Source organism: Alkalibacterium subtropicum, assembly GCF_900112455.1.
GTDB lineage: Bacteria > Bacillota > Bacilli > Lactobacillales > Carnobacteriaceae_A > Alkalibacterium > Alkalibacterium subtropicum.
Map to the genome: position 1 here is coordinate 1 of NZ_FOLT01000006.1, position 57,671 is coordinate 57,671.

Annotated in this window: 48 protein-coding genes and 1 riboswitch; of the genes, 42 read left to right on the forward strand and 6 right to left on the reverse strand. The window is 46.0% G+C overall.

The window, feature by feature from the left end; genetic code table 11:
* Positions 1–461: 461 nt before the first annotated feature.
* Complete coding sequence (locus BM049_RS07225) at positions 462–1,010, forward strand: hypothetical protein (protein WP_091529923.1); 549 nt, start codon at positions 462–464, stop codon at positions 1,008–1,010.
* Positions 1,011–1,184: 174 nt separating this feature from the next.
* On the opposite strand, the gene BM049_RS07230 is transcribed toward BM049_RS07225, so the two are convergent.
* The 3 genes from BM049_RS07230 to BM049_RS07240 form a co-directional block, all read right to left on the reverse strand.
* A complete protein-coding gene (locus tag BM049_RS07230) occupies positions 1,185–2,021 on the reverse strand; it encodes a DUF72 domain-containing protein (RefSeq protein WP_091529925.1) in 837 nt (278 codons plus the stop codon).
* A gap of 6 nt (positions 2,022–2,027) precedes the next feature.
* Positions 2,028–2,507, reverse strand: a complete 480-nt coding sequence (locus BM049_RS07235) for a YaiI/YqxD family protein (RefSeq protein WP_091529928.1) — start codon at positions 2,505–2,507, stop codon at positions 2,028–2,030.
* Between the two features lie 235 nt (positions 2,508–2,742).
* Positions 2,743–3,921, reverse strand: coding sequence for an ROK family transcriptional regulator (locus tag BM049_RS07240; RefSeq protein ID WP_091529930.1), 1,179 nt, complete (start codon positions 3,919–3,921; stop codon positions 2,743–2,745).
* A 545-nt stretch (positions 3,922–4,466) separates the two neighbouring features.
* On the opposite strand from BM049_RS07240, the gene BM049_RS07245 reads away from it, so the two are divergent.
* From BM049_RS07245 to BM049_RS07280, 8 genes are all read left to right on the forward strand, one after another.
* On the forward strand, positions 4,467–6,164 hold the full coding sequence (locus BM049_RS07245) for a glycoside hydrolase family 43 protein (RefSeq protein ID WP_218147231.1): 1,698 nt from the start codon (positions 4,467–4,469) through the stop codon (positions 6,162–6,164).
* A gap of 118 nt (positions 6,165–6,282) precedes the next feature.
* Positions 6,283–7,779, forward strand: coding sequence for a xylulokinase (xylB, locus tag BM049_RS07250; RefSeq protein ID WP_091529934.1), 1,497 nt, complete (start codon positions 6,283–6,285; stop codon positions 7,777–7,779).
* A 115-nt stretch (positions 7,780–7,894) separates the two neighbouring features.
* Complete coding sequence (locus tag BM049_RS07255; protein WP_143079468.1) at positions 7,895–8,101, forward strand: hypothetical protein; 207 nt, start codon at positions 7,895–7,897, stop codon at positions 8,099–8,101.
* 165 nt (positions 8,102–8,266) lie between these two features.
* Positions 8,267–10,201 carry a sialate O-acetylesterase gene (locus tag BM049_RS07260; protein WP_091529940.1) on the forward strand — a complete coding sequence of 645 codons (1,935 nt, stop codon included), beginning with the start codon at positions 8,267–8,269 and terminating at the stop codon, positions 10,199–10,201.
* Between the two features lie 951 nt (positions 10,202–11,152).
* On the forward strand, positions 11,153–12,199 hold the full coding sequence (locus tag BM049_RS07265; protein ID WP_091529943.1) for an NAD(P)/FAD-dependent oxidoreductase: 1,047 nt from the start codon (positions 11,153–11,155) through the stop codon (positions 12,197–12,199).
* A 29-nt stretch (positions 12,200–12,228) separates the two neighbouring features.
* Complete coding sequence (locus tag BM049_RS07270) at positions 12,229–13,275, forward strand: ABC transporter substrate-binding protein (protein ID WP_091529944.1); 1,047 nt, start codon at positions 12,229–12,231, stop codon at positions 13,273–13,275.
* 25 nt (positions 13,276–13,300) lie between these two features.
* A complete protein-coding gene (locus BM049_RS07275) occupies positions 13,301–14,368 on the forward strand; it encodes a FecCD family ABC transporter permease (RefSeq protein ID WP_091529947.1) in 1,068 nt (355 codons plus the stop codon).
* 2 nt (positions 14,369–14,370) lie between these two features.
* Positions 14,371–15,129, forward strand: coding sequence for an ABC transporter ATP-binding protein (locus BM049_RS07280; protein WP_091529949.1), 759 nt, complete (start codon positions 14,371–14,373; stop codon positions 15,127–15,129).
* Positions 15,130–15,253: 124 nt separating this feature from the next.
* On the opposite strand, the gene BM049_RS07285 is transcribed toward BM049_RS07280, so the two are convergent.
* A complete protein-coding gene (locus tag BM049_RS07285; protein ID WP_091529952.1) occupies positions 15,254–15,478 on the reverse strand; it encodes a hypothetical protein in 225 nt (74 codons plus the stop codon).
* Between the two features lie 210 nt (positions 15,479–15,688).
* Here BM049_RS07285 and xylA point away from each other — a divergent pair, with 210 nt between their 5' ends.
* From xylA to BM049_RS07295, 3 genes are all read left to right on the forward strand, one after another.
* Positions 15,689–17,014, forward strand: coding sequence for a xylose isomerase (gene xylA, locus BM049_RS07290; RefSeq protein WP_091529955.1), 1,326 nt, complete (start codon positions 15,689–15,691; stop codon positions 17,012–17,014).
* Between the two features lie 517 nt (positions 17,015–17,531).
* Positions 17,532–17,660: a hypothetical protein gene (locus BM049_RS12110; RefSeq protein WP_281242208.1), complete on the forward strand. Its 129-nt coding sequence runs from the start codon at positions 17,532–17,534 to the stop codon at positions 17,658–17,660.
* Positions 17,661–17,690: 30 nt separating this feature from the next.
* Positions 17,691–19,229 (forward strand): glycoside hydrolase family 43 protein, encoded by a 1,539-nt coding sequence (locus BM049_RS07295; protein WP_091529958.1) that lies wholly within the window; start codon positions 17,691–17,693, stop codon positions 19,227–19,229.
* Between the two features lie 649 nt (positions 19,230–19,878).
* Here BM049_RS07295 and BM049_RS07300 read toward each other — a convergent pair.
* Positions 19,879–21,246 carry an MATE family efflux transporter gene (locus BM049_RS07300; RefSeq protein WP_091529960.1) on the reverse strand — a complete coding sequence of 456 codons (1,368 nt, stop codon included), beginning with the start codon at positions 21,244–21,246 and terminating at the stop codon, positions 19,879–19,881.
* 506 nt (positions 21,247–21,752) lie between these two features.
* Positions 21,753–22,394 (reverse strand): pentapeptide repeat-containing protein, encoded by a 642-nt coding sequence (locus tag BM049_RS07305; protein ID WP_091529963.1) that lies wholly within the window; start codon positions 22,392–22,394, stop codon positions 21,753–21,755.
* 192 nt (positions 22,395–22,586) lie between these two features.
* Between BM049_RS07305 and BM049_RS07310 the strand changes: the two genes are divergently transcribed.
* The 30 genes from BM049_RS07310 (at position 22,587) to fliS (ending at position 57,546) form a co-directional block, all read left to right on the forward strand.
* Positions 22,587–25,865 (forward strand): DEAD/DEAH box helicase, encoded by a 3,279-nt coding sequence (locus BM049_RS07310; RefSeq protein ID WP_091529964.1) that lies wholly within the window; start codon positions 22,587–22,589, stop codon positions 25,863–25,865.
* A 120-nt stretch (positions 25,866–25,985) separates the two neighbouring features.
* Positions 25,986–26,318: a four-helix bundle copper-binding protein gene (locus BM049_RS07315; RefSeq protein WP_091529967.1), complete on the forward strand. Its 333-nt coding sequence runs from the start codon at positions 25,986–25,988 to the stop codon at positions 26,316–26,318.
* 625 nt (positions 26,319–26,943) lie between these two features.
* Positions 26,944–27,879, forward strand: a complete 936-nt coding sequence (gene miaA, locus BM049_RS07320) for a tRNA (adenosine(37)-N6)-dimethylallyltransferase MiaA (protein WP_425426044.1) — start codon at positions 26,944–26,946, stop codon at positions 27,877–27,879.
* Positions 27,880–29,115 (forward strand): GTPase HflX, encoded by a 1,236-nt coding sequence (hflX, locus tag BM049_RS07325; RefSeq protein ID WP_091529972.1) that lies wholly within the window; start codon positions 27,880–27,882, stop codon positions 29,113–29,115.
* 335 nt (positions 29,116–29,450) lie between these two features.
* A riboswitch (cyclic di-GMP riboswitch) is annotated at positions 29,451–29,535 on the forward strand.
* A gap of 67 nt (positions 29,536–29,602) precedes the next feature.
* Entirely contained in the window at positions 29,603–30,145 is a 543-nt protein-coding gene (locus BM049_RS07330) for a hypothetical protein (protein WP_091529975.1), read from the forward strand.
* Positions 30,142–31,275, forward strand: a complete 1,134-nt coding sequence (locus tag BM049_RS07335; RefSeq protein WP_091529977.1) for a DUF5667 domain-containing protein — start codon at positions 30,142–30,144, stop codon at positions 31,273–31,275. The genes BM049_RS07330 and BM049_RS07335 overlap by 4 nt, the downstream gene beginning before the upstream one ends.
* Before the next feature lie 230 nt (positions 31,276–31,505).
* Positions 31,506–33,593 carry a methyl-accepting chemotaxis protein gene (locus BM049_RS07340; RefSeq protein ID WP_091529980.1) on the forward strand — a complete coding sequence of 696 codons (2,088 nt, stop codon included), beginning with the start codon at positions 31,506–31,508 and terminating at the stop codon, positions 33,591–33,593.
* Positions 33,594–33,826: 233 nt separating this feature from the next.
* Entirely contained in the window at positions 33,827–36,052 is a 2,226-nt protein-coding gene (locus BM049_RS07345) for a methyl-accepting chemotaxis protein (RefSeq protein WP_177188630.1), read from the forward strand.
* Positions 36,053–36,297: 245 nt separating this feature from the next.
* On the forward strand, positions 36,298–38,559 hold the full coding sequence (locus BM049_RS07350; protein WP_091529983.1) for a methyl-accepting chemotaxis protein: 2,262 nt from the start codon (positions 36,298–36,300) through the stop codon (positions 38,557–38,559).
* A 17-nt stretch (positions 38,560–38,576) separates the two neighbouring features.
* Positions 38,577–39,047, forward strand: coding sequence for a chemotaxis protein CheW (locus BM049_RS07355; RefSeq protein ID WP_091529986.1), 471 nt, complete (start codon positions 38,577–38,579; stop codon positions 39,045–39,047).
* Positions 39,048–39,080: 33 nt separating this feature from the next.
* Entirely contained in the window at positions 39,081–39,563 is a 483-nt protein-coding gene (locus BM049_RS07360) for a chemotaxis protein CheD (RefSeq protein ID WP_091529987.1), read from the forward strand.
* Between the two features lie 24 nt (positions 39,564–39,587).
* Positions 39,588–40,601 (forward strand): protein-glutamate methylesterase/protein-glutamine glutaminase, encoded by a 1,014-nt coding sequence (locus tag BM049_RS07365; protein WP_177188631.1) that lies wholly within the window; start codon positions 39,588–39,590, stop codon positions 40,599–40,601.
* Between the two features lie 4 nt (positions 40,602–40,605).
* Positions 40,606–41,385 (forward strand): CheR family methyltransferase, encoded by a 780-nt coding sequence (locus tag BM049_RS07370; protein ID WP_091529992.1) that lies wholly within the window; start codon positions 40,606–40,608, stop codon positions 41,383–41,385.
* A gap of 17 nt (positions 41,386–41,402) precedes the next feature.
* Positions 41,403–43,427, forward strand: a complete 2,025-nt coding sequence (locus BM049_RS07375) for a chemotaxis protein CheA (RefSeq protein WP_091529995.1) — start codon at positions 41,403–41,405, stop codon at positions 43,425–43,427.
* Entirely contained in the window at positions 43,420–44,016 is a 597-nt protein-coding gene (locus BM049_RS07380) for a chemotaxis protein CheC (RefSeq protein WP_091529998.1), read from the forward strand. Before BM049_RS07375 ends, BM049_RS07380 begins: the two co-directional genes overlap by 8 nt.
* 18 nt (positions 44,017–44,034) lie before the next feature.
* Positions 44,035–44,397, forward strand: a complete 363-nt coding sequence (locus BM049_RS07385; RefSeq protein WP_091486878.1) for a response regulator — start codon at positions 44,035–44,037, stop codon at positions 44,395–44,397.
* Positions 44,398–44,479: 82 nt separating this feature from the next.
* Positions 44,480–44,899: a chemotaxis protein CheW gene (locus BM049_RS07390; protein ID WP_091530003.1), complete on the forward strand. Its 420-nt coding sequence runs from the start codon at positions 44,480–44,482 to the stop codon at positions 44,897–44,899.
* Positions 44,896–45,900: a flagellar motor switch protein FliM gene (fliM, locus tag BM049_RS07395; RefSeq protein ID WP_281242210.1), complete on the forward strand. Its 1,005-nt coding sequence runs from the start codon at positions 44,896–44,898 to the stop codon at positions 45,898–45,900. The genes BM049_RS07390 and fliM overlap by 4 nt, the downstream gene beginning before the upstream one ends.
* Complete coding sequence (gene fliY, locus BM049_RS07400; RefSeq protein ID WP_091530006.1) at positions 45,893–46,999, forward strand: flagellar motor switch phosphatase FliY; 1,107 nt, start codon at positions 45,893–45,895, stop codon at positions 46,997–46,999. Before fliM ends, fliY begins: the two co-directional genes overlap by 8 nt.
* Before the next feature lie 296 nt (positions 47,000–47,295).
* Positions 47,296–49,050, forward strand: coding sequence for a methyl-accepting chemotaxis protein (locus BM049_RS07405; RefSeq protein WP_091530010.1), 1,755 nt, complete (start codon positions 47,296–47,298; stop codon positions 49,048–49,050).
* 782 nt (positions 49,051–49,832) lie between these two features.
* Complete coding sequence (gene flgM, locus BM049_RS07410) at positions 49,833–50,114, forward strand: flagellar biosynthesis anti-sigma factor FlgM (RefSeq protein WP_091530013.1); 282 nt, start codon at positions 49,833–49,835, stop codon at positions 50,112–50,114.
* Between the two features lie 6 nt (positions 50,115–50,120).
* Positions 50,121–50,486, forward strand: a complete 366-nt coding sequence (flgN, locus tag BM049_RS07415; RefSeq protein WP_091530017.1) for a flagellar export chaperone FlgN — start codon at positions 50,121–50,123, stop codon at positions 50,484–50,486.
* A gap of 12 nt (positions 50,487–50,498) precedes the next feature.
* Positions 50,499–51,974, forward strand: coding sequence for a flagellar hook-associated protein FlgK (gene flgK, locus BM049_RS07420; protein WP_091530020.1), 1,476 nt, complete (start codon positions 50,499–50,501; stop codon positions 51,972–51,974).
* A gap of 3 nt (positions 51,975–51,977) precedes the next feature.
* Positions 51,978–52,880: a flagellar hook-associated protein FlgL gene (flgL, locus tag BM049_RS07425; RefSeq protein WP_091530024.1), complete on the forward strand. Its 903-nt coding sequence runs from the start codon at positions 51,978–51,980 to the stop codon at positions 52,878–52,880.
* 144 nt (positions 52,881–53,024) lie between these two features.
* Positions 53,025–53,855, forward strand: a complete 831-nt coding sequence (locus BM049_RS07430) for a flagellin N-terminal helical domain-containing protein (protein ID WP_091530027.1) — start codon at positions 53,025–53,027, stop codon at positions 53,853–53,855.
* A 133-nt stretch (positions 53,856–53,988) separates the two neighbouring features.
* Entirely contained in the window at positions 53,989–54,867 is an 879-nt protein-coding gene (locus tag BM049_RS07435) for a flagellin N-terminal helical domain-containing protein (RefSeq protein ID WP_091530032.1), read from the forward strand.
* A 119-nt stretch (positions 54,868–54,986) separates the two neighbouring features.
* Positions 54,987–55,370 carry a flagellar protein FlaG gene (locus BM049_RS07440; RefSeq protein WP_091530035.1) on the forward strand — a complete coding sequence of 128 codons (384 nt, stop codon included), beginning with the start codon at positions 54,987–54,989 and terminating at the stop codon, positions 55,368–55,370.
* A gap of 4 nt (positions 55,371–55,374) precedes the next feature.
* On the forward strand, positions 55,375–56,766 hold the full coding sequence (fliD, locus tag BM049_RS07445) for a flagellar filament capping protein FliD (protein WP_091530039.1): 1,392 nt from the start codon (positions 55,375–55,377) through the stop codon (positions 56,764–56,766).
* Between the two features lie 25 nt (positions 56,767–56,791).
* Entirely contained in the window at positions 56,792–57,163 is a 372-nt protein-coding gene (locus BM049_RS07450) for a hypothetical protein (protein WP_143079469.1), read from the forward strand.
* Between the two features lie 17 nt (positions 57,164–57,180).
* Positions 57,181–57,546, forward strand: coding sequence for a flagellar export chaperone FliS (gene fliS, locus BM049_RS07455; protein WP_091530045.1), 366 nt, complete (start codon positions 57,181–57,183; stop codon positions 57,544–57,546).
* Positions 57,547–57,671: the final 125 nt, after the last annotated feature.

Genomic DNA, 57,671 nt, shown 5'->3' on the forward strand with positions numbered 1-57,671 from the left:
GCGGGTGCCAAATGTTTTCTGGATTTTTTTGGGTCGGTTTGTATCTAAAGGACCATCCAAAATACAACAGACGATGGTTTTCTGATGCACATCGATACCACAACATGTTTCAATCATTACTTCCATGACCATAACCTCCATCCATAAATTAGGAAACAGACCATCTTATAAAATGTTGTAATTTTATTTCCACATTCAATGATGTATTCGGCTTATCGCAAAAGATAAGACGGTCATCCAGTTTTTTGTACAGGTTCGGCAAAACCCATTAAGAGATCGGATTAGTGTTTCCTGATTCGATTATAGAACAAAACATTTTTTCTGTCGTGGTTTAGATTGTGAAGCAATCATAATGTTTTTTGTAGTAATCATCTTTAAGATTAATTGGTCATACTCAGAGAGAAAAGGATGCGGGTACGGCTAATGGTGCTTGTATTGAGCGTACTGAGGCAGAAAGTACCGTGAGTACGTCTAATGCTGCCCTCATTGAACGTACTGAGGCAGGAAATTCCGTGGGTACGTCTAATGCTGCCCTCATTGAACGTACTGAGGCAGAAAGTACCGTGAGTACGTCTAATGCTGCCCTCATTGAGCGTACTGAGGCAGAAAGTACCGTGAGTACGTCTAATGCTGCCCTCATTGAACGTACTGAGGCAGAAAGTACCGTGAGTACGTCTAATGCTGCCCTCATTGAACGTACTGAGGCAGGAAATTCCGTGGGTACGTCTAATGCTGCCCTCATTGAACGTACTGAGGCAGAAAGTACCGTGAGTACGTCTAATGCTGCCCTCATTGAGCGTACTGAGGCAGAAAGTACCGTGAGTACGTCCAATGCTGCCCTCATTGAACGTACTGAGGCAGAAAGTACCGTGAGTACGTCTAATGCTGCCCTCATTGAACGTACTGAGGTAGGAAATTCCGTGGTTACGTCTAATGCTGCTCTTATTGAGCGTGCTGAGGCAGAAACTCCCTTGGGTACGTCCAATGTTGCGCGCATTGAGCGTACTTAGAGAAAAAACCCATGATTACGGCTAATCATATCCTTATGGAGACTATGCTAAAGAAAAACACTATACAGTTTTTTTCAATAAGGCCCTGATCAGGCTGAAGCCTGATCATTCATCTTACAATAAAAAATGACCATACTCACCGTTCGGCGAGTATGACCCACTCTATAAACTCAGTTAAAACAAGTCGAGCTGTTTGGGGGCAAGGCCGGAAAAGTCAAGACCCAGCAGGTCCTGCAATTCTTTGGCGTTTTTGGCCGCGTGACCGCCGGAGTTATTGTTGAAGATCACACAGACTTCGTCAGCCTCTGTCTCAAGCTGCTTCACTAAAGCCGCAAATGCTTTCAGTTCATCCTTTGAATAATTATAGAGCGTCCGCTCAGCACGCCAGTCGGTCACGTTTTCACCGAGCCACCCTTCATAATTCCGACCGTGGAGACGCAGGACGCTTAAAGAAGGTGAGGTGACTTCCGGGACCTTGGGCACACTGTTATTCGGCGTCTGGGGCTGGTCGACCACCACATTCGTCCAGCCCTGATCTTTCAAAAAGGCAAGGGTGCGGTCTTTATTGGCTTCACTGAACCAGCTGGGATGCCGAAACTCGACAGCGACAGGCAGATCCTTCATTTGCTTCTTCACATAACGGAGATAATTGACGTGTTTTTTTACACAGTCAAAATAAGGAGGGAACTGAAAGAGGAAAGCCTTGATTTTTTTCTGCTCAAACATGGGCTGAAAGGCATCCAGATAGGTCTCAAAGGCTTCATCCATAGTCGTGAACTCGTCTTGAAAAGACTTATGTAGCGTCAGGACACCGTAAGCTTTTGGAAAAAACTGGAAAACAGCGGGTGTCTTTTCTATCCAGCTATTGATCGTCTCGCTTTTTGGGATGGCATAAAAACTTGTGTCGAGTTCCACGACCGGGAAGTGGCCGGCATATTCGATCAGTTTTTTATTCGTACTGCGCTGGATGAGGGGATGGTCGCTCCAGCCGGTCAATCCTATTGTGATCATTTCATTCTATTCCTTTCGCTGATTTTGAATCGCTTCGATAACATCCTTCAGCAAGTCGCTGTAATCTGACTGCGTCTGGTCAGCAAAGGGATGCAGGGACTTGACCCGGCGACTGCGTTTGGATGTCCGTCTTTCTTTGGCAGAGAGATGCCGACCATCGATAAGCTGCTGGATAATGCTTTCCGTATATTCATATCCGTCATGATGCAGGACACGACAGCCTTTTGGCAACAGCATGGAGGCGAGGCCATAATCTTGAGTAATGACGATGTCGTTGGGTTTGGCGATGGCTACGATCTTGAAATCCGCCTGATCGCTGCCGCGTTCGACCCATAACTGTCTGACATGATCGGGGACTTCTTTGGTTGAAAAGTGGGCAATGCTGGCGACCAGGACCACTTCCAGACCATACTGCTTTGCCAGGGCAATGGTCTCTTCTTTCACGGGGCAGGCATCGGCATCGATGATCAGTTTCACGGTCATCATCCTTTCATTCTCTTTCTTACCAGTTTAACACAGTCCAAACGTTTGAGACACGATAAAGGAGGGTTAAGTGAAGGAGGAACGTTAAGATGATCTTTGATCATGCGCTGAATTCTTTGAAAAAATACCTAGCCATGCTTATTAAGTGTGAGCTTAATTAATTGACTGCGTACAATAAGTGAAACTAAAAAGCGACATGAATGTATGACCACTCATGTCGCTTATTTAAATATAATGATTAGTCGACTTCCAGTACTTTTTCCATGTCCAGGTTGAAGCCGACATTATCGACGTGAAGGAATTCTTTCAGGTTCATAACAGTCGCTCCGTATAAACTGGCCTTGCGTCCAAGCGCTGACTGTTCGATCGGTACATTTTTGTAGATCGTCATGCTCAGATAATGTCTCAGCAGACTGATGAGTTCCGGGATTTCTTCCAGGATCTCGGAATTGATATACACGATTTCCGGATCATAGTTGCCGATGACGTTCATCAGACCGATGCCGAAGTCTTTGGCGAACTGCAGGATCATGTTGAGTGTTGCAGAATCTTTCTGATGATAAGCCTTGACCAGATCATCGAAAGTCAAAGCCGGATCGCCTTTTAAAAGCTGAAATTTACGCACGAGGGCTTTTATCGAGCAGTACTGTTCCAGACAGCCCTGATTTCCACAGGGGCAGCTGATGCCGTTCGGATAAAGCACAGTATGGCCGATCTCACCACTTCGGCCTTTAAAACCGCGGTAAAGCTGTCCGTCTAATATGATCCCGGCACCGATACCTGTGTGCGCACTGAAGGATATGAGGTTTTTATGTTCGGTGTCAAAAGCAGCTTCGGCCAGTGCTGACAAGTTCGCTTCGTTTTCGATATGGACCGGCAGATCGAGTTTTTCCTGAAGCAAAGCCACAAGATCCAGCTGGTCAAGATCAAAATAAGGCGTAAACTCGATTCTGTTGTGATCGACGATCCCGTGGATGGAGACGGCGATGCCAATGATACCGAAAGGCGTTTCTTTCATGTTTGAGCGGAAATCATCGACGACAGATGTTATATAGCCGATGATATTCTCTTTGGTGATGCCAGTTTCTTCTGACGTGTACTCGATTTTTTCGCCGTCAAGGAAAGTAATGAGGTAGCTGATACGATCGTAACGGACGTCGAAACTGATGGAGATGCCGGCCTTCTTATTTACAGTGAGCAGGATGGGGCGTCGCCCACCGGAAGACGTACTTTTTCCCGGACCGATCTCGATGACATAATCATCTTTTATCAGCTTCCTGACTATCTCTGAAACTGTTGCTTTGTTCAGCCCGGTGACTTCTGAAATCATGGCGCGTGAAATTTCCGGCCGGTTCATGATCTCCGACAAGACGAGAAGGCTGTTGTTTTCTCTGATGCTGTTTTTCATTCTAAACATTATATTCCCCGTTTCTAATAGTCATACATTCTGGTCATTGAAATAGTAGTGCGAATACAATCATAAATAAGTAAATAAACATATACGTGCATAAAAGGGGCCTGATTTATTTAAAAAGAGCATGAAAGCGCTTGACAATAAAAACGAGAGCCGCTATAGTTATATTGCAAGTTGGTTGATTAAACTAACAAACTAGAATTACATACAGTTTAACACATCCGATAAGAGAAGAAAACATAAAAAAGTAAAGGTTTTCTTCTCTATTATGTTACAACACTTTCCGCCATTGAGACAACACAAACTGTTCACTCTTTGCCAAGAAATCACCGAAACCTTTTAGGCACAAGGATTAAATTAAGATCGTCTGCTGAGCCGAAGCGTTCTGCTTAGCAAGTGTCCCATGGTTACGTGTTGTTGACAGTCCATTTTAACGTGAGTGGAGGGAAATGACTGGAACATCATTAAGCGCTTCACTGATCATTATAAGAAAAAAGAATCAGGTTTCACTATTTTATTTAAACTATTAGGAGGATTCAATTATGTCAATGATTCAAAACCCCGTACTGAAAGGTTTCAACCCTGACCCAAGCATGCTGCGAGTCGGTGATGATTATTATCTCGCTGTTTCCACATTTGAGTGGTTTCCAGGAGTCGTGATTTATCATTCCACGGACATGAGAAACTGGCGTCAAGTGGCACGACCACTTAACCGCGTGGAACTTCTGGATATGAAAGGTAACCCGGATTCCGGTGGTGTCTGGGCACCTCAATTAAGTTATGCGGATGGCCAGTTCCAGCTGATTTATTCCGACGTCAAAGTGACTGGCGGGATCTACAAAGATGTAACGAATTATCTGACGACGTGTGAAACGATCGACGGCGAGTGGAGCGAACCGGTCTACATGAACCAGTCCGGCTTTGACCCATCCCTGTTCCATGACAAGGACGGCCGTAAATGGTTCGTGAATATGGTGTGGGATCACCGTGTCGGCAATCATGACTTCGGCGGGATCGTCCTGCAGGAATACAGTGCTGATGAGAAAAAGCTGGTCGGTGACCGCAAGATCATTTATAAAGGGACGGATGTCGGTTTGACAGAAGCCCCGCATCTTTACCATATCGGGGACTATTACTACCTTCTGACAGCTGAAGGCGGCACGATGTATGAACACCATGCAACGATCGCCCGTTCTAAAAACATTGATGGACCTTACGAAACACATCCGGATAACCCGCTGATTTCATCCTGGGGACATCCGAGACTGGCTCTGCAGAAAGCCGGGCATGCCTCGATCGTTGAAACGCAGAACGGTGAATGGTACCTGGCTCACTTGACCGGGCGTCCGACAAAAGCGCCGGGTGATGTCCTGCTGATGGACCGCGGTTACTGCCAGCTGGGACGCGAAACAGCGATCCAGAAACTGGAATGGAAAGACGGCTGGCCCTATGTCGTTGACGGCAACTATCCAAAGGTACAGGTCCAAGCACCTGACCTGCCGGAACAGAAATGGGAAGCAGACTTCCCGGTAGTGGATCAGTTTGATTCAGAAGAGCTCGGCGGACAGTGGCAGACTCTGCGTATCCCTTATACTCAGTTTGCCTCTCTGACTGACAAGCCGGGGCACTTGCGTCTGTATGGTGCCGGAGGATTCTCCAATCTTCATAAGCAGGCACTTGTCGCCCGTCGCTGGCAGGCTTTTGCATTTGAAGCAGAAACAAAAGTCAAAGCAGATCCAGTGACCTTCCAGCAGCAGGCCGGCTTAGTGAACTACTACAACACAAAAAACTGGACAAGTGTTCATGTTACCTGGGATGAAGAAAAAGGCAAGATCATCGACCTGTATGCCTCAGAGCGCAACAACGTATCCAATCCTCTAGGTGCCGATACGATCCAGGTGCCAGAAGATGCAGAAGCCGTCTGGTTCAAAGTGAACGTCGACCAGTACACGTATCAGTACAGCTATTCCTTCGACGGAAAAAACTGGAAAGAGATCCCAGTGGTCTTTGATTCATGGAAGCTGTCTGATGAATACATTCAGGAATCCGGCTTCTTTACAGGTGCCTTTGTCAGCATGAGCTGTATCGATACGAGCGGTATGAAGATGGCAGCGGACTTTGAGTACTTCCGCTATGAAGAAGAGGAAGACGACCGTGACCACTGGACACAGACGCGTCACTGGAATGAAGAGAAAAGTGAAGGGCGAAGCAAGACGGCTTTAGGTAAAACAGGTACGTCAAAATAATAATCTGAAAAAAGAGAGGAGACCGGTAAATCAGGTAAAGCTAAAATCGATAAGACAGATGAACGCTTTACGCTTTGCCGGTCTTTTATTATAAAAAAGAGAGAATGGACGTGGAAATATGAGTTATGTATTAGGGTTGGACTTGGGAACCAGCGGCTTGAAAGGTATCTTAGTCAATAAAGAAGGGAAGATCGTCGATGAAGCGTCTTCAGACTACCCTCTGCTGACACCAAAACGCGGGTTCAGTGAACAGGATCCCCTGGAATGGTTCAGAGCTGCAAAAGAAGTCATGCAGGAGATCTTCAAATCGACGTCAGATGCTAAAGAGAAACTGGAAGGCATCAGCTTTTCCGGTCAGATGCACTCGCTGGTCCTGCTTGATGAAAAGGATGACGTCCTGCGCAACGCAATCTTGTGGAACGATGTGCGGACAACGAAACAGTGTGACTTTATCACCGACAACGTAGATAATCTGATCGCGATCACTAAAAACAAAGCCCTTGAAGGCTTCACATTACCGAAAATCTTATGGGTAAAAGATAACGAACCGGAAATCTTTGCGAAAGTTTCTACCTTCTTACTTCCAAAAGATTATCTGGGCTTCCGCTTGACCGGCAGCAAGCAGATGGAATATTCCGACGCCGCCGGCACACTGCTTTTAGATGTCGAGTCACGTACCTGGAGTGAAGAAGTAGCGAAGGCTGTCGATGTACCGTCATCGATTTTCCCTGAACTCGTTCAGTCTCAGGCCAAGATCGGGGATCTGGATCCGGCACTGGCTGAAGAACTCGGTCTAAAAAATACAGTGCCGGTCTTTTCAGGCGGAGCCGACAACCCGTGTGCCGCAGTCGGAGCCGGTATCGTCCGTCCTGACCAGGGCATGGCAAGTATCGGGACGTCAGGCGTCTTCCTGTCATACGAAGAAACAGGAGACAAAAACTACAACGGGCACCTGCACTACTTCAACCATGTCGTGCCGAATGCCTTCTACACGATGGGCGTGACCCTTGCGGCCGGAAGCAGCCTGAACTGGTTCAAAAAGACTTTCGCACCAAATGAAAGTTTTGAAGAACTCTTGAAAGGCGTGAAAGACATCAAGCCGGGATCAGACGGCTTGCTTTTCGCCCCTTATATCTCAGGCGAACGTACGCCTTACACAGACAGTAATATAAGGGGCACATTCTTAGGCATGGATATCGCCCACACACGCGATCATTTTGCCCGTGCAGTTCTTGAAGGCATCACCTTCTCGCTGAGAGATTCCTTTGAACTGATGAAAAAACACTCGAACAAAGACTTCAAGCAGATCGTTTCAGTCGGTGGCGGGGCGAAGAACCCGGACTGGCTCCAGATGCAGGCCGATATCTTCGGGACACCCGTCGTGACGCTGGAAACCGAACAGGGACCGGCGATGGGATCAGCCATGATCGCTGCCGTTGGTGCCGGATGGTTCGACTCTTTTGAAGCATGTTCCGAAGTGTTCGTTAACTACAAGTCAGAAGTACAACCGGATCCGGAAGCTGTTTCTCATTACAACAAGGTCTATGCCAACTACAAAGAAGTGTATCCGACAATCAAAGATCTTTCTCACAAACTAGTGACAGATAACGACTAATAAAACGATACTGAAAAGCTATGATGGCTATCATAGCTTTTCTTTGTCGTAAGGGAAAGAGATGACTGTTATTTGTGCCTTGCATGACAGTTTTAAGTGCGTGAAGGTCATAAAAGTGGCAGATACATGCCCCTCAGACGACCAGCGACTACACGAAGAGCACGAAAGCAGTAAAGATATGGCCATCACACCAATCGAAAGGGAACATAAAGGACATAGAACGGTGCTCAAGGCGAACTATAAGGAAAGCAATCGTCGCCTAATTGCTTTCCTGTCAAAACGGAAGGGTCAGCGTAAAGAAATAAAAGGGGAGGAAGAATGAACGCTTGCGTGTTACTATTATAAATACATGAGGGATCAGGTCAAAAGGTCCCTCGCCCGTGCTGTCTATGTTCAAATGAGTTAAAAGTAAACCGGTGACTGACATTTTTTACCAAATCAAAATAATGACAAGCGTATAACGTTTACAGGAAAAGAAGGAATAACTATGACAAGTGATAAAGTGATGGTTTTACCCAGTTACATCAGTGACGGAATGATCCTGCAGCGAAACGAGCCGATCGTTTTCAAAGGAAAAGATGCTGCTGGGACAGCAATCAGTGTGACCTTTAATGAGGAAACTGTCCACACCACAGCAGAGGTTACTGGCGCCTGGTCGGTGACTTTTTCTGAAAGAGAAGCCGGAGGGCCGTTCACCCTTCAAATCAGAGGTTCAGAGACTATTATGATCAAGGATGTCTATATCGGTGAAGTCTGGCTGATTGGCGGCCAGTCCAATATGGAACTGCCGGTCAACCAGACTTATGATGAGTTCAAGGAAGAGATCGATGCTTCGGATCATCCCCTGATCAGAGAATTCCATCTGGAAGCGGACCCGGTGTTCGATCGACCCAAAGAATGGCTGACACAGGGGAAATGGAAACCAGCGACACAGAAACATATCCAAGATCTTTCTTCATTAGGCTTTTTCTATGCGAAAAAACTTCAGGAAAAACTGACTTTGCCCATAGGGATCTATCAAACGGCTGTGGGGGGGACCCCCATTGAGGCCTGGATGAGTGAAGAGACCCTGCATAAACTTGGTGACTATGATGACGAGATCGCCTACTGGAAAAAAACCGATAATGTTTCAAAAGAGACTGAAAAAGACATGAAAAACACAGAGGTCTGGTATAGCGACCTGTCTCACCATGACAGTGGATTACAGGACTCACCGAAGTGGATGGAAGAAGCGGCTGATACCTCAGACTGGACTGCCATGGCGATACCGGTGATGTTTAAAGACACCGAGCTAAATGGCTTTTCAGGGGTTGTCTGGTTCCGGAAGACCTTCGATGTGAGGGCCGATCAGCTGGATTCGGATCATTTCAGACTGCGTCTGGGTTCTCTGATCAACGGGGATGAAACTTATCTGAACGGCAAAAAGGTGGGCGGCACAGAATACCGCTATCCGCCCCGAAAATATGTCCTGGAAAAAGAAGATTTAAATGAAGGAAGGAATACTCTGGTCATCCGCCTGATGATCGATGCCGCTAACGGCGGCTTTATCCCGACTTTGCCCTATCAGCTTGAACTGGACGACGCAACGATCGATCTGGAAGGGGAGTGGCTCTATAAAGTCGGTCATCAGAAAGAAACGATCCCACCGGCGCTGTTCCTGAAGTATAAGCCGGCCTCGGAGTATAAAGGCCTGCTGTATCCGTTGAAAGATGTGGCATTTAAAGGAGCACTGTACTATCAGGGAGAGTCGAATGCCAGACAACCGGCCGGCTACAAAAAACTGCTGAAACGCATGGTTCGTGACTGGAGACAGCTCTTTGATAAAGACCTGCCGTTTTATTATGTTCAGCTGGCTAATTATGTGGATCCGGCTGTGGGAATGGATGATCAGAAATGGGCAGAGCTCCGCTATGAACAGGACCGCGCGCGTTTCCTCATTGACAATGCCGAAATGATCCCGGCGTATGACTGCGGGATTTCCTGTGAACTGCATCCGTATGATAAAAAGACACTGGCGCACAGACTGGCGCAGGTCGCCTTGAGCCGAGACTACGGTATCGAAGAGAGGTATGAAAATCTTGAACTCGACTATGCCGGTAAGTCAGAAGGTCTTATTGAATGGAAGGTGAAAGGGCTGAAAGGGCAGCTGGACGTAACAGAAAAGCCGCCTGAAATCGAAGTCCGAGTAGCTGACGCGTGGATGGAAGCATCGATCAGCAGCATCGATCGGGATATGATCCAGTGCCGTTTACCTGATTCGATACATGTTGACAATGTGTCTGATATCAGGTATGCCTGGAGGAATGATCCTGCAGGCTATCTCTACGACACAAAGACACAGCTGCCCCTGCTGCCGTTCCTGGCTTCTTTACAAATGACTGACGAAAACGACGCTGGGACAAAAGTCTCACTTAAACTCTAGTAAGTAAAAAAAGCAACGCTATTTTGTAGACTAATACAAAATAGCGTTGCTTTTTACTTTTTCTCCACCCCGTCTTGGGGCTTTGGCAAAGATTATGTCCAACTCAGGAGCGAAGGTGTAGCTGGACGGGTACTGGAAATAACTGGAAGACTAACTGGGCTAGCTGATGGTACTCGAGCTGGTAAGCCCAGGGGAGCGCGTACTAACTCGAGGGGTGAATGCAGATCGAGATGGTATGCATATCTCGACGCATACTTACTCATTGCAGTAATTGACAACAAGTTGGTAAGCTTTCATATTCCCGTACCATCTCGATAGAAAAATCATCTTTGAGATAGTAAGCCTAGAACATAGTATACTAGCTCGAACAAATAAATACTAGCCAGTTGGTAGGCCCGACGAATTGCTTACCCACTCAAAGCAGCTTTACCTTTGAGATGGCAAAGGAACAGCCAGCAACGTCATATTTTTGTTGACTACCATTAAATGTGCCTCAAAAAAAGGAGCGGCTGGGACTTTTTTGTCCTGGCCTCTTTTTTGAGTACGGGCGCTGCTGCACGTCTGCCTCCTTTCAGTGCAGTAATATAGAGCAAGGACAGCCTGATCGACTGAAAAGATGGTTTGAAAATTAACATGATTATCATTTAATACCCTTTACTTAGAAGGAACCAAAATCGACCGGGCATGCTTTCTGACCATTGATCATACTTAAAGCAGTGATATTTCCCCGAATAATCTGTGCGTTTTTATACAATCAATGTGAAAAGTTTAGCAAAACTATTTACTTTACCCCCATTTAATCATATAATTGGTAATGAAAATCATTCTCAATTAATGAGGGTGAGGTGGATACATACTCGGCCTGCTTCTCCAGAACTCTGTGTCTTTGTGGTCTTGCCTTTGAGATTTCGGGTCTGAATAAACGAGCGGGCTGTTTTGAAAGGAGATACAATGGAAGTTTTTGATACAACGATCATTGGCGGCGGACCTGCCGGACTATACAGTGCTTTTTATGCGGGACTGCGGGCCATGAATGTGCAACTGATCGAAGCGCAGACCTATCTTGGCGGAAAACTGAATTTATATTCCGAAAAAATCATCTGGGATATCGGCGGCATTCCACCCATGCCGGCCGGACAAGTGATCACGCATCTGATCGATCAGGCGAAGACCTTCAATCCGGTCATACGCACAGGGGAAACGATCAACGGCATAAAAAAAACAGCTGACGGGAATTTTCAGCTCGAAACATCAAAAGGCCGCACATACTTGTCGAAAACCCTGCTGCTGGCGATGGGCAATGGCATCTTAGACCCCATCCCCGATCCATTTTTCACTAACGAGGGGGAACGCCTCGATAATGTCCATGTGTCGCTCACTGACTTTGAACGAATGAAAGATAAACGGGTAATGATCTCCGGCGGCGGCAACAGTGCGGTCGACTGGGCAAACGCTCTGGCACCGATAGCCAAAGAAGTGATTCTCGTTTACCGCAGAGAACACTTAAAAGGACATGAGGCAGAAGTCGAAAAAGTCCTGAGCGGGCCGGTGACCTGCAAGCTTCAGTCAGATCTGATCAGTAAAACTCTGACCCCTGATGAAGCAGGTATCGCTGCCATTACCGTACGCGATGCAAAAACGGGTCAGGAAGAATCGGTCTCTGTTGATGAAGTGATCGTGTGTCATGGCTTCAACAGGAAAAATGACTTGTTCGAGCAGAACGAGATAGGACTGACTGTCTTTGAAGAGTATTTCGTAGAGGCGACCTCGGAGGCGAAAACAGCTATCCCCGGTTTGTTCGTCCTGGGAGACGCGGCGAAATATCCCGGTAAAGTCCGTCTGATAGCCGGCGCGTTTCAGGATGCGGTCAATGCCGTCAATGCGGCTAAAACGTACACGGATCCTTTAGCGAATGCAAAAGGGACCGTATCGACTTACGATGATAAATTGAAACAGAAAGTCTCGAGCGTTTGGGAAAACTATACGAGCGAACAATAAATACTAGGCATAAATGGAGGAAAATAATAATGAAAAAGAATAGACTGGCAAACTACTTAGGACTTGTGACAGCTTCCGCTTTACTTTTGACAGCGTGTGGAGAAACTGAGACCATTGAAGAAGAAGCATCAGTAGATGAAACGGAAGAAACAAATGAGCAGGCTGAGGAAAACACGTATCCGTTGACCCTTGACAACTATACTGTATCTGAAGATGGGGCTGAATTCACTGAAAAGGAAATCACTTATGAATCGCGTCCAGAATCTATCGTCGCCAACAATCAGGGGACAGCTGAATTGCTTCTGCACCTTGGCCTGGCAGAAGATCTGACGGGTGTCGCCGCTTTATACGGTGAAGGAGATGCCGACGTATCTGAAGGATTTGCTGATATTCCGGTCCTTTCAGAAGGCTATGTCGGAAAAGAACTGGTCGTCGGTGCTGATCCGGACATCGTTGTCGGACGTGGCCAGCTGTTTGCGAGTGCCGAATGGGGAACAGGAACGGTCGATGAATTGAATGAGCTGGACATCATGACTTATATCCAAACAACCTCTGTACCCGGGGCAACGTTTGATGATCTATACACAGATATTGACAATTTAGGAAAATTATTTAAAGTAGAAGAGAGTGCTGAAGAATTTTCAGAAGTAGTAACCGCACGCCTGGATGACATTACTGCCAGTGTCCCTGAAGATGCAGAGACGCTTGATTATGCCTATATCTTCGGTGCCGAGGGGAATAATGTCGATGTTTACAGCGGTGCAGCGGATACGTATCTGAATGATGCGCTGAGCTATATGAATTTAAACAATGTGTTTGCGGACGCTACGGGAGAAATCAGTATGGAAGCCTTGCTGGAGGCCGACCCAGATGTCCTGTTGCTGGTGAACTATACCGGCGGGCGTGCACCGGAGGACAGCCTGGCAGACCTTGAAGCGAACGAAGCCCTTTCCAGTTTGTCAGCGATCCAGGAAGACCGCGTCCACACGATCGATTATAATCAGTTCTGGAGCTACGGTTATCAGATCCTGACGGGCATGGAAGATTTAAGTAACGCAATATATTCAGTAAACTAATGAACCACCAGGAAGGAAAAGACAGATGAACCGTATCAGCAGACAACGCCAATTATTTTACATGAGTATACTCCTGTTGACCTTTCTGATCATCTTATCGGTGGGGATCGGGGTGACGGTCGGGCAAGTGTCCATACCGCTCTCAGAATCTTTTCAGATATTGGCAAACAAACTCTCAGGCGGGCTGATCGGCGATCTGGATACCCTGTCCTCGAACGCCTACACCAATATCATCTGGCAGATCCGGTTCCCTCGGGTCCTGCTGGCGATGCTGACCGGGATGGGGCTGGCAATGGCCGGCGCGGTCATGCAGACCACTGTTCAGAACCCACTGGCTGATCCCTATATCCTGGGGATCTCCTCAGGGGCCTCCTTGGGCGCGACGTTTGCTATCATGATCGGTTTCGGCGGGACGAGCATCCTTGCTCAAATGGGCTTGTCCTTCTGGGCTTTTCTCGGTGCGATCACTGCGGCGTTTCTTGTCCTGCTCTTATCGAATGTGGGCGGTCAGGTAAACTCCATTAAACTGGTGCTGTCCGGTATGGTCCTGAATGCCCTGTTTACAGCTTTTTCTAATTTCATCATTTATATTGCCAATGATGCGGAAGGCATCCGTTCTGTCACGTTCTGGATGATGGGCAGTCTGGCTGGCGCAAGCTGGTCCATCCTGCCACTGATCGCCACGGTCGTTATCGCCGGCTTTCTGTTTTTTGTCACACAGGAACGTATCCTGAACATCATGCTGCTGGGCGACGAAGCAGCGATCACTTTGGGTGTGAATCTGGCTTTCTACCGGAAACTGTATCTAGTCGTTGCTTCGATACTGACAGGTATCATCGTCGCCAACAGCGGAATGATCGGCTTTGTCGGCTTGATCATTCCCCATATCGTCCGGGGGATCGTCGGATCCAATCACCGGTATTTTCTGACCTTATCCATCTTTTCGGGCTCTTTGTTTATGGTCTGGTCGGATATATTGTCCCGGATCATCCTCCCGACAGTCGAACTGCCTATCGGGATACTGACGTCGCTGATCGGGGCCCCGCTTTTCATTTATATTTTTGTTAAAAAAGGCTATGAGTTTGGAGGATAATGATGAATTTATCAGTCGATAATCTTTCGGTGTCCATTGCATCAAAGAAAATCATCGAAGACATATCACTGCACGTCGATCAGAACCAGTTCGTCGGTCTGATCGGTCCCAATGGCTGCGGGAAATCGACCTTGCTGAAAAGTGTCTCGAAAATACTCGAACCGGATGCCGGCATGATCACTCTGAATGGGAATAACGTCCAGCAGTTGTCGAATAAAGAACTGGCAAAAAAACTGGGTGTGGTCGGACAATTCAATAAGGTCAATTTCGACTTTTCCGTCCGTCAGATGCTGCTGCTGGGACGTTCACCGCATAAAGGTCTGATGGAAAGGGACAATGCCAAAGATTATGAGATCGTGGATAAGGTCATCAAACAGATGGATCTTGGAAAACTGGCGGACAGGAGTTTCCTTTCCCTGTCCGGCGGGGAAAAACAGCGGGTCATACTGGGAAGGACACTGGTTCAGCAGCCTCAGTTCCTGGTACTGGATGAACCGACCAACCATCTGGACATCAAACACCAGCTGAGTATCCTGAAAACCGTTCATGCGCTGCCGATCAGTGTGCTGGCGGCCCTGCATGACCTGAATCTGGCGACACGCTTTACAGACTACCTCTATGCCATGAAAGACGGTGTGATCATAAAGCAGGGGACACCTGACGAAGTCCTGACTGAAGCAGTGATCAGAGAACTGTATGAAGTGGAGTGCCGTGTTTACACCAATCCGATCCTGGGCATTAAAAATATCGAATTTTTATAAAGGCTCAAGATGCGTTTGGCTCTTAAAAACAGATAAAGCCGCTGGTCCCTGTGATTGAACACAGGGACCAGCGGCTTTTTCAATGCTTTTAATGTATGCTGAAATCGATCGGGGGAAGCAGGGATCACTTCTCTGTTTTATCGGTGTCGTCATCCTTTGCATCTTTCAGCTCGTCCACCTTGTCGACGTCAAAAGATTCACGATCCTCCGGTGCTGTTTCCTCTTCTTTTTCAGCTTCAGTTTTCTTCAACTCGTCTTCTTTTTTTGGAAGACCGTCTTTTGTGTTTTTGGCTGCCGCAGCGTCAGCGGGAAGAGCCGGGTTACGGGCTGAATGAGGTTGATTTCTCATAGTTAAAACTCCTTTCATTGATGATATTAAAAGTATAACACACGCTTAAAAAAAACGCTCTCAATATGATTAAACGGGTGCTAGGGTCAATCAAATAAAAAAATGGAGAATTTCTTTAAAACTATTGACACCGTTTCCATAGTAGGGTATTGTTAGTTTGTAAGTTAAACCAACTAACATTTTCACTTAATGGAAGGAGAACACGTATACATGGCATATTTTGACAACATAAGTAAAATCAAATACGAAGGTGCTCAGTCAAAAGATCCTTTGGCATTTAAATTTTACAATCCTGAAGAACAGATCAACGGTAAATCAATGGAGGAACTGATGCGTTTTGGCGTTGCTTACTGGCATACATTTACTGAAGATCTCAGCGATCCATTCGGTGTCGGCACAGCTCAGCGTCCCTGGGATAAGTATTCTGATCCAATGGAAAAAGCGAAAGCACGTGTGGAAGCCGCCTTTGAATTCTTCGAAAAATTGGGGGTTCCTTATTTCTGTTTCCACGACTATGATATTGCTCCGGAAGGTAAAAACCTGAAAGAAACACTGGAAAACCAGGACATCATCGTAGACATGATCGAAGACCACATGAGAGACAGCAAAGTGAAACTGCTCTGGAATACAGTCAATAACTTTACTAACCCAATGTTCGTTCACGGGGCTTCGACTTCAAACAATGCTGACGTGTTTGCTTACTCAGCAGCTAAAGTTAAAAAAGGTCTGGAAGTCGGTAAACGTCTAGGCGCAGAAAGTTACGTCTTCTGGGGCGGACGTGAAGGTTATGAAAGCCTGTTGAACACGAACATGGGACTAGAACTGGACAACCTTGCACGTTTCTTCCACATGGCGAATGACTATGCGAAAGAAATCGGCTTTGACGCACAGTTCCTGATCGAACCTAAGCCAAAAGAGCCGACGTCACATCAATATGATTTTGACGTGGCACACGGCTTTGCCTTCCTGCAGAAATACGGTCTGGAAAATGTATTCAAGTTCAACATTGAAGCAAACCACGCCACGCTTGCCGGACACAGCTTTGAACATGAACTTCACTATGCACGTATCAATGGCATGTTAGGATCTGTCGATGCCAACCAGGGTCATCCACACTTAGGATGGGATACAGATGAATTCCCATCAGATCTATATTCTACAACACTGGCTATGTATGAGATCCTTAAAAACGGTGGTCTTGAAAAAGGCGGCTTGAACTTCGATGCGAAAGTCCGTCGTACATCATTCAAACCAGAAGACCTGTTTAAAGCTCATATCGTCGGTATGGACAGCTTTGCTATCGGTGCGAAAGTTGCTCAGCGTCTTTTAGACGACAAAGCGCTTGAAAACATCATCGACAACCGTTACAGCTCTTACAACGACGGCATCGGTAAAGAGATCGTCACCGGAAACACTGACTTCAAGAAACTTCAGGACTACGCATACGGCATCGATAAGATCGAGCACGAATCCGGAAACGTTGAAGTCATCAAGTCTATCTTGAACCAGTACCTGGTCACCACTCTGGCGAAATAATCTCAGTATAATAATAGAATGGTATGAATGTGAAGAGAGTTTAATTTTTTACCATCTATAGCTTTGAACCTGTATTAAAAAGTACAATCATTCCCCTATGATAATTAAATTTAATAAAAAAGGTGTGAGCCCTCAATGGTGCTCACACTTTTAATATACTCATTATTCGGCCGCTGCATTCTTACCAGCCCGAAATGTTTGATCTCGGTAATAGACGAAACTCAGAAACCGGACATGTTTTCACTTCATGATATGTAGTCTTATAATGGGAAGTCATTTACCATTTGAGTATCGACTGACCATTGCAGGAGTCGATAAGGGAGACTCAGCTGACCTACTGACATTGAGTCTTCGTTAAACGGCTTATTAGTCTCAGTTCAGATAGGAATTTAGCCTTGAGTCCCTGTTATAAGACCTCATCACAGTCAGTGGAATACCATTTTTCGCTGGAGTCCCCCTTATATCGGCCAATAACAGCAAATCAGATAAGTCACTGAAAGATTATCTCTCAGATGAAGTGCTGAGTAATCAGGAAGCGTCGTCACTGGATCTGACTCCAAAAGGCAGAGAAACCCTCGATGCCTTCATGCAGCGTTACGTTAAAATGCTGGAAGTGGAAGAAACAGCCGTCAAACGTATGAAATGAACAAAAATAAGTTTAAAGGAGCTTACTTAAATGTCGATATTTATCAATCCGATTCTCAAAGGTTTTTCACCCGATCCGTCTGTCTGTGCAGTAGGTGAGGATTATTATCTCGTCACTTCCACGTTCAGTTATTTCCCGGGAGTGCCGATCTACCACAGTAAAGATCTGGTCAACTGGAAGCAGATCGGCAATATCCTGGACCGGAAAGAACAGCTGCCTTTGGAAGGCGCCGGTCACTCCAGAGGCATTTTCGCCCCAACGCTACGTCATTATGCCGGTGTGTTTTACATGATCACGACGAACGTGGATCATGGCGGGAACTTTATCGTCACAGCTGAAAAGCCTGAAGGGCCATGGTCTGATCCATACTGGCTGGAAAATGCTCCGGGGATAGACCCGAGCCTGTTCTTTGACGATGACGGCAAGTGCTACTACACGGGCACGCGTCCCAATCCTGAAGGACCTAAATACAATGGCGACTGGGAAGTCTGGCTGCAGGAACTGGACCTGGAGACGATGCAGCTGACGGGGGTCAGTACGAAAATATGGGCCGGGGCGATGAAAAATGCTATCTGGCCTGAAGGTCCGCATCTTTACAAAAAAGACGGCTACTATTATGTCATGACCGCGGAAGGCGGCACGGGCTACAACCATTCCATCACCATTGCGCGCAGTAAAACGGTCGACGGTCATTACGAAGGCTATAAAAACAATCCGATCCTGACTCACCGCCATTTGGGTAAGGGATTCCCGGTTCATAATGTGGGGCACGGAGATCTGGTCGAAACGCCGGATGGCCAGTGGTTCCTCACGTGTCTGGCGAGCCGCATGTTTGACGGCTACAGTAATCTGGGACGGGAAACCTTCCTGGCCAAAGTCGAGTGGGAAGATGGCTGGCCGGTCGTGAATCCGGGCATTGGGCGACTTATAAAAGAGCAGGACCACTCGCTGCCACTGGTTCCAGTCGAGCGGCAGGCGCACTATGACTTGTCAGAGGACAGTCCGGCATTCATGTATCTGAGAAACCCTTTGATGGAGAACTATGACCGCCAAAGTAGAGTCGGCTGGCTGAGACTGCACGCCACATCTGTAACGCTTACGGATCTGGCGTCGCCGACGTACCTCGGTCTGCGTCAGCAGTCCATGAACTATTCGCTTACGACTCAGCTTGACGCCAGCAACTTGACCATTGATGAAGCTGAAGCCGGACTGGCTGTTGTTCAAAACGACCGCTATGCGATCCGTCTGGTCATATCGCCCGCTGAAGAAGGCTACACGGCCAGGATGATCACTAGGGTCGACGGAAATGATGACATGGTTGGGAAAGTGACCCGGTTGGGTGAGCTTCTGGAACTGTCTTTCATCGGGGAAGGCCAGCAGGTCAAAGCGCTGGTCAAAGATGTCCTAAGCGGCAGCGAAGTGACCGTGGCTGAAATGGTCGATACGCATTATTTGAGTACAGAAGTCGCCGGCGGCTTTGTCGGCTGTACGATGGGCCTTTATGTCACCTCAATGAAGCGATCGGACTATGCTGACTTCGCATGGCTTGAACAGAAGGTAAATAACTGAACGGGAGCAAACAGGATAGCGACGATTGATGACTGCCTCAGCAAGTCAAAGTTTAATAGAATCGACTGGCTCGCGTTCAGACGTTTACTGGACGCGAGCCAGTTGTTTATTGTTAATCCAACGACTATAAAAGTTATTCCAGAACTGCTCGGATGTCGGATCCTAACTAAAAGAAGTGTTCGCTAATAGTTTATATTATGACCCGAAATCTAAATGATCCTATACGGCTGTTTGTCTGATTGTTTCACTGTGTTTTGTCATAAACATAACCACTTAAAATTTTGCTGAGTGATTTTATCCAGCGGCTGCCCTAAAAGTAATTGGGAAGGGGCACTGAAAGTTGTGGATCGGTGAAAAGATGCCGTTTACTGTTTATATTTTGACTTGAACTTCAGTAATTTGGGAAAAAGTAGAGTTTAGCATCTCATTTTGAGCGCGAACTCAACAAATCGTTCCTTTTATGAAGTTCACTTCAAAAATATATGGCTGAACTTCACTTTCTCTGCTCAAACGGCTTACTGCATAATAAAACAGCGCTAGATGGAAGGGGAGCCTCACCGGTTTAAGGGAGTGATCCATCCATATAGCGCTGTTATTTAGTAACTGCTCTAAGCGGATATAACCTCCGCAAAATTTTACTAGACTTCTACTAGATTTTTACTGAAACGAGCCTTTTATTCATCCAGCGTTTCTTTTTCCAGCGGAAGTACATCAGGCTGCCGCGGATCCATTCATCGATCAGCATGGCCATCCAGATGCCGGGCAGACCGAATCCTAAAACGATACCGAAGAGATAAGCCAGAGGCACGAGCACGCCCCACATCACTGTCACACCGATCAGAACAGGGAATTTGGCATCCCCTGCCGCCCGGAGCGCACTGATGATGACCAGGTTGCTCGTTCGTGCAGGCTGAAGGAACAGCTCGATGATCATGATCGTCGAGCCCAGAGCGATCAGGCTCGGATCATCAGTGAAGAAACTGAATATCTGCCGGCCGAATAAGGCAAAGAGACTTCCGATAACAATAGTTACCAGACCGGCAAACTTGAACCCCATAAACATGTAAGCATACGCTTCGTCCTGCTTCTTGGCACCGACCAGCTGGCCGATGAAGATCTGCATCCCTTTGGCAATAGACAGGGAAAAAATCACCAGGACCGACATGAAGTTCTGAGAATAGACACGCGTAGCCAGGGCTGTTGCGCCTAAAGTCGTGATCATGATCGTCAAAACAAGCTGGCTGACATTGTAAGAAAGCTGTTCACCGGCCGAGGGGACCCCGATATGCAGGATCTTGGCCGAATATTCTTTCTTCAGTTTGAAAAAAGAACTTAGAGACATTTTGACCGGCATCCGTTTGGTCAAAAGAACGAACATGCCGACCATAATCAGGATGCGGACGGTGGCTGTTGAAATCGCTACACCCGTGACGCCGATCCGAGGGAAGCCCAGTGCGCCGAAAATAAGCACATAGTTACCGAAGACATTCAATACGTTCATGATCAGGACGGAAGCCATGACATCTTTGGTATGGCCCATAGCCTGAAGCAGGGAAGACACCGTAAGGATCATGGCCTGGGCAAACAATGCCGAACCAACGATCAGGGCATAACTGCTGGCGTAGGCGTACAGCTCAGGTTCCAGGGCGAATAAGCCCAGCAGAAAGTGCCGGTTCAATCCGACGAACAGACTGACAGCCAGCCCGAACAGCAAATTGATGGTGATGGCACTCGCGATCGTCTTTCTGACCCCGTCTTTATCATTGGCGCCGACATATTGTGCAACCACGACGCCTGCCCCCATGGCAGTGAAATTGAAGAGGACGAACATGAATGTCATCAGTTGATTCACGACGCCGATCGCCGCGACTGCCTGGTCAGAAACAAAACTGAGCATGAACACGTCGGTGAGTTTCATCAGGATCTGCAGAAACACTTCGATAAAAATGGGCCATGTGATCATGAAGAGATAGCGTTTAGCTGAAGAGGGATTTTTTAATGTAATGGTGTTGACCATGTTTCACCTTCCTTTATCGTTTCCAAAATAAACACAAGGAGAATTGTACCATTCTGATCATTTAAAGCAAGATTATAAATCAAATATTAAAACAATTTTAGAAAACGCATGCATGTCATCATGCCCTGCGCTCAGATGAGTCATTTAGTCTGTATCTGCAAAGAACAGACGCATAGTATTTCCGTAGAAGGCACGAGGGAAAATAGGTTAAGCAAGCCTCAATGATAGGGTGACAGATCAACGCAGCGTTTAGGCAAGAAAGCTGATGTATTATTTAAAATCGGACTCAGTCTGGACAGGATGGCCGAGAAGTAAATACAGATCCAATGCAAATAGCCCGACGCGTCAGAGTCGCCGCGCGGGCATATGAGCCTGCCGGGGAAGTGATAAACTGATCGGGGATAGGGGAGATTGCTCCGGTCACTTAATCTTTAGCGGGACAGGAACCTAGCTGAAAAGACGCTGAGCCGGTCGTAAACCCGTTCAGCGCCTTTTTCCTCTTGTTATCACAGGTCTCGGATCTCCAGTCCGAGCAGATCCAGAAAGGCCAGCGCCTGTGACTGGCTGACGACGGCCCCTTTCAATGCGTCCAGTTCAATGGAAAGGGAATCAAAGCGAGAGGTGCTGATATCGATCCCGGATAAGGACGTGCGGCTGAACCGCGAGCCGTCCAAAAGACATTCCAGAAACCTGATATCTGACCACTTAAGCTCCAGGAAATCCGCTTCGCTGAGCCTGGACGTGTCGAAATCGCACACCTTCAGTTCGCTGTAGCCGAAACTGCACAGGTCCATGACACAATCCTTGAACAGGACATGTTCCAGTTTGCAGTCGTTGAACAGTGTGCCGTTCAGCCGGCAGCCGATAAAACTGACTTGTTTCATCATCGCATGAGAAAAGACCGCATTGACAAACTGGCACTTTTCAAAGACAACGTCTCTGAAGTAGCCCTCTTCCAGATCGATGGCTTCGAACTGAACGTTGACAAAACGGACCGTTTTAAACTCCAGACGGCGGATGTCATGCATCGGAATGACACAGTCTCTGATCTCAACGTATTCGATGTAGGGATCTTCTAAATCAAAACTGTCGTCAAATGTCTGATGATCGAGGTGTTTAGGTACTTGAGGCTCGACGCGTTTCTTCATAAGTATCCGCTCCTTTAACTGGAATTATAGCATGCCGGCTGTATTAAATGATAAGAATAGAGAAAGATTTTCTCTTTCCGGCCAATCTTTGTTATAATAGACAGATGAACTTTCAACGTCTAACGACGGTAACAGTTTTATGTATATAGCAGTATTTAGACAAATTACAGCTTAAAGGACTGACAAAACCTTATGAAAAAACAAGCGTTTCCAGAAATGACACTGACAAGTCTGGCAAGTAATTATCCCACTTTTCTGCAGGGGAAAGAACTCTACAAAAAAGGATCCGTCACACATCTCAAAGCGGACGAAAAAAATAATACCATTCAGGCCTCTGTTGAAGATAAACAGCTGCAGACGGTCCACCTGCGTTTTTACCCAAATGGCGTGGCGCGGAAATACCACTGTACCTGTAAGGCGTTTGAAAAAAATACGGGAGCCTGCCGCCATGTGATCGCCACAATGATGCATCTGAACGACTTGGATGCCGATGATCTGACAGCCGAATCGACAGCCGCAAAAAATGCGGCTCAGGGATTGATGTTCTCATACAAGAAGAGTGAAAAAGCCATCAATGCGCTGATCCACTATTCGAAAAAGGAAATCTCCCGACAGACTGATATCCTCTACAAACAGCCGGTTTATGTGGAGTATATGCTGAATGTCAGCGGGACGAAAGCGAACCCGGTATATGAACTGTACTTTAAAATGGGTAAAGACTATCTGTATGTCATCAAGAACAGCTCACAGCTCATCGACGATATCGTCAATGAAGAAGATATCGTTTTTGGCAAGAACTTTACCTTTAATACCGAAGACTACGCCTTGATGCCGGAAGACAAGAAGGTGTTCGACCGGTTGAGCGAGATCCAGACGGTCATCAAGTCTGTGCTGCCGATGGGGTATGAGAACCAGTTTCTCAACAAAGACAGTTTCACGCTGCCGCCGTCCTACATTAAAGAGGTCCTGACTCTGTTAGATAAAACAATGGGCGCCTTTGTCCGTTTCGGTCGTCCGCCCAGACAGTTGTCTCAGGCCGATAGAGGAGAAGCGCTCCTTATAGAAGACGATCTTTCTCAGCTTCATCTGTCCTTCAGCATCGACAAGATCGACAATCTGTTCCATTTTAAACTGACAGAGGCAACGACCAATATCCAGAATATGACCTTCCATGACCAGGCTAAAATGATCGAGCACAAGCATGCCTTTTATTTCTTCGAGTCCCCGCATTACGAACTGCTCAAGCAGATCATCGAAGGGCTCAAAGAATCCGGTTCAGATACATTGGTCATGCGCCGCAAAGAGCTGGAGACCTTCCTCTCTGTGACCTTGAGTCAGCTGAAGCAGATCGTGGAGGTGACGATGGATGAAGAGGTTCAGGCCCTGCTGTACCAGGCGCCGTTTGAAGCGCAATTGTATATGGATACGAAGAACGACAACCTTCTGATCCGACCGGTATTCACTTATGGGAATGTCACGATCTATCCGCTTGAAGAGGCAACATCCGACAGCGAAGATTCTATCGTTGTCCGTCAGTGGGCCGAAGAGTCGAAGGTGCTGGGTCTCCTGTTTGAAGAGATCCCGCTGCCGGCCCGTAAAGGTGATATGTGGGAACTGACCCACACCGACACGATCAGCAATTTTCTCTATGATGCCCTGCCGGCTTTGGCGGACTATATGGAGATCTTCCTGTCCCAGTCGGCACGCGGCTTGCTTTACAGCCCGTCGCGACAGCCACGGATAACGATGGAAATGCGCGAGTCTTCCAATCTTCTGGACATCTCCTTTGATACAGAGGATATTTCCACAGATGAACTGAAAGATCTGCTCAAAGAACTGGAGAAAAATCAGTCCTATTACCGCTTGTCCAGTGGTCAGATCGTCAATCTGAAGGATCCGGCGTTCCAGGCGATGCGCCGTGCGAAGAATTCGCTGGATCTGGAAGAAGACGAGATCGAAAAAGACATGACGGTTTCAGTGTTTCAGGGCCTTTCGGCATTGGACGAAGACACCATTCAGACCGGGAAACGATTCAAGGAACTCGTGAAGCAGCTGTTCACCCCGGAAGAACTTGAGTTTGAACTGCCCGAAAAACTGAACGCTCATATGCGACCCTATCAGGTGACCGGATTCAAATGGCTGAAGAGCCTGGACCATTACGGCTTCGGGGGTGTTCTGGCCGATGATATGGGGCTGGGAAAAACGATCCAGACGATTGCCTTTATCCAATCGAAAATCGAGAAGGAAGCGGGCAAGTATCTCATCATCTGTCCGTCCAGTGTCTTGTTCAACTGGCAGCATGAGTGGGAGAAGTTTGTTCCCGATACGGAAACGATCATCATCTCCGGAAGCAAGGAAGAGCGTGAAGCGAAGCGTCAGGAAGCCATCGACAAGGATATTCCTGTCTGGATAACCAGTTATCCATTGATTCAGCGCGATTCCGATCTGTATGAAGAAGATACCTTTAAAACGATCATTTTGGATGAGTCACAGAACGTGAAAAACAGTGCGGCCAAGACGACCAAAGCTGTGAAACGGCTGAATTCGGAAACGAAGGTTGCCTTGTCCGGAACACCGATCGAGAACCACTTAGGTGAACTTTGGTCGCTCTTTACGATCATCCAGCCGGGACTGTTCAGGAACAGGAAGGCCTTCCAGTCGATGGAACACGAACGCATCGCTGCGAAGATCAAGCCGTTCATCTTGAGACGATTGAAACGTGACGTGCTGGACGATCTGCCTGAAAAAACAGAGACCACAGAATATATCGAGCTCTCTGACGGTCAGAAACGCCTGTATCAGACGCAGCGTGCGGCAATCAAGCAGGAACTGAAAGAACTGGTCGATTCAGATACGCTGCGAGCCAACCGCATCAAGGTGCTGGCGGGCATGACGCGTCTCCGTCAAATCTGCTGTGATCCAAGGCTGATCATGCCGGACTATGAAGGCGAATCATCCAAGCTCGAACGTCTGATGGAATATCTGGAGGAAGCCAGAGAAAACGGCAAACGTGTCGTACTGTTCTCCCAGTTCACGTCGATGCTCAAGATCATCCGCGAACGTCTGGACAAAATCGATGTCGATTATCACTACCTGGACGGTCAGACGAAAAACGAACAGCGTCTGGAACTGACGACCCGTTTCAATACGGGTGAGAAAGACCTGTTTTTGATCTCGCTCAAAGCGGGCGGGACCGGCCTGAACCTGACCGGCGGGGATACCGTCATCCTCTTTGACTCCTGGTGGAACCCGGCCATCGAAGACCAGGCCGCAGACCGCGTGCATCGTTTCGGTCAGAAGAAGTCGGTACAGATCATCCGTTTCATCACGACAGGGACCATCGAAGAACGCATCAATGACCTGCAGGAGAAGAAACGCGAACTGATCGACTCGGTCATCACCAAAGGTAACAAGGAGTCTGTCACGAGCCTGTCGACGGAAGAAATACTGGAGTTGCTTTACGAGGATTGATCATGTTGCACGCACTAAAAAATTCCGACTGAAATACTTTATGAGCCCAGTGTTTATCGGTTGAATTCGCTTCCATCCTTTATGTAAACTATAAGTACAAAATCGAAGGAGGGGAACCGAATGACCGCAAAAGCAGAAAAGCTGATGGATGCCGTTTATGCCTGTGTCGGTGCCTGCAATCACTGTTATGAAGCCTGCCTGCAGGAAGAAGCTATCGATATGCTGCGGGCCTGTATCCGTTCTAACAAGGACTGCGCCGATATCTGTACGAATGTGCTCGCTTATAAAGGCCGAGAAGAGTTTTTGGATTACGATCTCGTCAAGCTCTGTGAGAACAGCTGTCAGGCCTGTGCCAAGGACTGTGAAGAACATGAGGATATGGAGCACTGCCAGAAATGTGCGAAAGCTTGTAATGACTGTGCGGAAGCATGTCACGATTACATCAATGCCTAACTGCAAGTCGAATAATTGCCTGAAGTGTCTTTCCCGAGATGCCTCAGGCAGTTTTTTATTGCAGTTAAGTCGATGTCGGCTTTTGGGCCGACATCCCCATCATGAAGCGCCTTTTTCTTCCTGCTCGAATGTGGGTCAGTTTGAGTGGGTAGAAGAAGAAACTCTTCGACTGACTCATAAAATATAATGACCCTGGTCGACGGTAGTCTGGGATCATAGTGACCACTCAAATCACTATAAGGCGGGAGCAGGCAGTATATCAATCTTATAGTGACCACTCAGGGATCATTGAAATCTGAGAAGGAAGCAAAAGCTCCTTTTGCTTCCCACCGGTTTGAGAATATGGACTGAGTGGTCACAACAATACGATTATTGTAGCCGCTCAGTCCCTTTCCGTGATTCGGTAGGCAGAACCCAGCCATTTTACCGCCCACTCAAACAATAATCTGTCTGAGCGGATAAAAGATATTTTACATCTGTCGACTCCTTGAACTACACCTGCTGGGTGGGCGATACTTCTTATCAAATAGGTATACAAAGAAGGGCATCCGCCAGTAGATGTCTTTTATCATACCGGCTGCTCTGTGCTATACTGGACAAGAGAGCGAATGAGTGGAGGATTTCTGTGAAAGATAAAATTATCGTTATTGTAGGCCCTACAGCGGTAGGGAAAACGCAGCTAGGCATCGACCTGGCAAAGGCTTTTGACGGTGAAGTCATCAATGGAGATTCGATGCAGGTCTATAGGGGCCTGGACATTGGGACCGCCAAAGTGACGGAAGAAGAAAGAGATGGGGTGCCGCATCATCTGATCGATATCAAGTCGCCCGATGAACCGTATGCCGTGTCGGATTTCAAAAAAGATGCCGGAGAAAAGATCCGCGAACTGACTGAGAGAGGGAAACTCCCCATCATTGTCGGCGGGACCGGCTTGTATATCGAGTCGCTTCTATATAACGTCACCCATGGCGGAAAAGCTGAACCGAACCCTGAATTCCGAAATGAAATGGACCGCTTTGCCCGAGAAAACGGACGGGAAGCTTTACATCAGCTGTTAGAAGACAAAGACCCTAAAGCAGCAGAAGCCATTCACCAGAACAATGTGAGGCGCGTGATCCGGGCCCTTGAAGTCATTCATGAAACCGGAAAGAAATTCTCTGACTATCAGGATGAAAAGAAAAAAGAACCGGTGTATGATGCCTATGTGATCGGCCTGAACACGGACCGCAACGTCCTGTATGACCGCATCAATAAACGCGTCGACCTGATGCTGGAGAACGGACTGCTTCAGGAAGTGACGTGGCTATATGAGAATTATCCTGGAGATATCCAGAGCAAGAAAGGGATCGGCTATAAAGAGTTCAAGCCGTACCTTGAAGGCCTGAAGTCCCTGGAAGAAGCGGTGGCACAGGTCAAACAGCACTCGAGGAATTATGCCAAGCGCCAGCTGACCTGGTTCAGGAACCGCTTTGAAGTGAATCAGTGGGCGGATCTGGTCAAACAGCCGGAACATTTACAAAAAGTAAAAGCGAACATCCAAAATTTTATAGAGGGTGATTAAGTGGACGAAGAAAAAGTATATGAAAAAGTCATTATCGTAGGGATCGAAAAGCAGCATGAAGAAGAGGCCTTCCGGTATTCCTTTGACGAACTGGAACAGCTGGTGGAAAATGCCGGCGGGAAAGTCGTGGCCAGACTGTCACAGAAGCGGGAACGGCCGGATCACAAGACCGTGATCGGCAAAGGGAAAGTCAATGAACTCAAGAATCTAGTCGAGGAACTGGACGTGCAGACGGTCGTTTTCAACCAGGAGCTGTCGCCGAGCCATGTCAGAAATATCCAGGAGATCATCGATACGAAAGTCATCGACCGTATCCAGGTCATCCTGGATATCTTTGCCCTGCGTGCCCGAAGTAAAGAAGGCCGGTTGCAGGTCGAACTGGCGCAGCTTTCTTATATTTTGCCGCGCCTGGCCGGACAGGGCATCAATATGTCCAGGCTCGGTGCCGGGATCGGGACGCGCGGGCCCGGTGAAACGAAACTGGAGACCGACCGCCGTCATATCCAGCGCCAAATGACCGACATCAAACGCGAGCTGAAGAAATTCGCCGCACACAGAGAACGCAGCCGCGAACAGCGCAAAAACAGCAATGTGTTTCAGATTGGCCTGATCGGGTATACCAATGCCGGTAAGTCGACCGTTTTGAACCAGCTTACCGAAGCGGATACCTACGAAAAAAACCAGCTGTTTGCGACGCTGGATCCGCTGACTCGAAAACTCGAACTGCCGTCGGGCATGCAGGTCACGATCACGGACACCGTCGGCTTCATCCAGGACCTGCCGACCCAGCTGATCGAAGCGTTCAAGTCGACACTGGAAGAATCCAAAGATGTCGATCTGCTGCTTCACGTGATCGATGCTTCTGCCGATAATCTGAAAGCGCACGAGCAGACGGTGCTGTCCCTGCTTAAGGAACTGGACATGGCCGACATCCCGACCCTCAATGTCTACAACAAGCGAGATCTTGTGGAAGGACCTGTGCCGTCCACGCTCTACCCGAATATCGTCATCTCGGCCCAGGACGAAGCGGATATCGACGCCCTGCGCGACAAGCTGGAAGCTGAAATGAAGAAGAACATGAGACATTATCAGCTGGAGATCGAAAGTCACCGCGGTGATCTGCTCGTCGAAATACGGCAGCAGACCTTACTGGAACGCCAGCTGTTCGATGAAGAGAAGCAAGTCTATTTCGTTGAAGGCTACGCCAAACCGGAATCGAAATGGGTCGATCAGTAACAAAACCTTAAGCAACGATCCAGCAGACATTAAAGGTCAGTCTTTTGGATCGTTTTGTTTTTGGAAAAATACTGAGCAGCCCTGGTCAGAACATGAATATTACTCTGGTTCTTTCATAATCATTCAGTTTTACTGTGTCTGCTAGTAGTTTTTTTGACGATATCTATGAAAAAAATAGTCAAAAAATAGAAAAAAACTGTTTCTATAGACACTGAACTCTGTTAAACTAAAAATATGAATATTCTATGAAGAGTATTCGCGTTTTCTCATTTACTTATTTTTATGCATAAAAAAGGGATGGGGAAACACCACTACATAAAATTAGGACACAATATAATCGAAAAAGGCAAACCGTCTGAAAAGGCGGGACGCAAAACTACAGGGGCTAAGGATGCACTTCTATGCCTGCCAGTTGCCGTTATACAAGTGCACACTCTTGTAAACGGGGGTGTGCTATTTTTATTTGGAAGGGAGGTCTACATAGCACATGTCTTTAAAGAAGAGATTCATTCCTGTTATTTTCTCGGCGGTCACGATTGCCTTAGCGGGGTGCAGTAATGAAACGCTGGCTGATACAACGGGAGAGGAACAGAGTGTGCAAACCGCTGCACAAGAGGAAAGTGACAGCCTTTACAGAAATGATGACTGGGGACTGGACATTTCACCTAATATGGATTGGGAATTAGAGTCTGAAAAGGAATCTGAAAATTTGCACATCGTATTGAAGCACAATAAATTAAAAGCTATCCTATCTACTGTATCTTCGTCCCAGTCCTTTGAAGATATAAAAAAAGAGTTGATCAAAGGCTCAGGGGATGTATCTGTCCTGACTGATAGTGAAGACTACTTGTCATATCAGTCTAAATTGAAAAAGGCTATCCGGACGGATGTTTATTTCAAAGAGCATAGTGACGAGCGAAATATCCTCATGATATTTATGTCCTCGGCAGAAAATTATGATGCAAATCAGGAAAAGGTAGAAAGTTTACTTGATCATACAAAATTAAATGAAGTGGGAGACGTGAAATGATGAAAAAAAGAATTGCAAGCCTCGTTTTAGGTACAACCTTAGTTGTCAGTGGCGGCCAAGTGCTGGCAGCAGAATCCGAAGAAGTGGTCAGTCCTGATTCGGAATTATATGAGACGACACGTGTTATGGAAGAAGTCGAGTATGAGCTGACGGAAAGCACTTCTGATAAAGCATTGCTCCAGGACCAGTTTGCAAACGAAAGACTAATTGAGTCAGAATTGGCCTTAGAAGAGGGCGATGTTGAAAAAGCGGAAGAACTTCTGGAAGAAGCGAATGAAAGCATTGACCAGGCTGAAAGCGATCTGGAAGAAGCTATAGAGGCTGAAGAAGAAGCTGTCGAAGAAGTTGAACAGACATTATCTGAAAGTTTTGAAGAACGCACGACTAAAATGCGTACGTTATTAGAGCGTGAAGAACTTCCCGAAACAGCTAAAATCGGCATTTCCAATGCTTTGAAACAAGTTGAAAACGTCATGAAACGTGCTGAAGAACGTCTTGCCCTTGAAACAAAATTTGCCTCAGGGGAAATGACAGAGGAAGAGTTCGAAAGCGAAATGAAAGAAATCAATGAGACGTTCAAAGCTGAGGCTAAGAAAAATAAGGCTGAAGCAAAAGCGCTGAGAAAAGAACTGAAAAACAAGCGTAAAGCCAGCGTGAAATCTGTAGAATTGGATGAACGTGAAGAGCTGGAAGATGCAGACGAGGATGAATCAGAAGAACTGAACGAAGAGCTGGAAGACGCAGCCGAAGAAGCAGAAGAACGCGCTGAAGAAGAAAGAGAAGAAGCAGAAGAGCGCGCTGAAGAGGAAAGAGAAGAAGCGGAAGAGCGTGAAGAAGAAGCAAAAGAAGAAGCTTTAGAACGTGAAGAAAAAGCCAGAGAAAGAGCTGAAAAAGAACGCGAAGAACGTGAAGAGCGTGAAGAAGAGGAAAGAGAAGAAGCAGAAGAGCGCGCTGAAGAAGCCCGTGAAGAAGCCCTCGAGTTTGAAGAAGATGATGACGAAGATGACGAGGACGACGAGGACGACGAGGACGACGAGCGTGACGAAGATGATGAAGATGAAGACGAAGAAGAAAAGAAACCAAGAGACAAAGGTAACAATGGAAATGGAAAAGGAAAAGGAAACAGATAAATAGAGGTTGTACAATAGAAAAAGTGCCGATGAGAGGAAACGACTCATCGGCACTTTTTCTATTCCAGCCTCTGTCTCTTCTGGATAAATAGACCGGTGTATTTCAACGCTTATTCAAGGCATGATAAAAAAATGAACTTTTTTCACTAATTAACTAAAAAGAGCTTAATGACTGAATGGATCGGTCGATAGTATATTAAGTATATCTATTTTCGGAAAGAAGGTATGAAATGGAAAAGGTAAAAGTATTGAAGAAAGATAAACTCAGGGTAGCTGAGAAGAGCAAGACCAAAAACCGTAAAAAAAGCATCCGAACAAAATTTATACTATTGTTCACAAGCATCGTGTTTATACCGATCGTCATCGTTTCGATCGTGTTATTCTATCAGATGCAGGAAACGGTGACCCAAAGAGTGCTGCAGGAACAGCGGGCAGCCACCAGAAATGTTGTAGAAATCTTTGAAAGCATCGGACATGAAGCAGAGTCATCGGTCACTGCTTTATCTCAGCTCGAACTCATCCGCAATGCGGCAGAGGCAGGGGATACTGAAGAGCTGGAAAGGCTGATGTCAACGATACAGGTCGCCACTGAATACATAAGCGACGTGTTTATTTACCTGCCTGACGCCCGTTCTGTCGGGACACTGGATGCAGATGCTATTGAGGAATCCAAGAATGAATGGCTGAGTGAGACAGCAGCTGCCGACGGCGATATCGTTTTTTCCCAGCCGTATTCTGACGTCGTGACGAGTGCGACGACGATGTCAGCGACCATGAAAATCGAGCAGACTAACGGTGAAACAAGCATCCTGGGCGTTCAGCTGGATATGGGGAGTATTGCGGAGCTGGTGGATAATACGCAGATCGGAAAAACAGGCGCACCGTTTGTGATCACAAATAAAGGTTACCGGCAATTTACCCAAAATACAGAGCTGGCTGGTCTGGATGTCAGTGACACATCGATTTTCACTGAGGCCACAGATGCATCCGGAGAACTATACAGCGATTTGAATGCGCGGGCCTTTCCTATTTATTATGAACAGGTGCCGGATATGAACCTGATCGTTTATGGGGCGGTGACACCGGAGGAAATGTCAGCAGAGAGTACACTGTTTTTCAGAAGAGCCACTCGGGTGCTGCTCGTCAGTATCGCCGGAGCCTTGCTGATCGCCTTGCTCGTTTCGAATTACCTCGTTCAAGTAACACGGACGATAGAAAAGGCCTTAGGCGACCTGCAGATGGGGAAACTCAAGACACGGTTGATCTCTTATAGAAAGAAACCGGTCAAGGCGAAGGAAAATCAGAAGAAACCTGCGACCACATTTAAAGAAAACGGGAATGAACTGCATCAGATCGGTTTGAGTTTCAACCGTACGGTGAAGGCGATCGAAGCCGTCGTCAATGACATACAGGACCGTTCAGTTAACGTGGATAATATGGCGAACGACCTTTCTGCCATTACGGTCCAGACAAAAAAGGCCACGGAAGAAGTGACCGGCACGATCCAATCCATCGCCGAATCATCCAGTATCCAGACACAGGACACGAGAGAGACAGTGAAGCAAATGGAAGAGCTCTCGGATTTTGTCTCGGCCATTTCTGAAAACATGCAGGAAGTCGGCATCCATGCGGATCAGACGGTCCTTTCATTAGGTGAAAACGATCAGAACATGAATAAAGTAAACATGACCTGGAATCAGACAGTTCATTCTGTCAACGATCTCAAACATGACATCAGTTCTGTGGATGCAAAAGTTCAGGATGTTGAAAGTATCCTGCGAGCCATCCAGAACATTTCGGAACAGACCAACCTGCTTGCCCTCAACGCATCGATCGAAGCGGCAAGAGCCGGCGAAGCAGGGAAAGGCTTTTCAGTGGTGGCAGAAGAAATCAGAAAGCTGGCTGAAAAAAGTAACGCGTCATCGGATATGATCGCTGATCTCATTGGTGAGATCCAGAACGACTCTTCGGTCATGGTGAAGACGCTGGATCAGGTTTTGACTGACACTGACAAGCAGACAGATTCTCTGAAGCAGGTAACAGCAACAAATGAAGATATTTCCCTTAAGATTCAGGAACTTGCGCGTCATATCAGCCGTTCCATGGAACTTGTCCGATCAGTTGAAGAGAGAAAAGCGAATGTAGTGAAATCGCTGGACGATATTGAAGCGTCTGCAGGTAAAAATACAGCAAGTACAGAAGAAGTGTCGGCCAATTCTGAAGAGATCCTGGCCTCGATGGAAGAATTTTCGGCATCCATCGATGAACTGAAACGATTAGCGGGCAGATTAAGAGAGTCAGCCAAGCGCTTCTCATAATAAGATGAAAGACTCCAGAGATCTGGAGTCTTTTTGTATGTGAAAAATAAAACGGCATGAATTGTGAAAGCGAGCATAAACATTTTCATCTTGTTACCGATAATAGAGGTAGTATAAATTTTTTAAAAAGGGGAAAAGAGATGCAGAAAGTCAGACAGCACTTTACACGGGGAATAAAGAAGCTAACGACAGCCAATTGGCCAAAAAAAGGAGTCCACAGGAAAAAAGGAAAGATGCATAAGCAAAAGATCACTAAGAAGAAACACAAGAGTGTGAAAGGGCCTATCGCGGTCAGTCTGATCGTGCTGATGCTGATACCAGTTATAGCAGCCATGCTTTTTACATATGACCGGACAACGGCTATTTTATCAGACCGCGTGGTCGACCAGGAGCAGCAGATCACTGCGAACCTGGTGCAGAATGTCACCGATGCCAGTGTGACCGCGGAAGAAATCATTAATCGCTTAGCTTTAGACGGCATGCTTGGGCGTGTGGTCAAAGGGGATGAAGCAGCGATAAAAGAACTGGACACACGCTTCCAGATCGTGTCTACGGGGAATCCCTATATTACCGATGTACATTTTATCCCAACGGATCCCAACAGAGATTTTGTGTCCACACTGACGGTTGTTCAGGGGGATGCCGATCCGACTGAGATTTTTCCATGGTTTGAATCCAGCCGCACTGCCAGTGGCCTCAGATGGACGGAACCACATACCTTCAATAACATTCAACGGATGACCGTCACTCAGACGATCGCGACGTTAGGTGAAAATGCCGGGGTGCTTGCAATCGATCTGGATCTTGATGTCATCCACCAGGAAATCAATGACACGCATATCGCCAGAACAGGTTTTATCAGCATCCTGAATGATGAGGGCCACGTGCTAATATCTTCCCGCGAAGATCTTATCGGAAAAAATATGTCGACCTATGACTTCTTCAAACAATCGACGAAAAAAGAGAAAATCGATACAAGTGGTGTCATAGATATCGATGCTCTCACCAATAAAGACACCTCAAAAATGGTTTTTGATGATGACATAAACAACGGCAAATTCAGTATTTATTATGACCGCATACCCAGTCTGGGGCTGAATGTGTATGGGATGGTCGGTGCTGATGAGATGGCGCTCGAGGAAGCCACCCTGCAGGGGATCCTGCTTATTGTGACCCTATGCACCATTATCGGAGCGACGCTCATTGCTCTGATGGCTTCGGGACTCATCTCATCGATTTCCGATGCGCTCATGAACGGGTTCAAACGGGTAGAAAACGGCGATTTGACTGCACGACTTAACAAAAGTGATTTATTGAATCCGGCGAATGCTGTGATCAAAGGGCTAACTAAATGGAGTAAAAAAAGAGGTGGAGAAGGCGACCTTGGAAAAGCTCTCGATCCAAAAGGGAATGAAATCCATCAGATCGGCCTGGCATTCAACCATACGATGGCAAATTTTGAGGAAACGGTCAGAATCATCCAGGGTAACAGTGAGAATGTTTCAAGTATGGCAGCGACCCTCACTGAAATCGCTGATCAGACAAGCCGATCCACTGCTGAAGTTTCTCATACCATCAACGGTGTAGCTGAAGCGACAGCGATGCAGACACAAGATACAGAAACAACAGTCGGTCAAATGCACGATCTGTCGAAAGCTCTGAGTGAAATCGACCACGCAGTCGGTCAGATGGGGGAACAGGCAGATAAAACGATGACCGTCAATGGAGGTAATACCCGCGCAACCGAACAAGTCAGCCAGAAATGGAACGAAACACTTCAGACATTGAACGGATTGAAAACGAAGATCACTGAGGTGGATGGTGACATCCAGAATATCGAAGGGATCGTCAAAGCGATCACAAGTATTGCCTCTAAAACGAATCTGCTGGCTTTAAATGCGTCGATCGAGGCTGCCCGAGCGGGAGACGCGGGGAGAGGGTTTGCTGTTGTGGCCGAGGAGATCAGAAAACTGGCAGAACAAAGTGCCGCTTCTTCTCAAGATATCCAGTCGATCATTGGAGATATCCAGGTGAAATCTTCCGATATGGTCGCCCACTTGGAAGAAACCAATGACACCAGCAGCGCCCAGACTGAGAAAATAGAAGAAGCAATGGAGACATCCGGGAATGTGGCGGCGTCACTGGAAGAACTGGTTTCAAGCATGACAGTGGTTCAACGGTCATCGGCAGTGATCAATGAGAAAAAAGAAGAAGTCGTGGCGCAGCTTGAAAGCATTGCCGCCGGCGCTCAGGAAAATTCTGCCGGTACTGAGCAGGTATCTGCCAATGCGGAAGAAATCCTGGCCACCATGGAAGACTTCACCACGCACATCGGTCGCCTGGAGCAGGTTTCACAGACATTGAAAACATCAGCCGAACAATTCGCGATCGGTCAAAACGATCCTGAAACAGCGCCATCCGCTGTAGTTGGAGTGGATCTGGCACCCGAAATGGCCTGATCACAGGATAAAGAGCACCATCTTATTATAAAACTGAGGCTTGCTGCTTCGCCATCAATTAAAGAGCAAACACCTTGACTTCCACCCGGCACAATGAAGTCAAGGATTACATAGGTCATCGCTTATTGCAGCAACTTTATACCATATAAAACAGAAAGACCAAATGAAAGCATAAACATTTTAATGTTTAAGCCGATAGTATAAAAGAGACTGACAAATATAAAAAAGTTTAAAGGAGATAGGGCATGAACAAGATCAAACGCTTTTCAACTGATTTAGTGAAGAAAGTCAAAACCATCGACTGGTCTGATTTAAATAAGGCAACAGCTTCAATTAAAGGAGGGGCATTCACGTTTAAAAATAAGCGCAGGAGTTTAAGAGTTCCGATTGCTTTAAGTCTGATCCTTTTGATGCTGCTCCCTGTTTTAGGTTCCCTGTTTTTTACATACAACAATAATACTGCTCTCTTGAAAGACCGGGTGGAGGCACAGGAGCAGCAGATCACCACGAATCTGGCCTCGCAGATCAAAGCGACAGGTGAAGCCGCAGAGGAAACGCTCCGGGAACTCATCCTGAGCGGGGCAGCCTTTGAACTGTCAAGCGAGTATAACGAAGCCAGACGCTATCTTGAGAACAGCTTCACTTATGCCACGACAGGTAATCCGGAAATAGCCGATATCCACTATATCCCCTTGGATGAATCGATCCCTTATGTCACGACCTATGCTGCCATCAAAGTGGGCCGAAACGCCGGCGATGTTTTCCCCTGGCTTGAAGGCGCTGCACAAGCGAAGCAGACGACATGGTCTGAACCGTATACCATCAATAACCGTACACGTCTGACCGCTTACCGTGCGGTGTCGAACAACGGTGAAGTCGAAGGGATCATGGCCATAGATCTTGACATAGATACGATCCGTCTGAATGTTTTGGATATCCAGCTGGCCAACACGGGTTATGTCAATCTGGTCTCCGATTCCGGAGAGATCCTGGCTTCTTCAAGAGATCAGATCGTCGGAGACAGCTTGGCGGACAGTAAATATTTCAAAGATTCATTTGCCGGAGAAGAATCAGGAATGGTTTATGATAACTCTATCAATGGTGGACAAATGGGGATTTATTACAAGCGTCTGCCCAACCTCGGCTTGAATGTCTATGGCATGGTGCAGTCTTATGAAATGGCCCAGGAAACAGACGCCTTGAGAAATTCGATCATTACAATAACTGTGATCGTGATCATCCTCGCTTTGATCACGTCTGGACTCATCACAATCGTGATAAACAACCTTACGAAAACTTTATTATCTGTCTTTGATGATGTCAGCAAAGGGGATTTAACGCGCCGTCTGTCAAGAAAAGATTTATTTAGCATGAATTTTGCAAAATTAAAACGTTCCAGCAAAAAGAAAACGGATCAGACGATCGCCCAAAAGGGCAGTGAACTGGATCCTAAAGGAAACGAGATCCATCAGATCGGGATAGCCCTGAATCAAACCCTGACGAATTTTGAAGATACGATCAAAGTGATCCAAGGAAACAGTCAGAACGTTTCCAGCATGGCGACCACATTGACAGAAATCGCTGACCAGACCAGCCGCTCGACTGCTGAAGTCTCTCATACGATCAATGGCGTAGCGGAGTCGACATCGATGCAGACGCAGGACACAGAAGCCACAGTCACACAGATGAATGACCTGGCCAAAGCACTTGGTGAAATCAATCAGGCTGTTGAACAGATGGGCCAATACGCTGATGACACGATGATCGTCAATGGCACCAACACCCAGGCCACCCAGGAAGTGAATCAGAAGTGGAAAGAAACCCTTGATACGCTCGATTCTCTGAAAGGAAAAATCAAAGATGTCGACAGTGATATCCAGAATATCGAAGGGATCGTCAAGGCGATCACAACGATCGCGTCTAAAACGAACCTGCTGGCGTTGAATGCGTCGATCGAAGCGGCCCGTGCAGGCGATGCCGGACGTGGCTTTGCCGTCGTCGCGGATGAAATCAGAAAACTGGCTGAACAAAGTGCGACCTCGTCTAAAGACATTCAATCGATCATTGGAGAAATCCAGGTGAAATCTTCTGACATGGTCGACCATTTAGATGAAACAAATGACGACAGTAAAGTGCAGACGGAAAAAATCAAGGAAGCCATCAAGGCATCTGAAAATGTTGCCCAGTCACTTGAGCAGCTGGTGTCAAGCATGCTGGTCGTTCAGCGTTCATCGGCTGTGATCAATGAGAAAAAAGAAGAAGTCGTGGCGCAGCTTGAAAGCATTGCCGCCGGTGCTCAGGAAAATTCTGCCGGGACAGAACAGGTTTCTGCCAACGCTGAAGAAATCCTGGCAACGATGGAAGACTTTACGACCCATATCAATCGTCTGGAGGATGTCGCGCACACACTGAAAGTGTCAGCTGAACAGTTTTTGATCAGTCAGGAAGAGTCAGATGAAGAAACCCCTGAGGTTGCTGATGTCGATCTGGATCCGGAATTTGCCTAATCAAAGGAGTTAGAAAAATGGAACAGCATATATTATTTAAGGCGGGCAAGCAGACGTTTGCCCTGCCGATCACACAAACAGACAGGATCATTGCACTTGAAAATGAAACGCGCGTCCCAGATCTGTCCTCTTATATTATTGGGGTTCAAGATATCGAAGGGGAAGTCATCGTCATTGTTGACCTGGCTGACCGGTTCTATGCACTGCCTAACCAGAACCCGGCAGACGCCGAGATCATCCTGGCTTTCTGGAAAGAGTCAAAAGTGGGCTTGTTAGTGGATGAAGTCACGACTGTCCAAGCCTATGATACGTCCGATCTGATGGATAAGGATGCTGGAAAAGCAGATGGGTTATCGACGTCTTATATCACAGCATTCATTCAAGCCCAAGACGAAATCATCCCTATCCTTGATCCGCACAGCCTGTTTTCAGCAGACAAGGCCGAGGAAATGCGTGACCTTGTTTCTATCCATACGATTAAAGAATAAGCAGCAAACTACAGCAGCACAACGGAGAGAATCATGTCGGAACAAATAAAAGTAGGTATTTCAGATTATAAAGTGGCGGCCGCACCCAATCAGCTGGTCACGATCGGTCTCGGTTCGTGTGTAGGGATCGCGCTCTATGCTCCAGAAGCGAAAACCGGTGCATTGAGCCATATCATGCTGCCGGACAGTTCGTCCTTTTCAGACACGTCCAAATGGCCGAAATTCGCCGATCTGGCTTTACCAAAAATCGCAGCTGAATTGAGAGCACAGACCAGAGAAACAAAACTATTGGCCAAAATCGCGGGGGGAGCCAGCATGTTCACCTTTTCGAACGAAACCCAGACCCTGCAGATCGGACAGCGGAATATCGAAGCGGTCAAGGCGACCCTCCATGATTTACAGATCCCGATCGTGTCTGAGCACGTCGGGGGAAAGATGGGGCGTTCCATGTATTTTGATTTAACGGACTTTAATGTGAAGGTCCGCATGGTCAACAGAGAAGAATATATATTATAAAAGAAGGTTGAAGAGGATTTTAGTATGAATATAAAAGTAGTCGTTATCGATGATTCAGCCTTGATGCGCAAGGTGTTAAGTAACATGATCAATGAAAGCAGAGATATGGAAGTCGTTGATGTCGCCAGAAACGGTCAGGAAGCTCTGAAAGTCATCGAGCGAAGCCGGCCGGATCTTGTGACACTGGATGTTGAAATGCCGGTAATGGATGGGATCGAAACACTGAAAACACTGAAAGAACGCTATCGTCTGCCAGTGATCATGCTGAGCTCAAAAACGAATGAAAAGACGACCATTGAAGCGTTAGAATTAGGTGCCGAGGACTTTGTAGAAAAACCTGTGTCGATCAAAGAAAACTGGACAGCGTTCAAGGAAGACCTGGAGACACGCATCCGCAGTCATTTTCCAGAGGACAAACGGACGGTGAAAGTGAAAAAGAGTCAGTCCCTGGTGCCCGATGTACTGCTTGAGAAAAAAGCTTCTCTGAAAGCTATTGCTATCGGGGCCTCAACAGGCGGACCGAAAGCGTTAGTACATGTTATCCAGTCGATCAGTGAACAGCTTGCCGTCCCTGTTTTCATCGTACAGCATATGCCGGCGGGCTTTACGGCTTCATTCGCTCAGAGACTGGACTCCCTCTCTTCAGTTGATGTGCTGGAAGCCAGGGATAACATGCGGATAAAACCCGGCACCGTTTATCTGGCACCTGGCGGAAAGCACATGCTGATCAGAAAGAATAAAATCAGCCTGAACGATGAACCGAAAGTTCACGGGGTCAGACCGGCAGTGGATCATTTGTTTGAGAGTGCGGCTGAAACATACGGTAAAGATATCCTGGGGATCATCCTTACGGGAATGGGAAATGACGGGGCAGACGGCTGCGAATCGATCAAGCAGTCCGGCGGATATATCCTATCTCAAGACAAGCAGACCTCCATCGTCTACGGCATGCCGCGTGTCGTTTTTGAAAGAGGACTCTCAGATCAAGTCGGCAGTTTAACAGAAATTGCCGATATCTTAAAAGAAATGACTAGGTGAGTATATGACAACATTAAATTACGAGTACTTTTATACATGGGTCGAAGCCAATCTCAACTTACAGCTGGACGCCTATAAAGAAAAGCAGCTGCGTCGACGCATACAAACCATCATGAAGCAGGCGGGTGCAAAGACGTTAGAAGAATATTCGACGCTGATCCATGCCAATGCAGGGATAAAGAAACAATTTTTGGATTACATAACGATCAATGTGACTGAATTTTTCAGAAATAAAGACCTGTTCGATAACTTTGAGCATCTGCTGGTTACAGATTTATCACAGAAATTTGATTCGATTTCGATCTGGAGTGCCGCCTGTTCCATAGGCGCTGAACCTTATTCTCTGGCCATGATCGTCGACAGACATGACTTGCCTTTAAAGCAGAATATTATAGCGACAGACATCGATGACACGATATTAGCCAAGGCGAAGACAGGTATTTTTAGAGATAATGAACTGAAAAATGTGTCACTTCTGGATAAAACCAAGTATTTTAAAGAGAGCGACAAGACATTCGTCCTGGACGAACGGATAAAGAATAAAGTCGATTTTAAAAAGCATGATCTGATCATGGATACCTACCGGAAAGGCTTCCATGTCATCGTCTGCCGCAATGTCACGATCTATTTTAAAAATGAGATCAAAGAAGACATATACAGGCGGATGAGTCAGTCACTGGTCAAAGGCGGTCTGCTCTTTACCGGGGCAACCGAAACGATCTATCAGCCAGATCAGTATGGCTTGAGAAAAGTCGCCTCATTCATTTATGAGAAAATCAATTAAGCGGAAGGTGGAAGAAGATGGAAGATAATAGTGCGTATCGTGATCTGTTTTTTGAAGAAACAGATGACAACCTTGCGATATTGAACCAGGAAGTATTGCATTTAGAAGAAGATCCCCATGACAAGCAAATCATCGATGTCATTTTTCGTGCAGCCCATACGTTAAAAGGGATGGCCGCGACGATGGGTTATGAAACCATGGCCGAACTCACTCATACAGTAGAAAATCTGTTTGAACTGGTCAAAAGCGATGAACTGACCGTGTCTTCAGATCTCATCAGTCTGATTTTCGAGAGTCTGGACACCTTGGCTGAAATCGTAGAGAACCTGAGACTGGAAGATCGCGAAAATGTGAATATCACGTCGCTGGTTCAGCGATTAGAACAAGTCGCGGAAGGCGGAGGCTCTCTGGGCAAAGCTGAAACATCTGAAGAGACTGAGGCGAACGGTTATGATTTCCCGGACCTCGAAGAGTCAGACGGTGCAGCCATCAAATCAGCTGAAAGTGCCGGTTATCAACTCTATGCGATCGGCGTCCGGGTAGAAGAAACCAGCATGATGAAAGCGGCCCGAGCCTTTCTTCTGATCAGCAAGCTGGAACAGCTGGGCGACTTTGTTCAGATGAAGCCGACAGCGGAAGCACTGGAACAGGGAGAACTGGACGATTCCTTTGCAGTTTACTACTTAAGTAAAGAAGATAAGGAAACGCTGCTCAAACACGTGGAAGACTGCAGCGAGATCGAAGACGTCCGTATCGCAGAAACCACGTACGAAGCCGCCATTTCGAAAGAAGAAGCAGCGGATGCTGCACCAGATACCGGCGAAGTGGCAGATGAAAAAACAGCTGGATCTTCTCCCCAAGAAACAGCAAAAAAGAGACCAGCCGCTGCGAAACAAACCATCCGTGTCGATCTGACCCGTTTGGATCAGTTCATGAATCTGGTGTCAGAACTTGTCATTCATAGAACCCGACTGGAAGATGTCTCTGAAAAGAATCAGCTGGCAGAGTTGACAGAACCCTTGACACAAGTCGGTCGGATCACGACTGAACTGCAGGAACTGGTCCTGCAACTCCGTATGCAGCCCTTTAACGTCGTCGTCCAGCGTTTCCCGCGGATGATGCGCGACTTGACGAACGAACTGGGCAAGGAGATCCAGTTTGTGACTGAAGGTGAAGACACTGAACTCGACCGTACCGTTATTTCAGAAATCGGTGAACCGCTGATCCACTTGCTGCGTAATGCAGCTGATCACGGGGTGGAAATGCCGGAGGAACGGGAAGCGAAAGGCAAACCGAGGATGGGGACGATCAAACTGTCGGCCTATCCAGAAGGGAACCGTGTCATCATTTCCCTGACTGACGACGGTAAGGGGCTGGACCCGAGAGCTCTGGAAGCCAGTGCCCGGAAAAAAGGCATCGATACGGAAGGCATGACAGATGAACAGCTTCAGAATCTGATTTTCCATCCTGGCTTTTCTACCGCACAAACGGTCACCGGCATTTCCGGCCGAGGTGTGGGCATGGATGCGGTCAGGGAAAAAATCGCCAGCTTGAACGGCAAGATCGAAACGATCAGTGAAGTGGATAAAGGGACGACCTTCAGGATCACACTGCCGCTGACACTGTCCATCATTCAATCCCTGCTTGTCAAAGTGGGAGACGAGACTTTTGCCATCCCGCAGGCGGTGATCGACAAAGTGAACGTCTTTGAGGAAAAGGAAGCCATTGGCGTACATCAGAACGAAGTCTACCAGTATGAAGGGGAAACGATCCCCCTTGTCCGCGTCAACGACGTGCTGGGGATCCCTCAAAAAGCGTCCAGCAGCAAGCATATCATTATCGTGTTGATCGGCGACAAGCAGTATGGCCTGATCGTCGATGAACTCATTCACCAGAAAGAGATCGTCATTAAAAAACTGGGCAGAGAGTTGAATGATCTGTCGCTCTATCTCGGTGCCACGATCCTTGGTGATGGCGGCATCAGTCTGATCCTGGATGTGACGTCCATTTGCACAGCGAAGCGGGTCCTCAGTCATGTCTGAGAATCCGTCGCTTCTACGCTTCGATGCCCTACAGGAAGTTGTCAATATCGGCGGTGGCCATGCCGCCACGGCCTTATCAAAAATGATCGGCAATAAAGTCGAAATGGATGTCCCATTCGTCGCGCTGCTTCCTTATGAAAAGGTATATGAAACGATACAGTCAGATGATACAATAGTGAAGGCTGTGCTTTCCAAACTGATCGGCAGGGAACATGGCGTATTTTTATTCGTGATCGACCCGAAAGACGCTGAAGCCTTAGCGCATATCGTATTGCCGGAAAATGATGAACTGAGTGAAGAACTGATCGATTCTGCCTTGACTGAATTGAGCAATATCCTGGTCCAGTCCTTTCTCCAGGCCGTGATGCAGCTGATCGACAAGCCTTTGTTTGCCTCTGTACCTGTGATGACCATGGATATGTTCGGATCGATCCTGTCGAGTGTGTATATGGAGCAGAATCAGTTCAGCGAAGAAGTGTTTATCATCAAAAACAACTTCTACAGTTCGGGACGGATCATCGAAGGCAGTTTGTATTTTGTGCCGAAGCCGAAAGTGCTGGAGCAGCTATTAAAAGAATTAGGTATATAACTTAGGAGGAAAATGAACATGAGTAAACGAGTATTGATAGTGGACGACGCCGCATTTATGCGTATCAAATTGAAAGACATTTTAGAAAAGAACGGCTATGAAGTGGCCGGCGAAGCACAGAACGGCAACGAAGCAGTCGAAAAATATAAAGAAGTCGAACCGGATATCGTCACGATGGATATCACGATGCCTGAAAAAGACGGTGTGGAAGCATTGAAGGAAATCAAAGCAATGGACAGCAGTGCAGTCGTTTTGATGTGTTCCGCCATGGGACAGCAGACGATGGTCATGGATGCCATCCGTGCCGGCGCGATCGATTTCATCGTTAAACCGTTCGATACGGAACGTGTCATCAAAGCACTGGACAAAGCTATCAGCTAAGCTAGGTCGATCAAAAAAAGTAACTTTCGAAAAATCGTCACAATACTAAAACGCAACAGGATAAACCAAGGGGGATTCAATCATGCAACTGATCGTATTTAAACTAAAAGAGCACTTTTATGGCTTCACAACAGAGAATATCGAAGAAATCACTACCACTTTACAAGAAACGTCCATCCCCCAAGGCCCTGCCTGGACGAAGGGATTAATCAACCTTCGCGGTCAGATCATGACCTTGGTCGACCTTGAAAGATTGCTGAACGGCTCTACCACTTCTCAAGAATTATGGTACAATAATACAATCATTGTAAACACACAAGATAATCCTGTGGCATTTATGGTCGGAAAGGTTGTCGGGGTAACGAATATCGAAACTGACCAGATCCAGATGCTGAATGAGGACACGGACAGCCTTGTTTCCGGATATGTCTTTGCTTACAATGAAATGGTAAGTATCATAGATTTAGAAACGATCCTAATAGAGAAAGAGGAAGTGTCGTGAGCCAACAAGTTTTATCACAACAAGAAATTGATGCCCTGTTGGTTGCCATGGACAGTGGAGAAATCGATGCGGACGAAGAAAAAGGGGAGAGCAATGCCCCTAAAGTCAAACCCTATGATTTCAGACGACCTGTCCGGTTATCAAAAGAGTATCTCTCCACCATTACGATGGTGTTTGAAGATTTCTCTAAACTGGTATCCAACTTATTGTCGACCCAATTAAGACGGCCTGTCGAAACGAAGATCGCTGCGATCGAACAAGTGTCTTTCGATGAATTCGTTCATTCGGTCCCGAGTTTCACCTTGATGGGCGTGTTTCAAAGCAAGCCCCTGAATGGCCTGCAGATAATGGAGATCAATCCCCAGTTCAGTCTGCAGATGCTCGAACTGCTCTGCGGGTATACAGATGTATCCAAAGAAGAACTTTTAGCAGAAAAAGCCAACTTTACGGACATTGAAATGGCTATTTTAGAAGACGTGATGAAATCTCTCCTGCGCACGTTCGAGACGGCGTGGAAAGAGATCAAAGAGATCGAGGTCACGCTGCAGGATACGGAAACGAAACCGCAGCTTTTGCAGACGATGTCACCCAACGAACCAGTCATCCTGGTCACTTTTTCTGTCACGATGGAAGACCAGCGAACTTACATAAACTTGTGTATTCCTTACATATTCTTTGAAGATATATTAGACAAGTTGAGTTTCAAGAACTGGTTCCACTCCGGCAAGGAATTCGATGCCTCTGAACGGGGACAGCTGGCTGCGGGGCTGGATAAAGTGCCCGTCGATATCGAAGTCCTTTTAGGCGAATCACAAATGAGTGTGTCGGATTTTCTCGGTATGGAAGAAGGCGACATCATCCAGCTGGATTACAAGACGTCACGGCCGTTGACGATGTACGTTGAAAACAAACCCTATTTCAAAGTGAAACCGGGACAGCTCGAAAACAAACTGGCAGTAGAAATATTAAAATTTACGGGAGGAGAGAGTGACGATGAGTGATCAAATGACCCAGGCAGAAATTGACGCGTTGCTTAATGGCACCGCAACAATGGAGCCAGAACCTGAACCAGAACCGGAACCGATCGAAGATCCCTTGAGTCAGGACGTTAAGGATATTATCGGCGAAGTCGGGAATATCTCCATGTCGCAGGCGGCGACGACTCTTTCCACATTATTGAATCGAAAAGTGAGTATCACCACACCTAAAGTCAAAGGTGTGACCATTAAAGATATTATTGATGGAAGCGAGACCCCTAAAGTGGTCACGTCGATTGCATTCAAAGAAGGTCTGGTTGGCAAAAATGTACTGATGATCGATGTGAATGATGCGATCATTATTGCGGATTTAATGATGGGGAATAACGGAAAAGATTTAGAAGACAAGGAATTTACTGAACTGGAACTCAGTGCGGTATCCGAAGCCATGAACCAGATGATCGGTTCAGCTTCTACAGCGATGGCCACGATGTTCGACCGTCGTGTCGACATTTCACCACCAGATGTCAAACTGTGGGAATCCGCGGATGATGCCATGCTGGCCATGCCCAATCAGTCTGAAGTGGTGTGCACGACGTCGTTCAAATTAAGTGTGGAAGGCCTGCTTGAAAGTGAGATCATGCAGATCCTGCCGATCGACACCGTGATCGAGATCTCTGAAATCATGGTCGGGGATGAAGCGGAAGTCCTGAACGGACGTGACACGATTGAGGTCAAAAAAGTTGAAGAACCTAAAACAGACGTCCAGCCTGAAACAGCTGCACCGAAAGAAACAGAATTTGTATCCATACAAAAACCTAAATTCCAGGATCTGCCACGTAATGAGACAAAAGGTTCACCGCGTAATCTGGACCTGATCATGGACGTGCCGCTCGATTTCAGCGTCGTCTTAGGCAAGAGCCGAAAGACGATCAAGGATATCCTGTCCTTGAGCACCGGCTCTGTTGTGGAACTGGACAAAATGACCGATGAACCGCTGGAGATCTATGTCAACGGCAAACTGATCGCGGAAGGCGAAGTCGTCGTCATCAACGAAAGCTTCGGTATCCGTATCACGAATATCTTAAGCAAAGAACAGCGCGTCAGACATTTGAACCAATAATCGTATAAATAGTAAAACACTCTCAAATCTTGAGAACAGTAATGTTCTGCGATTTGAGAGTGTTTTTAATAGTATAAAATTTTTTCAATATAAGGCTTTTACTATTAAATCAAGACTTTCACTTCCGATAGTAATAGAGTGGTCAAGTAGAACAACGATCTGAGTGACCAACTAACGTCATATTACCGTCATATCTGAAAAGAGAGGAGAGCAGATGAACAAACCCAACATACATAAGCTTGACTGAACATGTATTTTCGCGCTATAAAAATAATAGATAAATCTGGAGGAAAACAATGTCAAACATCACGCAGTCGATCAAAGGAAAAACCTTATTTATCACCATCATCCTGCTTGTCATTTCTAATGTCTCTATCGGTTTTCTGGGATACACTATTGCGAAGGACCAGCTGAATGAAAAAGGTGAAACGATCCTTCAAAACGCCGTCGAAATGTCTCTTCAGATGATCGACCTGGCAAATCAGGAAGTTGAAAACGGAACGATGGAGCTGGATGAAGCCCAGGAAATGGTCAAAGAGTACTTGCTGGGAGAAAGACAAGCTGACGGCACGCGTCCCATCACTGCCCCTTTTGATTTGGGAGAAAATGGCTATATCGTTGTCTACGGTCAGGACGGAGAAGAGATCGCGCATCCCACGCTCGAGGGCGAAAATGTCTGGGACGTCGAAGATAAGGCCGGGAATGGTAACCTGCTCGTTCAGGACAGTATTGCCACAGCGAACATCGGAGGCGGATTCACCTATTACGACTGGTTTTACCCGGACAGTGAAGATATCGGAACCAAGATCGTTTACAATGAACTCGATCCGAACTGGGGATGGATCGTGACTGCCGGCAGTTACGAGAGTGACTATAACCAAGGGGCTTTCACTGTACTCCAGTACACCAGTATCAGTATCCTGGCGTTCTTAGTCATCGCGATCGCCATCATGTATACCTTCTCGAACAGCTTGGGCAAGGCCTTGGGCAGTGTTACCACCTCAGCTGACAGACTATCAAACCTTGATGTCACAGAAGATATTCCGGTGAAATTAACGAAGCGAAAAGATGAGATCGGCTTACTGGCACTCTCTTTTCAGCAGATCAATGATAACCTCAAAGATTTCGTTGAAAAGATAGCGGACACCTCCACGCAGCTGGCGTCGTCATCCAAGGAATTGAATATTTCCAGCGAACAGTCGTCGCTGGCAGCGAACGAAGTGGCCGGAGCGATCGAAGAAATTGCGAAAGGTGCCGCTGAACAAGCGATGGATACCGAGAATGGTTCCAAGCGGATAGAAGAGCTCGGTGTATTAGTTGAAAGCAATGAAAACTATCTCAAAAATCTGAATACCTCGACGCATAAAGTCGATGCATTGAAAAACGAGGGCTCTACAAGTCTGAAAGAATTGCTGGAAGCGACAGAAACCAGCAGTCGTTCAACTGCCGACATTCAGGACATCATCGTGAGTACGAATGAAAGTGCCCAGAGGATCGGTAACGCCAGCAACATGATCAAAAACATAGCCGAGCAGACGAACCTGCTGGCCCTGAATGCCGCAATAGAAGCTGCTCGAGCGGGAGACGCCGGCAAAGGGTTCGCAGTCGTTGCTGAAGAAATCAGGAAACTGGCCGATCAGTCCAACGGATTCACTGAAGAGATCAGTGGAATCGTGACCGATCTAAATGCCAACACCACCCAAGCTGTGGAAACGATGAAAGAACTGACAGCTATCTCAGAACATCAGAGCAATAAAGTCGAACAGACAAACACTAAATTCAACGGGATCTCTGAAGCGATCACGGAGATGAATGCCGTCATCGCCTCACTCAATGACTCTGGAGAAAAAATGACCGAGAAAAAAGAGAAGATCATTGAAGTGATCGAAAATCTGTCAGCGATTTCTGAAGAAAACGCGGCGGGCACAGAAGAAGCCTCAGCATCGGTGGAAGAACAGACATCCACCATGCTCGAGATCGCCAACGCAAGTGAAATGCTGGCTGAACTGGCTGGCGAAATGAAAGACGCGATAGCTAAGTTTAATTATTAAAACCGAACCAGCCGACAGACCTCTAGTACAGGTCTGTCGGCTGGTTTTATCTGTAATGTTTTATATTTTTTTATTAGACCCTACTCGCCGGATGCGAGTAGTAGCATTCTTGGGATGTTTACTATAATGCTACTAGCCTATGGAACACATGTAGTGACCACTCAGTAAAAATTTAGTCTCACTTGATGCAAAGCTATTAAATAGTGCAAACTGGTGGGGAAATTTTGGTGAGTCGACACTAAAAGGGGATTGTTCTAGCTGGTCATTCTTAGTTTATGAGTGAGAGGGCACTAAAAAAGGCATCTACTGACCAGCCAGTGAACGAATTACAGTGAGTGGGCAACAAAGTCCCCTTTACTATCCGACCCAAAATATTTTAGTCCCTGAGTAGTCACTATAGGACTCAACTAATGACAACTCGCTAAACTTAAGCAATTGACTTGACAGAAAAACGGAAAATTTGTGCCACTCATCAATCAATAATAGTTAAGAGGTCACAACTTAATTTAGTTCGCCCTGCTTACTAGCGAAAATGTGATCAGCCGGTATAACAATATGCTTAGCGAAATCTGATTTGAGAAACATATCGATAAACGTTCACTATTTAATTTTCTGAATGCTTTATTTGTCAGAGCTTTTTGTTTATACTATTCCTAGTTTGACATTTGCAGAAATGAGACTTAATTATTCAATGGGACTTCCGATAGTAAGGGTAAGGAACATTGAAACGATATAATCGATCTATTAAACTAAACAGTGAAAATCCGTTAAGGAGCGTGCGAATGATGAAAATCAATAAATATACTAATGTCGTGTCATCGATCAATAACACGAAACATTCTAAAAAAGACGTTGAAAAAGAGGTAAGTAAATCTGGCTCGAAAGAGGCTGTCCAGGTAAATATTTCAAAAGAAGCTCAGGCTTTACTTGATGCAGACAAAGCAGCTTTTTCAGAACGCGTCGATGCGATCAAACAGGCGATCCAGAATGGAGAATACCAGGTGGATCCGGACAAGATTTCTGAAGGCTTAGTGAAGGCGTTACAGGATCAAAAGGGGCTATAAAAAGAAATGACTAAAACAGATCAAGTGCTGGCAGAAATGGAAAAGTTGAAAGCTTTGCTGGAAAAAGAAAAGCAGGTGCTTATAAGTAATGACGGGACCCGGTTAATCGGACTGATTCAGCAGAAAGAAGACGTGATGTTAAAATTGGCTGCGTTTGATCAGAAGAACGTTGAGATGAATAAGCTCGACGTTCTTTCTCGTGAAATCAAACAGCTGCAGGAAACGAACCTGACATTAACTGAACAATCGATGCAGTTTACTGAAACGATGCTGAATTACATCAAAAAAGCGGCAAACACGAACAAAACGTATTCTAAAAAAGGAACATACGACCGTTCCAAAAAGAGTGCGTTATTGGATCAATCACTTTAAGGGAGAAAACACATGACTGGATTATTTGGAACGTTAAACACAGCAACCAAAGGCTTGAACGGCCAGCAGACAGCTTTGCAGACGATCGGACATAATGTGGCCAATGCGAATACGACGGGCTATACCCGTCAGCGCGTTACCATGCAGGCTGACCTCTCGACCACAGTGGCTGGTGTCGGACAGATCGGCACCGGTGTAATAGTAGACGGGATCAATCGCGTGCACGATACATATATCACTACCCAACTGCGAGACGCCACCTCCACAACGAATGGTCACCAGGCCTTATCAGACATCATCGGTGAGCTCGAAGCGGTCTTCAATGAACCGTCAGATACAGGGCTGTCCAATCAGATTTCAGAAGTGTTCAATGCCTGGACCTACTTGGCCTCAAACCCGGAACAGGCTTCGGCCCGCACGATGCTCGTCCAGACGACCGAAACCTTTACAGATACAGTCCACCACATGGCAAATGCGATGGAAAATCTACATAACAACACATTGAACGAACTGGATAAACTGGCGCTGGATGCCAATTCTGACTTGAAGCAGCTGGAAGGCTTGAACCAGCAGATCTGGCAGGCGTCTGTCAGAGGGTTCACCCCGAACGATCTGCTGGATAAACAAGATCAGTTGGTCAGTGACCTGGCGGGTAAAATAGATGTCTCTGTTGAACGAGATAAATTTAACCGTGTGTCTATTGAAATCGGCGGCGAAACAGTCCTTGACAGCAGTTCCCGGAAAGAACTGGCCGTTGTCGTAGGAGCAGAGAATGGGCAGGGCGTATTTTCAACTTCTGAAACAACGGATGTTACTTCAGAAGTCGGATCACTGGTTATTGGTGATAAGCTCATTACTCCAGAAACAGGTCGAATGAAAGGGACTCAGGATGCGTTGGAAGTCATTGCAGACAGTCAGCAAGACTTGAATGATTTTGCCAGTGCTTTCGGTAAAGCTGTCAACACGATTCATAAAGGAGGCCCAGATGGAGAAGGCAGTGATTTCTTTGATAATGTTGATGCCCCTAATCCTGCTTTGTCTTTACGGATAACTGAAGCAATCAGAACAGATCCCAATTTAGTAGTATCAGGAAAAGACCTGAATAATGAGATTTCCGGAGATGGCAGTCGCGCACAGGCGATCGCTTCTCTTCAACATAAATCTCTGGCAACTTATTCAGATACCTGGAGTTATAATGAAACCTCAATGAGTTTTAACGATAGTTCAACAGGCGACACATTATTCGGTCGGTATAATAGCATGGTGACTGACATGGGTATCGTTAAACAGCAGGAAGACAACATGCTGGAAACACAAAACGGACTGATGGCACTTCTGACTCAACGCAGAGAATCTATATCCGGCGTCGATATCAATGAGGAAGTCGTTGATATGATCAAATATCAAAGTGCTTTCCAGGCCAACTCGCGTGTCTTGCAGACGATTTCAGAAATGCTCGATACACTAATCAACAGAACCGGGGTGTAATAAATGAGAATAACGAATTCCTTAATGTCTCAAAGTTTCTTATCTAATCTGAACAAGAATTCGAATAAGGTCTTTAAATATCAGGAACAACTGTCGTCACTCGAACAAGTGAGTCGTCCCAGTGATGATCCATTAAAAGTCTCTAAAATCATCGATCTGAAAAATGAAATCAAACAGAATGCACAGTACAAAACCACCATCAACGATGCTATCGATTTTACGAATGTTCAGGATTCCGCTTTAGCCAATGCGACGAATTCCTTACAACGAATTCATACATTGACACAACAAGCTGCCAACGGAACATACAATACCCAGGACAGACAGGCGATCAAAACGGAAATACAGAATGAAGTGGAGACCATGATGGATTCACTCAATACTAACTTTGGTGGACGCTATGTTTTTGCTGGTCAGAACAGCACGACCAAGCCATTCGAGAATAACGGTAGTGGTATCGACTACAAGGGATCGAGTATAGCGAACAACAATCTATCCAAAGAAATCGCTCGAGGAGTGAATGTGGAATTGAAAACAGACGGATCAGATTTGTTTGAGTTGAAAGACGGCAGCGGTAATATCGGTGAATTGTTTGACGATGTCTTTATGGCATTAGACAATGATGATACAGGTGAATTAGGAAACTTACTCGGACGTATCGAATCACATATAGATACGACTGTAAATAAAAGAACCGAAATCGGTGCGATCCAGAATCGTTTGACAGCTGCTCTGGACCGAAATGATTCAGAATATTTAAACTTGGAGACATCCTTATCTAAGAATCAGGATATTGATTTAGCTGAAACGTATATGAATTATACCATGGAGATGAATGCCTACCAGGCATCGATGAATATGGGAACAAAAATACTACAGACGAATATCATGGATTATGTAAGGTAACCAGAGTAAACGATCAAAGACCAAAATCTTTGATCGTTTTTTAATAAAAAGGAAATAATCACTTAACTATCTCTGTTACTTTCCGATATTAAGTGTAGAAGGCGATAGAGTCTTTAAATAATAAATTTATTGGAGGAAAACAACATGCGTATAAATACAAATACAGCAGCGATGAATACATATTCTCGTTTAGGTCAAGCAAATACAGCAAAAAGTAATTCACTTGCTAAATTATCATCAGGATTAAGAATCAACAAAGCCGGGGACGATGCAGCGGGTCTATCTATTTCTGAAAAGATGAAAAACCAGATTTCAGGTTTGAACCAAGCAACGCGTAATGCTCAAGACGGTATTTCTCTTATTCAAACAGCAGAAGGTGCGCTAAATGAAACTCATAGCATCTTAAATCGTATGCGCGATTTATCTGTCCAAGCTTCTAACGGAACTAATAGTAGTGATGATATTACAGCTATTGAAAATGAATTTTCTGAATTGAAATCTGAAATAGATAGAATTGCGGAGTCAACTGAATTTAACGGTAAAAAGTTACTATACGGTGCCGCTGATGATGGTGTCGCTGCAGATAAAACATTTACACTTCAAATCAGTGCAAATGATGATACATTGGATGTAGCAGTTGGTGCAATGGGAACAGTTGGATTAGGTATTGATACTCTTACTACTGCAGACTCAGCAACAGCAAGAACTAATATTGGAACTATTGATACAGCAATACAAAAGGTTTCAGAACAAAGATCTTCATTAGGCGCTAAACAAAATCGTCTAGAACACACAATCAACAACCTGACCACAACGAAAGAAAACCTGACAGAAGCTAACTCACGTATCCGTGACGTTGATATGGCTGAAGAAATGATGGACTTCACTAAATCTAACATCCTTTCACAAGCTTCCACAGCTATGCTAGCACAAGCCAATCAAATGCCTCAAGGCGTTTTACAATTGTTGGGATAATAACGGTTTAAAAAAAGTCAGCAGATGCTGGCTTTTTTTTAAAAATTTTATAAATCATCTTAATTTCTAATATACTTGGACGATAATAAAAGTATAAGAAAAATATTTCTTAAAATGATATGGAGGGAAAAATATGCGTATAAATACAAATACTGCAGCGATGAATACATATTCGCGTTTAGGTCAAGCTAATAAATCAAAAAGTAATTCTTTAGCTAAATTATCATCTGGTTTACGAATTAATAAAGCCGGGGACGATGCAGCGGGTTTATCGATTTCTGAAAAGATGAAAAACCAGATCAGTGGTTTAAATCAAGCCAAGCGTAATGCACAAGATGGTATATCATTGATCCAAACCGCGGAAGGTGCCTTGAATGAAACACATTCAATTTTAAATCGTATGCGTGATTTATCTGTTCAAGCTGCTAACGGTACAAATAGTACTGATGATGTATCTGCAATTCAGGATGAGATGACTGAATTAAGTAATGAAATTGGAAGAATTGCTTCTTCTACTAAATTTAACGGTAAAAATTTATTGAATAAAACCAATGATGGAGATGGAGATTCTAATCCAGACGGTACATTCAAACTTCAAATTGGAGCAAATACCGAAACTCTTACAGTAACTATAGACGATATGCAAGCTACGGCTTTAGGAAAGAATATAGGGGCTGGAGATGCAACAGAATTAGCTATATCTAATATTGATTTTACAGCTGGGACCCCAACCACTGCTACTGATGCAATTGAAGCTATTGATGCAGCAATAGGTCAAGTTTCTAAACAACGTTCATCATTAGGTGCTTCTCAAAATCGTCTAGAACACACAATCAACAACTTGACTACAACGAAAGAAAACCTTACTGAAGCTAACTCACGTATCCGTGACGTTGATATGGCTGAAGAAATGATGGACTTTACTAAGTCTAATATCCTTTCTCAAGCTTCGACAGCTATGCTGGCTCAGGCTAACCAAATGCCTCAAGGTGTTTTACAGTTATTGGGATAATCTCCTGAACAAAATTTGTAAATATATTAGAATCGAAGCAGTATTCTTGCTGCTTCGGTTTTGTCTTACATAGAATAAAGGGTTTTAACAATTTAGTTTCTTATAGAGGAGATTAACATATGAATCAGCGTGTAACTTCAGTCGATGCAATACGCACGATCGACCGGGTTTTACTTTCAAATAAAAATACGGTATTCTTTTCAGAGGATGGTGAAGTGGAACCGGTCAAAGTGATCGAACCTATTGAAACACTATCAGATCGTTTAGAGCATGACATGACTAAAGAACAACTAGAAAAACGTGCTGTCGAAGCGACGACAGCGATGCAGCGAGTCAATACGCATTTGGCTTTTAAAGTCCACGAAGGAACAGGGCGCACGCTGGTTCAGCTGATCGAAAAAGAAACAAATGAAGTGATCCGTGAGATACCACCGGAGAAAATGCTGGATGTCATTGCCGGCATCTGGAAGTGGTCAGGTATCACTTTAGATAGGATGGAGTGAGAACATGAATATAATGGGTATGTATTCGGGTATGGATATGAGCATGGTGGAGCAGCTGATCCAGGCCGAATCTTCACGAAAAGTAAAATTCACACAAAAGAAAGAGCAGTATACACAATCTCAAAACGCCTGGAAAGATTTAAATACGCGTCTGGATTCTCTTTACAAACGCCTGGATGACGTTAGAAAGACAGAGTCATTCAACTCAAAAACAGTTGAACTGACCGGAGAGGAGAATCTGGCTGTAACCGCTGATGAAGGCGCTGCTACAGGTGAATACCGTGTTCAGGTCCAGCAACTGGCTACTCAGACACGTTTGACGGGTGACCGGGTTACCACTGACTCGATACATAGCGAATTATCTTTTTCAGGGGATTTGACACTTACGACTGGCACAGGGAGTTTTAATGTGACTGTTGAAGCAGCAGATAGTTTGAAATCGATCAGTGATAAAATTAATGGTCAGACTGAAGAGACGGGTGTCCAGGCTTCGATCGTCGATAATCGACTGATCCTTTCTCATAATGAATATGGTCTTCAAGACTTAACTGTCTCAGGAACCGGCACGCTGACCGCTGATCTGGGTCTCGATGCAGCAACAGCAGTCCCGGGGAAAAGCGCTCTGTTTACTGTTGACGGATTGGCTATTGAGCGCACAACGAATACAATCGATGATGTGATCGAAGGACTAAGCTTTGAGCTGACGAATATTCATGAAGGTAGTGAAGAGACAAAGGTGTCTGTCACAGCTGATATGGACAAGGCAGCAGAAACGCTGGAAAAATTCGTTGAACAATACAATTCGACACAAAGCTACATAAAGACGCAGCTTGATGTCGGCGATCCTTCGGCAGAAAATAATAAGACAGGAAAACTTTCCGGAGATGGCACGCTTATGCGTCTTCAGTCCAACTTGCGCAAGATGATGACCAAGCAGTCGACCACCACCAGCTCAGTTTCCAGTTTAGCAGACCTAGGAGTGGAAATCAGTCGAGATGGGACAGCGAGTTTCGACAGGGAAAAACTTGAAGAACAGATCAAATCAGATCCCAATGCGGTCTCTGATTTCTTTTCTAGAACTGAGACGGTCCCAGAAACAACCGATGCTAATGGCGATATCGTTCCGGCTACTACCAAAAAAGTTGGTTTTTCAGAAGATATGCGTTCATTCGTCGACGAATACATTTCAAGTTCTTCCGGCATCATCAAGACGCGTAATGATACGTATGACCGGATGATTCGGGATGTGGATGACCGGATCTCTCAGTTCGAAGATCGTCTGGAAGCAAAAAAGGCACGTTATATCAAAGAATTTACAGCGTTAGATACAGCGATGATGCAGGCGGAATCCCAGCTTGAACAGATGTACAGTCAGTTAGGCATGGGACAGGAATAATACAGTTGAGGGGATGCTGATCACCATGACACATAAAGCAGCGTTTAAATCCAAAGAACATGAATTGTTCATTATGCTGAAACGGCTGAACGACTGGCAGTCGGAAACAGATATGGCAATCGATGCGGCTTATGCGGTCCTTGAAGCGAATCAGGAATCGCTTGCTAGGCTTAGCCAAATGGATGCTCAGTTATCTTTTCAAGAACTCAGGTCCTTTACTGAAAAGCATGAAAAGGTGTTTGAAGCCATGATAGTGAAACAGAAAGAACTCATACAGTTCATTAAATATGAATCAAGCCAGCGGACAACACAGCTGTCTCAGATGAATCATAAGTCAAAAGCAGTCAAGTCGTATATGAACAACGAAAAATCACTCTTTATTGACCGGGATATGTAAGGAAGGAACGATAAATTATGGGCTATGCCTCAGCAGCAAAACAGTACAAAAAGAATCAGATCGAAACAGCTTCACCGAAACAACTCGTCATTTTACTCTATGAGGGAGCGATCAAGTACATTCGCCTCAGTGAACTGGCTTTAGAAAACAAGGATTTCAGCAAGGTGAACACGAACCTGCAGAAAGCGCAGGACATCGTAACAGAGCTGATGGTGTCTCTCAATCATCAGGATGGTCAGAACGCTATTGCGAGTGATCTGGAAGCCATGTATTCGTTTATTTTAAATCAGCTTTTACAAGCCAACCTGCAAAAAGATCAGGAGAAGATGGTGCAGTCGAGACGATTGATGTCTGAACTTCTGGAAGCGTGGACCAGCATTTGATGCTGGTCTATTTTTTTTGGAAAAAATTCGTCAGTTTATTTATAGTTGGGTAATATTATATGTGGAGGGATTTTAACTATCATATATATACATTATTTGTATATTTAAATCAGTCCCTATTCATC

Bases quoted from the DNA above. Each gene is read 5' to 3' on its own strand.
- BM049_RS07230 (WP_091529925.1), bottom strand. From the start codon at position 2,021: ATGATCACAATAGGATTGACCGGCTGGAGCGACCATCCCCTCATCCAG.
- BM049_RS07235 (WP_091529928.1), bottom strand. From the start codon at position 2,507: ATGATGACCGTGAAACTGATCATCGATGCCGATGCCTGCCCCGTGAAA.
- BM049_RS07240 (WP_091529930.1), bottom strand. From the start codon at position 3,921: ATGTTTAGAATGAAAAACAGCATCAGAGAAAACAACAGCCTTCTCGTC.
- BM049_RS07245 (WP_218147231.1), top strand. From the start codon at position 4,467: ATGATTCAAAACCCCGTACTGAAAGGTTTCAACCCTGACCCAAGCATG.
- xylB (WP_091529934.1), top strand. From the start codon at position 6,283: ATGAGTTATGTATTAGGGTTGGACTTGGGAACCAGCGGCTTGAAAGGT.
- BM049_RS07260 (WP_091529940.1), top strand. From the start codon at position 8,267: ATGACAAGTGATAAAGTGATGGTTTTACCCAGTTACATCAGTGACGGA.
- BM049_RS07265 (WP_091529943.1), top strand. From the start codon at position 11,153: ATGGAAGTTTTTGATACAACGATCATTGGCGGCGGACCTGCCGGACTA.
- BM049_RS07270 (WP_091529944.1), top strand. From the start codon at position 12,229: ATGAAAAAGAATAGACTGGCAAACTACTTAGGACTTGTGACAGCTTCC.
- BM049_RS07275 (WP_091529947.1), top strand. From the start codon at position 13,301: ATGAACCGTATCAGCAGACAACGCCAATTATTTTACATGAGTATACTC.
- BM049_RS07280 (WP_091529949.1), top strand. From the start codon at position 14,371: ATGAATTTATCAGTCGATAATCTTTCGGTGTCCATTGCATCAAAGAAA.
- BM049_RS07285 (WP_091529952.1), bottom strand. From the start codon at position 15,478: ATGAGAAATCAACCTCATTCAGCCCGTAACCCGGCTCTTCCCGCTGAC.
- xylA (WP_091529955.1), top strand. From the start codon at position 15,689: ATGGCATATTTTGACAACATAAGTAAAATCAAATACGAAGGTGCTCAG.
- BM049_RS07295 (WP_091529958.1), top strand. From the start codon at position 17,691: ATGTCGATATTTATCAATCCGATTCTCAAAGGTTTTTCACCCGATCCG.
- BM049_RS07300 (WP_091529960.1), bottom strand. From the start codon at position 21,246: ATGGTCAACACCATTACATTAAAAAATCCCTCTTCAGCTAAACGCTAT.
- BM049_RS07305 (WP_091529963.1), bottom strand. From the start codon at position 22,394: ATGAAGAAACGCGTCGAGCCTCAAGTACCTAAACACCTCGATCATCAG.
- BM049_RS07310 (WP_091529964.1), top strand. From the start codon at position 22,587: ATGAAAAAACAAGCGTTTCCAGAAATGACACTGACAAGTCTGGCAAGT.
- BM049_RS07315 (WP_091529967.1), top strand. From the start codon at position 25,986: ATGACCGCAAAAGCAGAAAAGCTGATGGATGCCGTTTATGCCTGTGTC.
- BM049_RS07330 (WP_091529975.1), top strand. From the start codon at position 29,603: ATGTCTTTAAAGAAGAGATTCATTCCTGTTATTTTCTCGGCGGTCACG.
- BM049_RS07335 (WP_091529977.1), top strand. From the start codon at position 30,142: ATGATGAAAAAAAGAATTGCAAGCCTCGTTTTAGGTACAACCTTAGTT.
- BM049_RS07340 (WP_091529980.1), top strand. From the start codon at position 31,506: ATGGAAAAGGTAAAAGTATTGAAGAAAGATAAACTCAGGGTAGCTGAG.
- BM049_RS07345 (WP_177188630.1), top strand. From the start codon at position 33,827: ATGCATAAGCAAAAGATCACTAAGAAGAAACACAAGAGTGTGAAAGGG.
- BM049_RS07350 (WP_091529983.1), top strand. From the start codon at position 36,298: ATGAACAAGATCAAACGCTTTTCAACTGATTTAGTGAAGAAAGTCAAA.
- BM049_RS07355 (WP_091529986.1), top strand. From the start codon at position 38,577: ATGGAACAGCATATATTATTTAAGGCGGGCAAGCAGACGTTTGCCCTG.
- BM049_RS07360 (WP_091529987.1), top strand. From the start codon at position 39,081: ATGTCGGAACAAATAAAAGTAGGTATTTCAGATTATAAAGTGGCGGCC.
- BM049_RS07365 (WP_177188631.1), top strand. From the start codon at position 39,588: ATGAATATAAAAGTAGTCGTTATCGATGATTCAGCCTTGATGCGCAAG.
- BM049_RS07370 (WP_091529992.1), top strand. From the start codon at position 40,606: ATGACAACATTAAATTACGAGTACTTTTATACATGGGTCGAAGCCAAT.
- BM049_RS07375 (WP_091529995.1), top strand. From the start codon at position 41,403: ATGGAAGATAATAGTGCGTATCGTGATCTGTTTTTTGAAGAAACAGAT.
- BM049_RS07380 (WP_091529998.1), top strand. From the start codon at position 43,420: ATGTCTGAGAATCCGTCGCTTCTACGCTTCGATGCCCTACAGGAAGTT.
- BM049_RS07385 (WP_091486878.1), top strand. From the start codon at position 44,035: ATGAGTAAACGAGTATTGATAGTGGACGACGCCGCATTTATGCGTATC.
- BM049_RS07390 (WP_091530003.1), top strand. From the start codon at position 44,480: ATGCAACTGATCGTATTTAAACTAAAAGAGCACTTTTATGGCTTCACA.
- fliY (WP_091530006.1), top strand. From the start codon at position 45,893: ATGAGTGATCAAATGACCCAGGCAGAAATTGACGCGTTGCTTAATGGC.
- BM049_RS07405 (WP_091530010.1), top strand. From the start codon at position 47,296: ATGTCAAACATCACGCAGTCGATCAAAGGAAAAACCTTATTTATCACC.
- flgM (WP_091530013.1), top strand. From the start codon at position 49,833: ATGATGAAAATCAATAAATATACTAATGTCGTGTCATCGATCAATAAC.
- flgN (WP_091530017.1), top strand. From the start codon at position 50,121: ATGACTAAAACAGATCAAGTGCTGGCAGAAATGGAAAAGTTGAAAGCT.
- flgK (WP_091530020.1), top strand. From the start codon at position 50,499: ATGACTGGATTATTTGGAACGTTAAACACAGCAACCAAAGGCTTGAAC.
- flgL (WP_091530024.1), top strand. From the start codon at position 51,978: ATGAGAATAACGAATTCCTTAATGTCTCAAAGTTTCTTATCTAATCTG.
- BM049_RS07430 (WP_091530027.1), top strand. From the start codon at position 53,025: ATGCGTATAAATACAAATACAGCAGCGATGAATACATATTCTCGTTTA.
- BM049_RS07435 (WP_091530032.1), top strand. From the start codon at position 53,989: ATGCGTATAAATACAAATACTGCAGCGATGAATACATATTCGCGTTTA.
- BM049_RS07440 (WP_091530035.1), top strand. From the start codon at position 54,987: ATGAATCAGCGTGTAACTTCAGTCGATGCAATACGCACGATCGACCGG.
- fliD (WP_091530039.1), top strand. From the start codon at position 55,375: ATGAATATAATGGGTATGTATTCGGGTATGGATATGAGCATGGTGGAG.
- BM049_RS07450 (WP_143079469.1), top strand. From the start codon at position 56,792: ATGACACATAAAGCAGCGTTTAAATCCAAAGAACATGAATTGTTCATT.
- fliS (WP_091530045.1), top strand. From the start codon at position 57,181: ATGGGCTATGCCTCAGCAGCAAAACAGTACAAAAAGAATCAGATCGAA.